Annotated in this window: 43 protein-coding genes and 2 pseudogenes (2 of these 45 cut by a window edge); 12 read left to right on the top strand and 33 right to left on the bottom strand. The window is 72.1% G+C overall.

The genetic code is table 11. The features are described from left to right. The 5 genes from OG900_11775 to OG900_11795 all read left to right on the top strand — a co-directional run. Positions 1 to 33, top strand: partial view of an ATP/GTP-binding protein gene (locus OG900_11775; GenBank protein WUH90706.1) — the final stretch only. 573 nt of this gene lie to the left of the window's left edge; 33 of the gene's 606 nt are visible here — the last part of the coding sequence; its start codon lies beyond the left edge, outside the window; the stop codon is at positions 31 to 33. Between the two features lie 417 nt (positions 34 to 450). Further along, a complete protein-coding gene (locus tag OG900_11780) occupies positions 451 to 3,555 on the top strand; it encodes a nitrate- and nitrite sensing domain-containing protein (GenBank protein WUH90707.1) in 3,105 nt (1,034 codons plus the stop codon). Positions 3,556 to 3,565: 10 nt separating this feature from the next. Further along, a complete protein-coding gene (locus OG900_11785) occupies positions 3,566 to 3,979 on the top strand; it encodes a roadblock/LC7 domain-containing protein (protein ID WUH90708.1) in 414 nt (137 codons plus the stop codon). Between the two features lie 97 nt (positions 3,980 to 4,076). After that, on the top strand, positions 4,077 to 4,640 hold the full coding sequence (locus OG900_11790; GenBank protein ID WUH90709.1) for a DUF742 domain-containing protein: 564 nt from the start codon (positions 4,077 to 4,079) through the stop codon (positions 4,638 to 4,640). Beyond that, positions 4,621 to 5,199, top strand: a complete 579-nt coding sequence (locus OG900_11795; GenBank protein ID WUH90710.1) for an ATP/GTP-binding protein — start codon at positions 4,621 to 4,623, stop codon at positions 5,197 to 5,199. Before OG900_11790 ends, OG900_11795 begins: the two co-directional genes overlap by 20 nt. Positions 5,200 to 5,292: 93 nt before the next feature. Here the strand turns inward: OG900_11795 and OG900_11800 are convergent, their stop codons facing one another. The 12 genes from OG900_11800 to OG900_11855 form a co-directional block, all read right to left on the bottom strand. Continuing rightward, the gene (locus OG900_11800) at positions 5,293 to 5,496 is read right to left on the bottom strand and encodes an acyl-CoA carboxylase subunit epsilon (protein WUH90711.1); all 204 of its coding nucleotides are present in this window, start codon (positions 5,494 to 5,496) and stop codon (positions 5,293 to 5,295) included. A 14-nt stretch (positions 5,497 to 5,510) separates the two neighbouring features. After that, the gene (locus tag OG900_11805; GenBank protein WUH90712.1) at positions 5,511 to 7,094 is read right to left on the bottom strand and encodes an acyl-CoA carboxylase subunit beta; all 1,584 of its coding nucleotides are present in this window, start codon (positions 7,092 to 7,094) and stop codon (positions 5,511 to 5,513) included. Positions 7,095 to 7,263: 169 nt separating this feature from the next. Next, entirely contained in the window at positions 7,264 to 8,133 is an 870-nt protein-coding gene (locus OG900_11810; GenBank protein ID WUH90713.1) for a CoA ester lyase, read from the bottom strand. After that, the gene (locus OG900_11815; GenBank protein WUH90714.1) at positions 8,130 to 9,215 is read right to left on the bottom strand and encodes a CoA ester lyase; all 1,086 of its coding nucleotides are present in this window, start codon (positions 9,213 to 9,215) and stop codon (positions 8,130 to 8,132) included. The genes OG900_11810 and OG900_11815 overlap by 4 nt, the downstream gene beginning before the upstream one ends. 64 nt (positions 9,216 to 9,279) lie before the next feature. Continuing rightward, positions 9,280 to 9,768 carry a GNAT family N-acetyltransferase gene (locus OG900_11820; protein WUH90715.1) on the bottom strand — a complete coding sequence of 163 codons (489 nt, stop codon included), beginning with the start codon at positions 9,766 to 9,768 and terminating at the stop codon, positions 9,280 to 9,282. Between the two features lie 81 nt (positions 9,769 to 9,849). Continuing rightward, entirely contained in the window at positions 9,850 to 10,776 is a 927-nt protein-coding gene (locus OG900_11825; GenBank protein WUH90716.1) for a hypothetical protein, read from the bottom strand. Positions 10,777 to 10,998: 222 nt separating this feature from the next. Further along, entirely contained in the window at positions 10,999 to 11,502 is a 504-nt protein-coding gene (locus tag OG900_11830) for a hypothetical protein (protein WUH90717.1), read from the bottom strand. A gap of 177 nt (positions 11,503 to 11,679) precedes the next feature. Next, complete coding sequence (gene cimA / locus OG900_11835) at positions 11,680 to 13,278, bottom strand: citramalate synthase (protein ID WUH90718.1); 1,599 nt, start codon at positions 13,276 to 13,278, stop codon at positions 11,680 to 11,682. A gap of 530 nt (positions 13,279 to 13,808) precedes the next feature. After that, positions 13,809 to 14,897 carry a branched-chain amino acid aminotransferase gene (locus tag OG900_11840; protein WUH90719.1) on the bottom strand — a complete coding sequence of 363 codons (1,089 nt, stop codon included), beginning with the start codon at positions 14,895 to 14,897 and terminating at the stop codon, positions 13,809 to 13,811. A gap of 145 nt (positions 14,898 to 15,042) precedes the next feature. After that, positions 15,043 to 16,086: a 3-isopropylmalate dehydrogenase gene (locus OG900_11845; protein WUH90720.1), complete on the bottom strand. Its 1,044-nt coding sequence runs from the start codon at positions 16,084 to 16,086 to the stop codon at positions 15,043 to 15,045. A 490-nt stretch (positions 16,087 to 16,576) separates the two neighbouring features. Then, a complete protein-coding gene (gene pruA, locus OG900_11850) occupies positions 16,577 to 18,208 on the bottom strand; it encodes an L-glutamate gamma-semialdehyde dehydrogenase (GenBank protein ID WUH90721.1) in 1,632 nt (543 codons plus the stop codon). A 35-nt stretch (positions 18,209 to 18,243) separates the two neighbouring features. After that, positions 18,244 to 19,176, bottom strand: coding sequence for a proline dehydrogenase family protein (locus tag OG900_11855; protein WUH90722.1), 933 nt, complete (start codon positions 19,174 to 19,176; stop codon positions 18,244 to 18,246). A gap of 132 nt (positions 19,177 to 19,308) precedes the next feature. Here OG900_11855 and OG900_11860 point away from each other — a divergent pair, with 132 nt between their 5' ends. Next, a complete protein-coding gene (locus tag OG900_11860; GenBank protein ID WUH90723.1) occupies positions 19,309 to 20,493 on the top strand; it encodes a helix-turn-helix domain-containing protein in 1,185 nt (394 codons plus the stop codon). A 90-nt stretch (positions 20,494 to 20,583) separates the two neighbouring features. Here OG900_11860 and serA read toward each other — a convergent pair whose 3' ends face one another. The 6 genes from serA to OG900_11890 all read right to left on the bottom strand — a co-directional run bounded on the left by serA (position 20,584) and on the right by OG900_11890 (position 30,522). Then, positions 20,584 to 22,176 carry a phosphoglycerate dehydrogenase gene (serA, locus tag OG900_11865; protein WUH90724.1) on the bottom strand — a complete coding sequence of 531 codons (1,593 nt, stop codon included), beginning with the start codon at positions 22,174 to 22,176 and terminating at the stop codon, positions 20,584 to 20,586. A gap of 334 nt (positions 22,177 to 22,510) precedes the next feature. After that, entirely contained in the window at positions 22,511 to 23,509 is a 999-nt protein-coding gene (gene ilvC, locus OG900_11870) for a ketol-acid reductoisomerase (protein WUH90725.1), read from the bottom strand. Positions 23,510 to 23,582: 73 nt separating this feature from the next. Further along, positions 23,583 to 24,110 (bottom strand): acetolactate synthase small subunit, encoded by a 528-nt coding sequence (gene ilvN, locus OG900_11875; GenBank protein WUH90726.1) that lies wholly within the window; start codon positions 24,108 to 24,110, stop codon positions 23,583 to 23,585. Positions 24,111 to 24,237: 127 nt separating this feature from the next. Continuing rightward, entirely contained in the window at positions 24,238 to 26,109 is a 1,872-nt protein-coding gene (locus OG900_11880; protein ID WUH90727.1) for an acetolactate synthase large subunit, read from the bottom strand. A gap of 252 nt (positions 26,110 to 26,361) precedes the next feature. After that, on the bottom strand, positions 26,362 to 29,244 hold the full coding sequence (locus tag OG900_11885; protein ID WUH90728.1) for an EAL domain-containing protein: 2,883 nt from the start codon (positions 29,242 to 29,244) through the stop codon (positions 26,362 to 26,364). Positions 29,245 to 29,562: 318 nt separating this feature from the next. Then, positions 29,563 to 30,522: a 2-hydroxyacid dehydrogenase gene (locus OG900_11890; GenBank protein ID WUH95718.1), complete on the bottom strand. Its 960-nt coding sequence runs from the start codon at positions 30,520 to 30,522 to the stop codon at positions 29,563 to 29,565. Between the two features lie 57 nt (positions 30,523 to 30,579). Here OG900_11890 and OG900_11895 point away from each other — a divergent pair, with 57 nt between their 5' ends. Both OG900_11895 and OG900_11900 read left to right on the top strand, forming a co-directional pair. Further along, the gene (locus OG900_11895; GenBank protein ID WUH95719.1) at positions 30,580 to 31,572 is read left to right on the top strand and encodes an aldo/keto reductase; all 993 of its coding nucleotides are present in this window, start codon (positions 30,580 to 30,582) and stop codon (positions 31,570 to 31,572) included. Between the two features lie 486 nt (positions 31,573 to 32,058). Beyond that, the gene (locus tag OG900_11900) at positions 32,059 to 33,264 is read left to right on the top strand and encodes a PQQ-dependent sugar dehydrogenase (protein WUH90729.1); all 1,206 of its coding nucleotides are present in this window, start codon (positions 32,059 to 32,061) and stop codon (positions 33,262 to 33,264) included. Positions 33,265 to 33,277: 13 nt separating this feature from the next. Here OG900_11900 and OG900_11905 read toward each other — a convergent pair. The 3 genes and pseudogenes from OG900_11905 to OG900_11915 form a co-directional block, all read right to left on the bottom strand. Continuing rightward, a pseudogene (locus tag OG900_11905) lies at positions 33,278 to 33,475 on the bottom strand (LuxR C-terminal-related transcriptional regulator). A gap of 2,301 nt (positions 33,476 to 35,776) precedes the next feature. Then, positions 35,777 to 36,319, bottom strand: a pseudogene (locus OG900_11910) (ATP-binding protein). Between the two features lie 92 nt (positions 36,320 to 36,411). Continuing rightward, positions 36,412 to 36,627 (bottom strand): hypothetical protein, encoded by a 216-nt coding sequence (locus OG900_11915; GenBank protein ID WUH90730.1) that lies wholly within the window; start codon positions 36,625 to 36,627, stop codon positions 36,412 to 36,414. Between the two features lie 328 nt (positions 36,628 to 36,955). On the opposite strand from OG900_11915, the gene OG900_11920 reads away from it, so the two are divergent. After that, on the top strand, positions 36,956 to 38,536 hold the full coding sequence (locus tag OG900_11920; GenBank protein ID WUH90731.1) for a protein kinase: 1,581 nt from the start codon (positions 36,956 to 36,958) through the stop codon (positions 38,534 to 38,536). Here the strand turns inward: OG900_11920 and OG900_11925 are convergent. The 11 genes from OG900_11925 to mnmA form a co-directional block, all read right to left on the bottom strand. Next, positions 38,425 to 40,755, bottom strand: a complete 2,331-nt coding sequence (locus tag OG900_11925) for an MMPL family transporter (GenBank protein ID WUH90732.1) — start codon at positions 40,753 to 40,755, stop codon at positions 38,425 to 38,427. The genes OG900_11920 and OG900_11925 overlap by 112 nt on opposite strands. A 179-nt stretch (positions 40,756 to 40,934) precedes the next feature. Then, a complete protein-coding gene (gene gatB / locus OG900_11930) occupies positions 40,935 to 42,443 on the bottom strand; it encodes an Asp-tRNA(Asn)/Glu-tRNA(Gln) amidotransferase subunit GatB (GenBank protein ID WUH90733.1) in 1,509 nt (502 codons plus the stop codon). A 23-nt stretch (positions 42,444 to 42,466) separates the two neighbouring features. Beyond that, a complete protein-coding gene (locus OG900_11935; protein WUH90734.1) occupies positions 42,467 to 42,697 on the bottom strand; it encodes a hypothetical protein in 231 nt (76 codons plus the stop codon). Continuing rightward, positions 42,694 to 44,187: an Asp-tRNA(Asn)/Glu-tRNA(Gln) amidotransferase subunit GatA gene (gatA, locus tag OG900_11940; GenBank protein WUH90735.1), complete on the bottom strand. Its 1,494-nt coding sequence runs from the start codon at positions 44,185 to 44,187 to the stop codon at positions 42,694 to 42,696. The genes OG900_11935 and gatA overlap by 4 nt, the downstream gene beginning before the upstream one ends. A gap of 5 nt (positions 44,188 to 44,192) precedes the next feature. After that, entirely contained in the window at positions 44,193 to 44,489 is a 297-nt protein-coding gene (gatC, locus tag OG900_11945; GenBank protein ID WUH90736.1) for an Asp-tRNA(Asn)/Glu-tRNA(Gln) amidotransferase subunit GatC, read from the bottom strand. Between the two features lie 478 nt (positions 44,490 to 44,967). Next, positions 44,968 to 47,202, bottom strand: coding sequence for a bifunctional diguanylate cyclase/phosphodiesterase (locus OG900_11950; GenBank protein ID WUH90737.1), 2,235 nt, complete (start codon positions 47,200 to 47,202; stop codon positions 44,968 to 44,970). Positions 47,203 to 47,419: 217 nt separating this feature from the next. Next, positions 47,420 to 49,657: an NAD-dependent DNA ligase LigA gene (gene ligA / locus OG900_11955; protein WUH90738.1), complete on the bottom strand. Its 2,238-nt coding sequence runs from the start codon at positions 49,655 to 49,657 to the stop codon at positions 47,420 to 47,422. A 17-nt stretch (positions 49,658 to 49,674) separates the two neighbouring features. After that, entirely contained in the window at positions 49,675 to 50,679 is a 1,005-nt protein-coding gene (locus OG900_11960) for a methionine synthase (GenBank protein WUH90739.1), read from the bottom strand. 297 nt (positions 50,680 to 50,976) lie between these two features. After that, entirely contained in the window at positions 50,977 to 51,675 is a 699-nt protein-coding gene (locus OG900_11965) for an SDR family oxidoreductase (GenBank protein ID WUH90740.1), read from the bottom strand. Beyond that, positions 51,672 to 52,202, bottom strand: a complete 531-nt coding sequence (locus OG900_11970; protein WUH90741.1) for a TIGR00730 family Rossman fold protein — start codon at positions 52,200 to 52,202, stop codon at positions 51,672 to 51,674. The genes OG900_11965 and OG900_11970 overlap by 4 nt, the downstream gene beginning before the upstream one ends. Then, positions 52,199 to 53,356, bottom strand: coding sequence for a tRNA 2-thiouridine(34) synthase MnmA (gene mnmA / locus OG900_11975; protein ID WUH90742.1), 1,158 nt, complete (start codon positions 53,354 to 53,356; stop codon positions 52,199 to 52,201). Before mnmA ends, OG900_11970 begins: the two co-directional genes overlap by 4 nt. A 214-nt stretch (positions 53,357 to 53,570) precedes the next feature. On the opposite strand from mnmA, the gene OG900_11980 reads away from it, so the two are divergent. From OG900_11980 to OG900_11990, 3 genes are all read left to right on the top strand, one after another. Continuing rightward, positions 53,571 to 54,431: a thioesterase family protein gene (locus OG900_11980; GenBank protein WUH90743.1), complete on the top strand. Its 861-nt coding sequence runs from the start codon at positions 53,571 to 53,573 to the stop codon at positions 54,429 to 54,431. 451 nt (positions 54,432 to 54,882) lie between these two features. Beyond that, positions 54,883 to 56,049: a cysteine desulfurase gene (locus OG900_11985; GenBank protein WUH90744.1), complete on the top strand. Its 1,167-nt coding sequence runs from the start codon at positions 54,883 to 54,885 to the stop codon at positions 56,047 to 56,049. 68 nt (positions 56,050 to 56,117) lie between these two features. Then, a complete protein-coding gene (locus OG900_11990; GenBank protein WUH90745.1) occupies positions 56,118 to 57,617 on the top strand; it encodes a DUF885 domain-containing protein in 1,500 nt (499 codons plus the stop codon). Between the two features lie 9 nt (positions 57,618 to 57,626). Here OG900_11990 and OG900_11995 read toward each other — a convergent pair whose 3' ends face one another. Beyond that, positions 57,627 to 57,671 carry the final stretch of an enhanced serine sensitivity protein SseB C-terminal domain-containing protein gene (locus OG900_11995; GenBank protein ID WUH95720.1) on the bottom strand. It continues 681 nt past the right edge of the window, so the window shows 45 of its 726 coding nt (coding positions 682-726); the start codon falls outside the window, past its right edge — the gene reads right to left on this strand; the stop codon is at positions 57,627 to 57,629.

The raw sequence follows: 57,671 nt of genomic DNA on the forward strand, positions 1-57,671 counted from the left end.
GTAGAGCATGCGCTGCTGGCACGGCTCAAATAAAGCGTGCCGCCGGCAACTTGCCACGTCGAAGGCCATGGGGGCCGGTTGTGTCGTCGGACACGGCCGGCCCGCCTTCATAACGTTTCGACAGACTTTCCGAAGGCTGAGAACACGGCTCGCGCTCAGGCGATGCCGCAGCGCGCACACTATTGGGCGGCTACGCCTGGCTTTGCACCCTTCGCCGCTTCCGCTTCCCGCCGGACGCGTGTACGTGCGCCGGTGCCGGACGTTTGGCCAGTACCCCCTTCGCGTGCTGGAATTCGCAGAACCCGAGAGTAGTAACGGCCTTTGTTGTGCCGTCGCCGAGAGGTTGTTGGTCCAGTGAGGAACACGAGGCGAGCCGAAGCGGGTGCGCAGCACGGCCCGCGGGGGAATTTCACGCCGCCGCAGCGCGCCGGGGGCGGTCACGCGGACCGGGTGGCGGAGGTTCACGCGCTGCCGGATCCCGGCGGCCGTTTCAGCCTGCGCAACTGGCGGGTGGCCACCCGGCTGAACGCGATCCTCCTGATACCCGTGCTCGTCGCCCTGGTCTTCGGCGGCTTCCGGGTCAAGAGCTCGGTGGACACCTGGAACCAGGCCGACGACGCGGTGCGCACCGCCGACCTCGTCAGGTCCGCGGCGACGTACAGCAACGCACTGATCAACGAGCGGGACCTCACCGCGGTTCCGCTGCTCGCGGGCAAGCGCACCGACCCGGCCGTCACCACCTCGCGGGCGGCCACCGACGCCGCCGCCCAGGCCTTCGACGCCGCCGCGGCCCGGATGCCGCACGAGGCGGGCCTGGAACGCCGGATGGCCAACTTCCGCAGCGTGGAGCCGGAGCTGGCCAACCTCCGCAAGGCCGCCTACACCCGCCAGCTCTCCGGTGTGCAGACCGAGGAGTGGTACGTCAAGATCCAGCACCCGCTGATGGAGCTGGCCAACGAACTGGGCTACGGCACCAGCAACATCACCGCCTACGGCCGTACGCTCTACGCCGTCTCGCTGTCGAAGGCCGCCGAGTCGCTGACCCGGTCGATCGGCATGCACATCCTGGTCGAGAACAGCCCCTCGCCGACCGAGCTGGCGCTGCTCAAGACCTCGCTCGGCTCCTACCAGTACCTGGAGGGCATCGCCCTCGAGGAATACAACGGCGGCGGCACCGCGGCCGATGTGCAGAACCTCAAAGACGCGCAGAACGCCGCGCTGCAGAAGGGCCGCGACCAGACCGCGGCGGCCAAGGACAAGGCGGTCGCCGCCGGGCAGGCCTTCGTGGTGCCGCCCGAGCTGACCAAGATGGTCACCGAGATCGCCACCCCGGGCCGCACCACCGCCCAGCTCCAAGCCGAGGGCATCACCCCGGCGTCCTACTTCGCGGCCTCCACGCTGTCCTTCGACGCCTACCGCAGCGTCGAGGTGAAGCTGGCCGACCAGGCCGCGGGCGACGCGTCGAAGATCGCCTCCAACGCCAAGCGGGACGCGATCGCCAACTCCGCGATCGTGGTGGTCGCGCTGATCATCGCCTTCATCGTGGCCGGCATGATGGCCCGCTCGATGAGCCGCAGCATGCGGCGGCTGCGCAGCGCGGCCTTCGAGATCGCCGAGACCCGGCTGCCGGGCCTGGTCGACCAGCTGTCGCGCACCGACCCGGGCCGGGTGGACACCTCGGTGGCGCCGATCCCGATCAACACCCAGGACGAGATAGGCGAGGTCGCCCGCGCCTTCGACCAGGTGCACCGCGAGGCGGTCCGGCTGGCCGCCGAGCAGGCGCTGCTGCGGGGCAACGTCAACGCGATCTTCACCAACCTCTCGCTGCGCAACCAGGGCCTCATCCAGCGCCAGCTCACTCTGATCACCGAGCTGGAGAACAACGAGGCGGACCCGGACCAGCTGGAGAGCCTGTTCAAGATGGACCACCTCGCCACGCGCATGCGGCGCAACGGCGAGAACCTGCTGGTGCTGGCGGGCGAGGAGCCGGCCAGGCAGTGGAACCAGGCGGTGCCGCTGGTGGACGTGCTGCGGGCGGCGGCCTCCGAGGTGGAGGCCTACGACCGCATCGAGCTGGTCGGCATCCCGGACAGCGACATCCACGGCAGCGCGGTCAGCGACCTGGTGCACCTGCTGGCCGAGCTGCTGGAGAACGCCACCACCTTCTCGTCGCCGCAGACCAAGGTGCGGGTGACCGCGACCCGGCTGCCGGACGGCCGGGTGATGATCGAGATCCACGACAAGGGCATCGGGCTGACCGCGGAGGACTTCGCGGACATCAACCACAAGCTGGCCGAGCCGCCCACGGTGGACGTGGAGATCGCCAAGCGGATGGGCCTCTTCGTGGTCGGCCGGCTGTCCGACCGGCACGGCATCCGGGTGCAACTGCGGCCCTCCGGCGAGCAGGCAGGCACCACGTCGCTGGTGATGCTGCCGGAGCCGATCACCCACGGCGGTGGCGGAGACGACGAACTGGCTGACGGCGAGGGCGACTTCACCGTGTCGCGGATCGTGCCCGAGGCCCCGGAGGAGCCCGCGCAGGCCGGCCCTTACGAGGTCGCGGAGCTGGGCCGGCGCACCGCCGCGGAGCTGGGCTTCGACGACTCGCGCTACGAGCAGCCCGCGGCGATCGAGGCGGAGGGCGCCCCGGCGCTCGACCCGGTGGGCCGCTCGCTGCGCCGCGAGGGCCGCAGGGCGCAGCTGGAGGCGGCGGTCTCGGCCGACGCCGAGGACGGCCGGCAGCCGTACGAGCAGGCGCCGTTCGAACAGCAGCCGCAGGGCTCCTACGACCCGCAGCAGCCGTTCGAACACCCGCAGGGCCCCGGCGGGCCGGCGGAGCAGGTCCAGGAAGGCCCCTACGAGCCCCGCAGCGGCTACGAACCCGCTGGTTCGTACGACCAGAGCTTCGACACCGGTTACCAGCAGCAGACGTACGAGCAGGGCTTCCAGGGCGGCTACGCCCAGCAGGGCTATCCGGCGCAGCAGGAGGGCGCTCCGTACGCGCAGAACGGATTCTTCGCGCAGTCGTACGGAGCGCGCGACGATCAGCCCGAGATGGTCTACGACCCGGGTTACGACCGCGACTTCGGTTCCGGCGACTTCAACGGGCTCCCCGAGCAGCCGTCCGAGAGCGTAGGCTCCCCCTCGCTGACGGACGCCGGACTGCCGCGCCGGGACCGGACGCCCCGCAATTCACCTCAGGATCAGCCGGCTCAGGAGTCGCCCGAGCCTCAGAACAACCCGCAGCCGGACTCGTCCGGGTGGCGGTCGAACAACGACGAGAACTGGCAGCGGGCCGAGTCGGTCCGCGAGCCGAAGGCAGGCGGGGTCACCCCCTCCGGCCTGCCACGGCGGGTGCCCAAGGCCAATCTGGTCCCGGGTACCGCGACGCAGACCCCGCAGGGTGGCCCACAGGTCTCCCGCGCACCCGAGGACGTCCGCGGCAGGTTGAGTAACCTGCGGCGTGGCGTCCAGCAAGGGCGCACTGCTGGAACTGACACGAACGGACAGGCCACCGACCGCAACTTCGGCGGCCCCCAGAACCAGGAGCGCTAAGTTGAGTCCGATGAGCCAGGCGGCACAGAACCTGAACTGGTTGATCACCAACTTCGTGGACAACACCCCCGGGGTGTCCCACACCGTGGTGGTCTCCGCCGACGGCCTGCTGCTCGCGATGTCCGACGGATTCCCCCGCGACCGCGCCGACCAGCTCGCCGCCGTAGCCTCCGGCCTGACCTCGCTCACCGCCGGAGCCTCCCGCATCTTCGAAGGCGGCAGCGTCAACCAGACCGTCGTCGAGATGGAACGCGGCTTCCTCTTCATCATGTCCGTCTCCGACGGCTCCTCCCTGGCCGTACTCGCCCACCCCGAGTGCGACATCGGCCTCGTCGGCTACGAAATGGCCCTGCTCGTCGACCGCGCAGGCACCGTCCTCACCCCCGACCTCAGGGCCGAACTCCAGGGCAGCCTGCTCAACTAGCTCAACTTGCTCAACCAGCGAACGGGCGTGCGGACGGCGCCCTGGCCTCTCCCAGAGGTCCGGGCGGTGCGTCGCAGCCGTATCAGGAGGAGGACTCGTGAGCACGTCTCCCGGCGCAGAGCCGTATGGCAGCCCGCACCAGCCGCCTGTGAACCCGTACTACCCGTCGGCGCCCGCGCCGGAGCCAGAACCCTACCGGCCGCCCCGGCAGCCGCCAATCCAGCCGTACCAGCCGCCGCAGGCGCCTCCCCCGCAGGCCCCGCGCGGCGGCGGCCGGGGTGCGGCGGGCGGCGGGACCGGCGGCCGGCGCTCCCAGACGCCGAGCGGATTCGTACGCCCGTACGCGATGACCGGCGGCCGCACCAGGCCGCGCTACCAGCTCGCCATCGAGGCACTGGTCAGCACCACCGCGGAACCCGAGCGGCTGCGCGGGCAGCTGCCGGAGCACCAGCGGATCTGCCTGCTGTGCCGGGAGGTCAAGTCGATCGCGGAGATCTCCGCGCTGCTGACGATCCCGCTCGGTGTGGTCAGGATCCTGGTGGCGGACCTGGCCGAGGCCGGCCTGGTCACGATTCACCAGCCCGGCGGCGACGAGGCCGCGGGCGGACAGCCAGATGTGACACTGCTTGAGAGGGTGCTCAGTGGACTTCGGAAGCTCTAGCGGCCCGGCCCGCGCCACTACTTCCGCGAAAATCGTGGTGGCGGGCGGATTCGGCGTGGGCAAGACCACGTTCGTCGGTGCCGTGTCGGAGATCAACCCGCTGCGCACCGAAGCCGTGATGACCTCCGCGTCGGCAGGCATCGACGACCTGACGCACGCGCCCGACAAGACCACCACGACGGTGGCCATGGACTTCGGCCGGATCACCCTGGACCAGGACCTGATCCTCTACCTGTTCGGCACCCCGGGCCAGGACCGCTTCTGGTTCATGTGGGACGACCTGGTGCGCGGCGCCATCGGCGCGATCGTGCTGGTCGACACCCGGCGACTGGCGGACTGCTTCCCCGCCGTGGACTACTTCGAGAACAGCGGCCTGCCGTTCGTGATCGCGCTCAACGGCTTCGACGGCCACCAGCCGTACGGCCCCGAGGAGGTGCGCGAGGCCCTGCAGATCGGGCCCGAGGCACCGATCATCGTCACCGACGCCCGCCACCGCGGCGAGGCGAAGAGCGCGCTCATCACCCTGGTGGAGCACGCCCTGATGGCCCGGCTGCGCTAGCTCGGAATCCCGCGCGGCGCCCCTGCGCAATGGACGAAGCCCCGCACCTCGAAAGGTGCGGGGCTTCGTCCATTGCGGGCGCTACGGGGTCGGTCAGCCCTGCCAGGAGTGCGGCGGGCGGAAGCCGGGGGTGCGCTCCAGGCGCCGCCAGGCGGCGGTGGACCTGAGGGGCAGTCCGGGGGCGCTGTCGGTGCCGGCCGCGGCCCGGGCGAGCAGGATCGCCGTGATGGCGGCCAGCTCCTCGGGGGCGACGTGGCCCTTCTCGACTCGCACGAGGGAAGCAGCGGGTGTGCTCACAGTGGTCTCCATGGCTACTGGGGAGGATTGCCGTGCTTACGCGACGGTAGATCCGCGTGCTTGGTGCGGAGCATGGACAGCGAGCTGATCAGTACCTCGCGGGTCTGTGCCGGGTCGATGACGTCGTCCACCAGGCCGCGCTCGGCGGCGTAGTAGGGGTGCATCAACTCGGCCTTGTACTCCTTGACCATGCGGGCGCGCATGGCCTCGGGGTCGTCGGCGTCGGCGATCTGCCGGCGGAAGATGACGTTGGCCGCGCCCTCCGCGCCCATCACCGCGATCTCGTTGGTCGGCCACGCGAAGGTCAGGTCGGCTCCGATGGACTGGCTGTCCATCACGATGTACGCGCCGCCGTAGGCCTTGCGCAGGATCAGCGAGATCCTCGGGACGGTGGCGTTGCAGTACGCGTAGAGCAGCTTCGCACCGTGCCTGATGATCCCACCGTGCTCCTGTGCCACCCCGGGGAGAAAGCCGGGGACGTCCAACAGGGTGATGATCGGGATGTTGAACGCGTCGCACATCTGCACGAACCGCGCCGACTTCTCCGACGCCTCGATGTCCAGCACACCCGCCAGCGACGCCGGCTGGTTGGCCACGATGCCCACGACCTGGCCGTCGAGCCGCGACAGGGCGCAGATGATGTTCGTGGCCCAGCGCTCGTGGACTTCGAGGTACTCCCCGTCGTCGACGATCTCCTCGATGACCTTGTGCATGTCGTACGACCGGTTGCCGTCCGCGGGGACCAGGTCCAGCAGGACGTCGCCGCGGCGGTCGGCCGGGTCGTGGCACTCCACCGCCGGGGGGTTCTCGCGGTTGTTCTGCGGCAGCAGCGACAGCAGGTAACGGACCTCTTCGAGGCAGGTCTGCTCGTCGTCGTAGGCGAAGTGCGAGACCCCGGAGACCGAGGAGTGCACGTCCGCGCCGCCCAGACCGTTCTGCGAGATCTGCTCACCGGTGACGGCCTGGACGACGTCCGGGCCGGTGATGAACATCTGCGAGGTCTCGCGGACCATGAACACGAAGTCCGTCAGCGCCGGTGAGTAGGCCGCGCCGCCCGCGCACGGGCCGAGCATCACGCTGATCTGCGGGATGACGCCGGAGGCGCGGGTGTTGCGCTGGAAGATCCCGCCGTAGCCGGCGAGCGCCGAGACGCCCTCCTGGATCCGGGCGCCCGCGCCGTCGTTGAGCGAGATCAGCGGGGCGCCGGCCGAGATGGCCATGTCCATGATCTTGTGGATCTTCTGGGCGTGCGCCTCGCCGAGCGCGCCGCCGAAGATCCGGAAGTCGTGGGCGTAGACGAAGACCGTCCGCCCGTGGACCGTGCCCCAGCCGGTGACCACACCGTCGGTGTACGGCCGCTTGGCCTCCAGGCCGAAACCGGTCGCCCGGTGCCGCCGCAGCGGCTCCACCTCGCGGAAGGAGCCCTCGTCCAGGAGCAGGTCGATCCGCTCCCGCACCGTCAGCTTGCCCTTGGCCCGCTGCGCCTCGGTCGCCTTCTCGCTCGGCCCGCGGACCACCTCCGCACGGATGGCGTGCAACTCCGCCACCCGCCCGCGAGCGTCGTTCACCTCTGCGGGCACCTCTTGCGATGTGGTCATGCAACGACAGTACGAGCCGCGGGCCGAAAAACGGCCCATCGACTTCGTACAGTGTCCGTCGCCGCTTCATGGCGGATCCCGACAGAAGCACACAACGGCGGGGTTCCGCTTCACTGCCGCGGCACCCCGCCGTTCATCCGCCGCCCTCGGGCGACACACGCCCGTAACGTCAGCGGCCCTCGACGGCGGCCGCCAGTGCCAGCACCCGCCTGGCCTCCTCGACATGCAGGTTCTCGATCATCCTGCCGTCCACGGTGACCACCCCGCGGCCCTGTGACGTGGCCTGATCGAAGGCTTCGATGATCCGCCGGGAGCGTTCGACGTCCGCCGCGGCGGGGGCGAAGATCCGGTTGCAGGGCTCCAGTTGGCGGGGGTGGATGAGTGTCTTCCCGTCGAAGCCGAGCTGCCTGGCTTGGAGGGATTCCGCTTCGAAGCCGGACAGATCCCGCACGTCGTTGTAGACACCGTCCAAGATGACCTTATCCGTGGCGCGGGCCGCGAGCAGGGCCATGGACAGGGCCGTGAGCAGCGGCGCCCGGCCCGGGACGTGCTCGGCGTGCAGTTCCTTGGCCAGGTCGTTGGTGCCCATGACCAGAACGGTCAGCCGCTCGGAGGCCGCGGCGATCCGCCGGGCGTCGAACATCGCGGCGGGCGTCTCGATCATCGCCCAGACGGCCGTACGGTCGGGAGCGCCGGCCGCCTCCAGCGCGGCCACCACCGCGGCCACCGTCGCCGGGTCGTCCACCTTGGGCACCACGACCGCGTCCGGCCCCGCCTCGGCCGCCGCCCGCAGGTCGTCGGCGTGCCAGGGGGTGCCGGGCGCGTTGACCCGGATCGTCACCTCGCGGTGGCCGTAGGCGCCGCTCGCGGCGGCCGCGGCGACCCGGTCCCTGGCCTCCTTCTTCGCGTCGGGGGCGACCGAGTCCTCCAGGTCGAGGATCAGGGCGTCGGTGGGCAGGGTGCGGGCCTTCTCCAGGGCGCGCTCGTTGGCACCGGGCATGTAGAGGACCGAGCGGCGGGGACGGGGGGTGTCGGTCATCGCCGGGCCTCCTTGTCCGCGGCGGCGTAGGACGCGGCCAGTTCGGGGTCGCGGGCGGCGAGGGCCTCGGCGAGCCCGACCACCACCTGGCACTGCTTGTAGGTGGCGTCGTCCTGCATCTTGCCGTCGATCATGACCGCGCCGGTGCCGTCGCCCATCGCCTCGATCACCTGCCGCGCCCAGGCCACGTCCGGCGGCGCGGGCGAGAACACCCGTTTGGCGATGTCGATCTGCACCGGGTGCAGCGACCAGGCGCCGACGCAGCCGAGCAGGAAGGCGTTGCGGAACTGGTCCTCGCAGGCGGTGACGTCCTGGATGTCGCCGAAGGGCCCGTAGTACGGCAGAATCCCGTTCGCCGCGCAGGCGTCGACCATCCGGGCGATGGTGTAGTGCCACAGGTCCTGCTGGTAGGTCATCCGGGGCGCGTCGCCGGGGGTCCCGTCGCCGGAGGCGGGGGCCGGGTCCTCGCGGACCAGGTAGCCGGGGTGGCCGCCGCCGACCCTGGTGGTCTTCATCCGGCGGCTGGCGGCCAGGTCGGCGGGGCCGAGCGAGATGCCCTGCATCCGGGGGCTGGCCGCGGCGATCTCCTCGACGTTCGCCACTCCCGCGGCGGTCTCCAGGATCGCGTGCACCAGGATCGGCCGCCGCAGGCCCGCCCTGGCCTCCAGTTGGGCCAGCAGCCGGTCCACGTAGTGGATGTCGTGGGCGCCCTCCACCTTGGGGACCATCACGACGTCGAGCCGGTCGCCGATCTCGGTGACCAGGGTGAGCAGGTCGGCCAGCGCCCAGGGCGAGTCCAGGCTGTTGATCCTGGTCCACAGCTGGGTGGCGCCGAAGTCGGTGGCTTTGGCGACGGAGACGAGCCCCGCACGGGCCGCCTCCTTGCGGTCCGCGGCGACGGCGTCCTCCAGATTGCCCAGCAGCACGTCCACCCGCGGTGCCAGGGCGGGGATCTTGGCGGCCATCTTCTCGTTGCCTGGATCGAAGAAGTGGATCATCCGCGAGGGCCGGAAGGGCACCTCGCGCAGGGGCGCGGGCGCCCCCACAGCCAGCGGGCGGAAGAAGTCCTTCGCCGAGCGCATGCGATCTCCCGGTGGGTCGGGTCGAGGGTTCGCCGCTCACCCTATGACCGCCGGGGTGCGGAGATTACCCGCCAGTAGGTGTGCTGTTGGTCACCGGCTGCCAGCGCATCGTCAGGTCCGGTTCGTTCTCCATGTTGCGGGATCCGTCGTTGCTGTCGACCACTGTGAAGCCGTGGCGCGTGTAGAAAGCTATGGCGCCGGTATTGCGCTGGAAGACGGCGAGCGTCAGACCGCCGGGCCGATACGCCTTCGCCGCGCCGAGCAGCGCGCTGCCCGCGCCCTGCCGCAGGACCCCGGCCAGCAGGTAGAGCGCGTCCAAGTCGTCGCCCGCGACGGCCGCGTAGCCCACCACCCGGTCCTGGCCGTCGACCGCCACCCACACCGCGGACCTCGGCATCACCACGTCCCGCACCCACGCCTCGACCTCGGCGTCGCTGCGCCGGCGCGGCGGCAGGTACGGCATGGTCGCCTCGCGTGAGGCGACGTGGACGTGGGCGACGGCGGCGGCGTCCGCGGGCACGGCCGCACGGACGGTGAAGGGTGTGGTGGTCACCGGGGCACCCTAGGGCCGCGGCGGGCGCGGGGACACCGGTTTTCGCCCGCCGGTCCGGCGCGGCGCCCGGCCGCGGGGGCTTCACAGCGGTGGGAGCCGCAGCCGGCCGCCGCCCGCGCTGACGTCGCGGACGACCGTCGGCTCGCCGACGAAGGCGCCGGCCAGGTCGGTGGTGGCGACCAGCACATGGTCGCCCAGCGGGGCCCTGCCCTGCGGTGGTCCGTCGCGGAAGACCACATGGACCCGCAGCCGGTCCACCCGGCCGGGCACCAGCCGGGTGTAGCCCATCACCGCGGCCACGGTCGCGTCCGGGTCGGCCCGCGCCAGCCAGGCGGCCGCGCACGCGGTGACCGCGGCCTCGTACCGCTGCCACAGCGCGAAGGGGTGCACGATGCTCAGCTCCGGCCCGTCGTTCGCGCCGAAGGAGGCCCGGTAGTACGGCCGTCGGCCGCTCAGCACGGCCAGCCTGCGGCGGGCGTTGAGCCGCAGCAGGGTCGGCAGCGACGGGTCGCGGTCCCGCGGCAGGGCGCGTACGACCGCGGGGGCGGCGATCATCACGGAGGTCGGCGGCAGGTCGGGCCGCCCGGCCAGGCAGTCGTGCAGCCCGGCCAGCAGCTCGGCGACCGTGTCGTTGGACGGCGCCGCGGCGATCCAGGGGTCGGCCACGATACGGCCCAGCGCGTGCACCTCGTGGCCGCCCTCGCGCAGGGCGGCGGCCAGTGCCCGCCACGTCCGGGCCGCGGCCAGGCCCTCCTCGACCGCCTCGCCGATCCGCTCGCGCGACGGTGCCGCCCGGTCCACCCGGAGGCGGACGACCGCGTCCGGGTCGTCCACCACCCGGAAGACGATCTCGGCGCCGCCGGAAGCGGGGAAGCGAGGCCGCGCCGAGATCACCGTCAGCCGGCCGGGGAAGCCACGGTCGGCCGCCGCGGCCGCGAGTCGCCCGGCACGGCGCGCGGCAGGCAGACCGGCTGCTCTGCCGAGCAGCATCACGGCCGAAACGATCATGATTCCGCACCCCCTGCGACCTCGGCTGCGCCGAGGCTATTGCGGGCGGTGCGGGTGGCGCCTGAGCACGCGTACTCAGGTTCGGGGCTCAACTCCCCCACGGGACCGCCCCCTTGCGGCAGGATCGCGGCTTCCCCGCTGCCGTGGTCGCGCGGTTCCCCGCGCCCCTGGCGGGCACCCCCTCCGCAGAGGGGACGCGTCGTCAGGGGCGCGGGGAAGGGGTCAGCAGCCGCAGCTGTAGTAGAGGGCGTCCCAGTGGGTGCCCTCGTCGGCGTAGATGTTGCCGGAGGCGGCCTGCCACTGGGGGTAGCCGTCGCCGCGCAGGCCGATGTAGCTGAAGGCGTTGTGGACGTAGTTGGTGAGGCAGGTGTTCTTGCCGTAGTCGAGCTTGTAGCCGTTCCAGTGCGAGTAGGTGCCGCTGGCGTGGCCGGTCTCGGTGCCGCCGGTGATGTTGATGGCGCAGCCGCTCGCGTGCTTCAGGGTGACCGCGCCCTGGGCGGTGGCCTGGTTGAGCTGGTCGAACGACGTGCACGTCGACACGTTGCGGTTGGAGCAGCCGCCGGACGACGACCAGGTGATGCCCGCGGCGCTGAACATGGCGGTGGCCTGGGCGTGGGTGAGCTTGGTGACCGCGAAGGCGTCGGTGGAGGCGGCAAGGCCGACTCCGGGGGCGAAGAGCGCGGTGCCGACGAGGGTGAGGGTGCTCACGACGGTACGGATGCGCATGCGCATACTGTTTCCTCCTGCTGATTCCGCTGGGGTGGGCGTGGTGCAGGTGGCGCAGGAGGAGTGTGCCCGAGGTCTACGCGCGTCGCCAGCCCTTTGCGAATGAACATGACACACCGGTCGCCCGGCGGGGCGATTCCCGCCGGGCGACCGGTGCGCGAAACCCCTGCTCGCCCGCTACTCCTGCGGCTCCAGACCCGCGCGCATCAGGCCGTAGGCGTAGGCGTCGTCAAGTGCCTGCCAGGACGCGGCGATCACGTTGTCCGCGACGCCGACCGTGGACCACTCGGCCTCGCCGTCGGTCGTGGTGATCAGCACCCGGGTCGTCGAGTCGGTGCCCGACGTGCCCTCCAGGATGCGGACCTTGTAGTCGACCAGGGCGAATTCGGCGAGCTTGGGGTAGATCCGCTCCAGCGCGCTGAGCAGCGCCCGGTCCAGCGCGTTGACCGGGCCGTTGCCCTCGGCGGTGGCGACGATCCGCTCGCCCTTGGCCCACATCTTCACCGTCGCCTCGTTGGCGTGCGTGCCGTCCGGGCGGTCCTCGGTGATGACCCGCCAGGACTCGGTGCGGAAGTAGCGCTGCGGGCTGCCGTTGATCTCGGCCCGCAGCAGCAGCGCGAACGACGCGTCGGCGGCCTCGTACGTATAGCCCTTCAGCTCGCGCTCCTTGACCCGCGCGACCACCCGGCCCACCAGGTCGCGGTCCTCGCCGAGGTCGATGCCCAGCTCCCGGCCCTTGAGCTCGATCGAGGCGCGGCCGGCCATGTCGGAGACCAGCATCCGCATGGTGTTGCCGACCATCTCGGGGTCGATGTGCTGGTAGAGGTCGGGGTCCACCTTGATCGCCGACGCGTGCAGCCCCGCCTTGTGCGCGAAGGCGGAAACCCCCACATAGGGTTGGTGGGTCGACGGCGGCAGGTTGACGACCTCGGCGATGGCGTGCGAGATCCGGGTCATCTCGCCGAGCGCGCCCTCGGGCAGCACCCGGCGGCCGTGCTTGAGCTCCAGCGCGGCGACCACCGGGAAGAGGTTGGAATTGCCGACGCGCTCGCCGTAGCCGTTGGCGGTGCACTGCACGTGCGTGGCGCCGGCGTCCACCGCGGCCAGGGTGTTGGCGACCGCGCAACCGGTGTCGTCCTGGGCGTGGATGCCGAGCCTGGCCCCGGTGTCGGCGAGCACCAGGCCGGTGACGGCCTGCACCTGGGCGGGCAGCATCCCGCCGTTGGTGTCGCACAGCACCACGACCGAGGCGCCGGCCTCGTGCGCGGCCCGTACGACCTGGGTGGCGTAGGCGGCGTTGGCCTTGTAGCCGTCGAAGAAGTGCTCGCAGTCCACGAACACCCGGCGTCCCTGGGCGACCAGGTAGGAGACGGTGTCGGCGACCATCGCCAGGTTCTCCTCCAGCGTGGTGCGCAGCGCCAGTTCGACATGGCGGTCGTGCGACTTGGCGACCAGGGTGATCACCGGGGCGTCCGAGTCGAGCAGCGCCTTGACCTGGGGGTCGTGGGCGGCCTTGCCGCCCGCCCTGCGGGTCGCGCCGAACGCGACGAGGGTGGCGGTCTTGAGGTCCAGCTCCATGGCGGCGCGGGCGAAGAACTCGGTGTCGCGGGGGTTGGCTCCCGGCCAGCCGCCCTCGATGAATCCCACCCCGAAGTCGTCCAGGTGCCGGGCGATCGTCAGCTTGTCGGCGACGGTGAGGTTGATCCCCTCACGCTGGGCGCCGTCGCGCAGCGTGGTGTCGAAGACATGGAAGCTGTCGTCCGGTTCGGCGGTCATGGCTGTCGTAACTCCTGTCGGGTGAGTGGGTTGCCGCCGGATGTCCTGACATCCGGAGGGTCCAGCTCCACTTGCCCCCATCATCCCTCGTGCGGTTCCGCCTCCGGCTCGGGTGGTCCGGGAAACGAAAAAACCCCTCGCGGATGCGAGAGGTCTGCACGCGGGTCTGGGACACGGTGACGTTCCACTGGGGTCAGGGGGGCGTCACTGCGGACCGGCGTGCCTGCTGCCAATAATGCGCGCGTACAGGTGCACACCCGGAGTGTGTCACACTTCGCGGGCTCCCCCGCAGGGGTCTCACCATCCGGTCGATGGCGGCCCCCCCGACCTCGGGACTCCCGCGGCTCCCCTCCGCGAGAGGGTCCCCCCCAGGGGCGCGGGGTTCTGCGGTCCCACCGCGTAAGGGGGTGCCCTACAGGGGCGCGGGGAACTGCGCGCTCAGCCGACCACCGGCCGGTGGTCCGGCACGGGCCGGACAGCCCCTTCGGGTCGGTGGCGACGTGCGCGCCCCTGGGGGGCACCCGGGGGCGCTAGGCGCCCAAGCGATGCATCCAACCGTGGGGGTCGGGGGCGTGGCCGGTTTGGATGTCGAGGAGGGCGGAGCGCAGGCGCATGGTGACGCGGCCGGGGGCGCCGTCGGCCACCGGCCAGCTGGCGCGGGTGGACTTCACGGAGCCGACGGGGGTGATGACCGCGGCGGTGCCGCAGGCGAAGACCTCCGTGAGGGTGCCGTCCTCGTGCTGGCGGCGCCAGTCGTCCACGCTGATGCGTCCCTCGGCGACCTCGTAGCCGAGGTCCGAGGCGATGGAGAGCAGCGAGTCGCGGGTGATGCCGGGCAGCAGGGAGCCGGTCAGCTCAGGAGTGACGATTCTGTCGCCGTACACGAAGTACAGGTTCATGCCGCCCATCTCCTCGATCCAGCGGCGCTCGATCGCGTCGAGCCAGACCACCTGGTCGCAGCCGTGCTCGATGGCCTGGGCCTGGGCGACGAGGGAGGCGGCGTAGTTGCCGCCGGTCTTGGCCGCGCCGGTGCCGCCGGGCGCCGCGCGGACGTACTCCTCGGACAGCCACACCGAGACCGGCTGGACGCCGCCGGAGAAGTAGGCGCCGGCCGGGGAGGCGATCACCAGGAAGAGGTACTCGTTGGCCGGGCGGACCCCGAGGCCGACCTCGGTGGCGAACATGAAAGGCCGCAGGTAGAGCGACGCCTCGCCCTCGCTGGGCACCCAGCCCTTGTCCTGCCTGACCAGCAGGTCGCAGGCCTCGACGAAGGTCTCCACGGGCAGCTCGGGCATCGCCAGGCGCCGCGCCGAGGCGCGGAAGCGCTCGGCGTTGGCCTCCGGCCTGAAGGTCGCGACGCCGCCGTCGGGCTGCCGGTAGGCCTTGAGGCCCTCGAAGATGGTCTGCGCGTAGTGCAGCGTCATGTTGGCCGGGTCGATCGACAGCGGCGCGTACGGGACGAGCTGGCCGTCGTGCCAGCCGCGGCCCTCGGTCCACTTGATGGTGACCATGTGGTCGGTGAAGTGGCGGCCGAAGCCCGGGGCGGCCAGGATCGCGTCCCGCTCGGTGGCGGACAGCGGGTGGGCGGACGGCTTCAGCTCGATCGTGGGCGTCGTCATGTCTGTGTCCTTCACCGTGTCTCGTCTCTCGCTGCCGACTGGGGGCGCCCCCACTGATAGGACGTCCGACTTTCCCGCCGTAACGCGGCCCCGCCTCTGACGATTATCGCAGCGGCGGGGCCGGGTACCTACCTGTGGTCTTCGGTCAGCCGGCGACCCTGGCGGCCAGGGCGTCGCCGATCTCGACGGTGGACCGCGCGGGCCGGTCCGCGCGCTCGGCGAGGTCGGCCTGCACGGCGCTGTCGATACGGTCGGCCTCGGCGTCGTAGCCGAGGTGCCGCAGCAGCAGCGCCACGCTCAGCACGGTCGCGGTCGGGTCGGCCTTGGACTGGCCGGCGATGTCCGGGGCGGAGCCGTGGACCGGCTCGAACATCGACGGGAATTCGCGGCCCGGGTTGATGTTGCCGCTGGCCGCGACGCCGATGCCGCCGGAGACGGCAGCGGCGAGGTCGGTGATGATGTCGCCGAAGAGGTTGTCGGTGACGATCACGTCGAAGCGCTCGGGCTGGGTGACCAGGAAGATGGTCGCCGCGTCGACGTGCAGGTAGTCGGTGCTGACGTCGGGGAATTCCCGGCCGACCGCCTCGAAGACCCGGGTCCACAGGTGGCCGGCGTGCACCAGCACGTTGTTCTTGTGCACCAGGGTCAGCTTCTTGCGCGGGCGGGCCTGCGCGCGGGCGTAGGCGTCGCGCACGACCCGCTCGATGCCGAAGGCGGTGTTGAGGCTGACCTCGGTGGCGACCTCCTGCGGGGTGCCGGTCCTGATCGAGCCGCCGTTGCCGGTGTAGGGGCCCTCGGTGCCCTCGCGGACGACCACGAAGTCGATCTCCGGGCTGCCCGCGAGCGGGGTGCCGACACCGGGGAAGAGCTTGCTGGGACGCAGGTTCACATGGTGGTCGAAGGCGAAGCGCAGCTTGAGCAGGAAGCCGCGCTCCAGCACACCGGACGGCACCGAGGGGTCGCCGATGGCGCCCAGCAGGATCGCGTCGTGCTCCTTGAGCCGGTCGAGGTCCTCGTCGGTGAGGGTCTGGCCGGTGGCGTGGTAGCGCTTCGCGCCGAAGTCGAATTCCCGGGTCTCCAGCTTGACGTCCTGCGGAAGCACGGCGGAGAGGACCTTGAGACCCTCCGCGACGACTTCCTGGCCGATTCCGTCACCGGGGATCACTGCGAGGCTGAGGCTTCGAGACATGTCCGGCACCGTACTCCCCATCCCAGCGGGTGACATCGCATGTCCGCATGTCGGACAGATTGTCCGCGGGAGAGGGCTTTCCGGTCAGCGCGTCTCGTGGCCGGTGCTGCCGCCGTTGTCCCGGCGGTCGAGGCTGCGCTGCAGGGCCCGCAGCGCGTTCTGGCGGGCGGTGTCGTCCGTACGGGCGGTGGCGTCCATGGGGATCAACTCCTGGGGGAGACAGGCGAAAGCCGGGGAAGCGTGCGGAGAGGGTGCTGCCGCGGAACGGGGCGGGGGTCCCGGCGGCGGGGGGTGACCCGCTCGACAACTGCTCAGGACGCGCATCCGCCGCTCGCCGGATGAGGCGAGACGTTCGGCTCCCTACAAAGCTAAGTCAGTCCGGTCGTCCTGTCGCCACAATTACTCGGACTTCCTACTATCTGAGACAGACGATCACCCGTTCGTGGACCACGCAGGCCGCGAACGGGTGATCGTCACAGGTCGCCCCAGGTCAGCCCTGGTGGGGGTAGCGGTAGTCGGTGGGCGGCAGCAGGGCCTCCTTGATGGACCGGGTGGAGGTCCAGCGCTGGAGGTTCTGCGCGGCGCCCGCCTTGTCGTTGGTGCCGGAGGACCGGGCGCCGCCGAAGGGCTGCTGGCCGACGACCGCGCCGGTGGACTTGTCGTTGATGTAGAAGTTGCCCGCCGCGTCGCGCAGCCGCTCGGCCACCTGGGCGGCCGCGACCCGGTCGCGCGCGATGACCGAGCCGGTCAGCGCGTAGTCCGAGACCGACTCCATCTGCGTGAGCATCGCCTCGAAGTCGGCGTCCTCGTAGACGTACACGCCCAGCACCGGGCCGAAGTACTCCTGCCGGAAGATCTCGTTCTCCGGGTCGGTGGAGACCAGCACGGTCGGGCGGACGAACCAGCCGACCGAGTCGTCGTACGTGCCGCCCGCGACGATCTCGACGGTCGGGTCGGCCTCGGCGCGGTCGATGGCCGCCTTGTTCTTGGCGAAGGACCGCTCGTCGATCAGGGCGCCGACGAAGTTGGACAGGTCGGTGACGTCGCCCATGGTGATGCCGTCGACCTCGGCCGCGAATTCCTCCTTGAAGCCGCCGTCCCAGATCGAGCGCGGGATGTAGGCGCGCGAGGAGGCCGAGCACTTCTGGCCCTGGTATTCGAAGGAGCCGCGGGTCAGCGCGGTCTTGAGCACCGCGGGGTCGGCCGAGGGGTGGGCGACGACGAAGTCCTTGCCGCCGGTCTCGCCGACGATCCGCGGGTAGGAGCGGTAGTGCCCGATGTTCTCGCCGACCGTGCGCCACAGGTGCTGGAAGGTCTTGGTGGAGCCGGTGAAGTGGATGCCGGCCAGGTCCCGGTGCGGCAGCGCGGCCTCGGAGACGGCCAGGCCGTCGCCGGTGACCAGGTTGATCACACCGTCGGGCAGGCCGGCCTCGCGCAGCAGCCGCATGAGCAGCACGGCGGAGTGCGTCTGGGTCGGCGACGGCTTCCAGACCACCACGTTGCCCATCAGCGCGGGCGCGGTCGGCAGGTTGCCCGCGATGGCGGTGAAGTTGAAGGGCGTGATGGCGTAGACGAAGCCTTCGAGCGGGCGGTGGTCGAGCCGGTTCCACACGCCGGGGGCGTTGGCGACCGGCTGCTCGGCGAGGATCTGCCGGGCGAAGTGCACGTTGAAGCGCCAGAAGTCGACCAGCTCGCAGGGGCTGTCGATCTCGGCCTGCTGCACGGTCTTGGACTGGCCGAGCATGGTGGAGGCGACCAGCGTCTCGCGCCAGGGCCCCGCCAGCAGCTCCGCGGCGCGCAGGATGATCGCGGCGCGGTCGTCGAAGGCGGTCGCGCGCCAGCCGGGGGCTGCGGCCAGGGCCGCGTCGATCGCGTCCTGGGCGTCCTGGGCGGTGGCGTTGCCGTAGGTGCCGAGCACGGCGCCGTGGTTGTGCGGCTGCACGACGTCGAAGCGCTCGCCGCCGCCCATGCGCTCCTCGCCGCCGATGAACATCGGCAGGTCGACGGGGCTGCCGGCCAGCTCCTTGAGCTTGGCTTCCAGCCGGGCCCGCTCGGGGCTGCCCGGGGCGTACGTGTGCACCGGCTCGTTGACCGGAGCGGGGACCTGGGTCACGGCGTCCATGAGGCGTGTCTCCTGGTGAGAGTCGGGGGCGGCCGTCAGCGGCCGGCGGGAACGAAGGAGCGCAGGAAGAAGGCGAGGTTGGCGGGGCGCTCCGCGAGGCGCCGCATGAAGTAGCCGTACCAGTCCGCGCCGTAGGGGACGTAGATCCGCATCCGCTCCCCTTCGTCCGCGAGCCGCCGCTGCTCCGCGGTGCGGATGCCGTAGAGCATCTGGAATTCGTAGCTGCCGGCCGGGCGGTGGTGGCGGGCGGCCAGCTCCTGGGCGATGGCGATGACGCGCGGGTCGTGCGAGCCGACCATCGGGTAGCCCTCGCCGGCGAAGAGCGTGCGCAGGGCGCGGACGTACGCCTTGTCCACGTCCCGCTTGTTCTGGAAGGCGACCCGGGGCGGCTCGTTGTAGGCGCCCTTGACCAGCCGCACCCGGGAGCCGGCCACGGCCAGCGCGCGGGCGTCGTCCTCGGTGCGGAAGAGGTACGACTGGAGGACCGCGCCGGTCTGCGGGTGCTCCTTGCGCAGCTCGGCCAGCACCGCGAGCGTGGAGTCGACGGTGGTGTGGTCCTCCATGTCGAGGGTCACCGTGGTGCCGATACCGGAGGCCAGCTCCGCCACCTCGGTCACGTTGGCCAGCGCCACGTCGTGGCCGCCGTCGGGCAGCGCCTGGCCGAAGGCGGACAGCTTGACCGAGACCTCGGCGCGGCCGCCGAGCCGGTCGTCGGCCAGCGTCTCAAGCAGCCGCAGGTAGGCGTCCCTGGTGGCCTTCGCGGTGGCCCGGTCGGTGACGTCCTCGCCCAGGTGGTCCAGGGTGACGTCCAGACCGCTCGCGGTGAGCGCGCGGACCGTGTCCAGCGCCGGGTGCAGCGCGTCGCCGGCGACGAAGCGGTCGACCACCGGACGGGTGACGGGCGCGGCGGCGACCGCGCGGCGCATACGGTCGCTGCGCGAGGCGGCGAGCAACACGGGACCGAACACGGGGTGTCCTTCCATACCGGGCGGAACAGGATTATCGGCGAACAGGATCCGACACCGTGAATCTAGGATTCGTCTACCCGTTGGACCATCGACACCTGTCACGCATGGGCCCGTCGTCCCTCATACAGATGTATGAGGGACAATGGCGCTGTGCGTGCTGAGTACGGGGACTACGGCGATTTCCAGGACCTGGTCGACGAGGTGTCGGCGCTGCTCGGCGCCCCCGCGACGTTGGAGGACCGGGACTTCCGGCTGATCGCCTTCGGGGTGCACGACAGCGACGACGACACGGCCGTGGACCCGGTCCGCACCCGCTCCATCCTCACCCGGCAGTCCACCCCTGAGGTGCGCGCCTGGTTCGAGCGCTTCGGCATCGCCCGCGCCACCGCCCCGGTCCGCATCCCCGCCGCCCCCGACGCGGGTGTCGTACGCGGCCGGCTGTGCCTGCCGGTGCGGCACGGCGGGTTCGTCTACGGCTATGTGTGGCTGCTCGACGAGGCCGAGCACTCCCCCGCGCAACTGGCCGCCGCCATGTCGGCCGCCGCCAGGATCGGCGAGCAGCTCGCGGCGATGTCCCGGGCCGGCGCCGAGACGGGGCGGGCGCTGCGGATACTGCTGACCGCGACCGGCAGGACCGAGCGCGACACCGCGGAGGACGCGCTGCGCTTCGCGCTGGACCGGGACGCGGAGGAGCCGCACGCGCTGGTGTGCGTCCGCGCCCCGCAGGGCGAGGCGCCGGGCCCGCTGCCCGGCCTGCGGACCATCCCGTCGGCCGCCGCGCTGGCCCGCGTCCCGGAGCGGCGGCGCGGCGAGCTGGTCGCGCTGCTGGTCAGGCTGCGGTCCCTGCAGGTGCTGGCCCCGGCCCGTACCGCCGCGGCCCGGCTGCTGGACGCGGTCGGCGCCGCGGGGGTGGTCGCCGGGCTCAGCGCGTCCCACGGGTCACTGGCCGAGCTGCCCTGGGCCTGGCGCGAGGCCACCTCGGCGGCCAGGGCCGCGCAGGCCCAGCCGGCGCTCGGCCCGATCGCGAAGTGGTCGAATCTCGGCCCCTACCGCCTGCTGACCGCGCTGCCCGCCGACGCGGCCCCCGACCCCGCGGTCGCCCCGCTGCTCACCGCAGACCACCAGGAGCTGGCACACACCGCGGAGGTCTTCCTCGACCACGCGGGCCAGGCGGGCCGCACCGCGACCGCGCTGGCCATCCACCGGCAGACCCTCTACTACCGGCTGTCCCGCATCGAGCAGCTGACCGGCCTGGACCTGGCGGACGGCGAGGCCAGGCTGCTGCTGCACATGGCGCTCAAGGCGGCCAGGCTCTGACGCGAACGGCGCCGCTCCCCCGGTGGGAAGCGGCGCCGGACGGCGTACGCGTACGGTCGGCCTACCGGCCGAGCAGGCCGGTCCTTCAGGTCAGTCCGTCAGGTTGACCGCACGGGCCGAAGTGGCGCCGATCTCGTCGGCGATGTCGGTCAGCACGCCCGCCGGGATGCTGGAGTCGACGGTGAGGGCGACCAGGGCGTCGCCGCCCGCGGCGGCCCTGGCGACCTGCATGCCGGCGATGTTGACGTCGACCTCGCCGAGGATCCGGCCGATGGTGCCGACGACACCGGGGCGGTCGGTGTAGCGCAGGAAGGCCATGTGGTCGGCGAGCACCAGGTCCACGTCCTCCTCGCCGACGGCGACGACCTTCTGGACGTGCTTGGGGCCGGCCAGCGTGCCCGAGACCGACACCTCGGTGCCGTCGGACAGCGTGCCGCGCACGGTCACCACATTGCGGTGGTTGGGCGACTCCGAACTGGTGGTCAGCCGGACCTCGACACCGCGCTCCTGGGCGAACAGCGGCGCGTTCACATACGACACCGTCTCGTCCACGATGTCCTCGAAGACGCCCTTGAGCGCGCTCAGTTCGAGGATCTTCACGTCGTGCTGGGTGACCTCGCCGCAGACCTCGACGTCGAGGCGGGCGGCGACCTCGCCGGCCAGTGCGGTGAAGATCCGGCCGAGCTTCTCGGCGAGCGGCAGCGCGGGCTTGACGTCCTCGGCGATGACACCGCCCTGGACGTTGACCGCGTCGGGGACCAGCTCGCCGGCCAGCGCGAGGCGGACCGACCTGGCGACCGCGATACCGGCCTTCTCCTGCGCCTCGTCGGTGGACGCGCCCAGGTGCGGGGTCGCCACGACGTTGTCGAACTGGAAGAGCGGCGAGTCGGTGCAGGGCTCCTTGGCGTAGACGTCGAGGCCCGCGCCGGCCACCCGGCCCTCCTTGAGCGCCGAGGCGAGCGCCTCCTCGTCCACGATCCCGCCGCGGGCGGCGTTGACGATCCGCACCGAGGGCTTGACCTTGTGCAGCGCCTCGTCGCCGATCAGGCCCAGCGTCTCGGGGGTCTTGGGCAGGTGGACGGTGATGAAGTCGGACTGCTCGAGCAACTCGTCCAGGGTCAGCAGCTTGACGCCCATCTGGGCGGCGCGCGCGGGCTGGACGTAGGGGTCGTACGCGACGATGTTCATCCCGAAGGCGGACATCCGCTGGGCCACCAGGACGCCGATGCGGCCCAGGCCCACCACGCCGAGGACCTTCTCGCTCAGCTCGACGCCGGTGTACTTGTTGCGCTTCCACTCGCCGTTCTTCAGCGCCGAGTTGGCGGGCGCGATATTGCGGGCGGTGGCGATCAGCAGGCCGCAGGCCAGCTCGGCGGCGGTGACGATGTTGGAGGTCGGCGCGTTGACGACCATGACGCCGGCCTTGGTGGCGGCGGCGACGTCGACATTGTCCAGCCCGACACCGGCACGGGCGACGACGCGCAGCTTCCCCGCGGCGGCGACGGCCTCCGCGTCGACCTTGGTGGCGCTGCGGATCAGGATGGCTTCCACGTCGGTGATGGCGGACAGCAGTTCGGCTCGGTCCGCGCCATTGCAGTGCCGGATCTCGAAGTCCGGGCCGAGCGCGTCCACGGTCGCGGGCGACAGCTCTTCTGCGATGAGTACGACAGGCTTCTGGCTCACGTGGTCCTCACTTGTCCTTCGTGGGCGGCCGAGTCCCGTTCGACCGCTCAGGAGGCGGGGGGCGGGCTGACGCCTGGACTCGCGCAGCGGCCGGCCGAGGAACGAGGCCGTCCGCGAAGCGGGTGAACAGGAAGACCGCCCATCAGGGGGGCATGCCGCGTGGAAGACGCACGACGCTGTGAGCCTGAACGCGCTTGTTAAGCGAGTGTATCGACGGGCGGATTCCGCGCCTTCGCCGAAATGGAAGGATCACCCGGAGGGGTTGCGTCGCTTCGTACAAACTGCGTACCAGATGCCGGTCAGACCAGCCCGCGAAGCGACGCAACCAGGGGGCTTACGCCTCCTCGTCGACCCAGCTCATCAGCTTGCGGAGCTTGCGTCCCGTGGTCTCCAGCAGGTGGTTCTCGTCGGCCTTCTTGTACTCGTTGTACTTCGGCAGGCCCGCGTTGTACTCCGCGATCCAGGCGTTGGCGAAGGTGCCGTCCTGGATCTCGCCGAGGATCTTCTTCATCTCGGCCTTGGTGGCGTCGGTGATGATCCGCGGCCCGGTGACGTAGTCGCCCCACTCGGCGGTCTCGGAGACCGACCAGCGCATCTTCTCCAGGCCGCCCTCGTACATCAGGTCCACGATGAGCTTCAGCTCGTGCAGGCACTCGAAGTACGCGATCTCCGGCTGGTAGCCGGCCTCGACCAGCGTCTCGAAGCCGGCCTTGACCAGGGCGGTCGTACCGCCGCAGAGGACCGCCTGCTCGCCGAAGAGGTCGGTCTCGGTCTCCTCGGTGAAGGTGGTCTTGATGACGCCGGCGCGGGTGCCGCCGATGCCCTTGGCGTAGGACAGCGCGAGCGCGAAGCCCTTGCCGGTGGCGTCCTGCTCGACGGCCGCGATGCACGGGACGCCGCGGCCCTCCTCGTACTGACGGCGGACCAGGTGGCCCGGCCCCTTGGGGGCGACCATGCACACGTCGACGCCGGCCGGCGGCTTGATGAAGCCGAAGCGGATGTTCAGGCCGTGGCCGAAGAAGAGGGCGTCGCCGTCCTTGAGGTTGTCCTTGACGGACTCCTCGTAGACGCGGGCCTGGATCGGGTCCGGGACCAGGATCATGATGACGTCGGCCTCGGCGGCCGCCTCGGCGACCGGCAGCACGCGCAGGCCCTGCTCCTCGGCCACCGTCTTGGACTTGGAGCCCTCGTGCAGGCCGACCCGCACGTCCACGCCCGAGTCGCGCAGCGACAGCGCGTGGGCGTGGCCCTGGCTGCCGTAGCCGATGACCGCGACCTTGCGGCCCTGGATGATGGACAGGTCGGCGTCGTCGTCGTAGAACAGCTCGGCCACTTCGGGTTCTCCTTGGATCGTGTTGTGCGGCCCACCGTACGACGGGTGGGCGGATGGGGGTTTCAGGGTCTCGCTATGCGGATCGGTCCAGCGCCCGCAGCGAGCGGTCGGTGATGGAGCGGGCACCGCGGCCGATCGCGATGGTGCCGGACTGGACCAGTTCCTTGATGCCGAACGGCTCCAGCATCTTGAGCATGGCCTCCAGCTTGTCGGCGGCGCCGGTGGCCTCGATCGTGACGGCCTCCGGGGAGACGTCCACCGTCTTGGCCCGGAAGAGCTGGACGATCTCCACGATCTGCGAGCGCGACTCGTTGTCGGCGCGCACCTTCACCAGGACGAGTTCGCGTGCGACGGCCGACGCGGGGTCGAGTTCGACGATCTTCAGCACGTTGACCAGCTTGTTGAGCTGCTTCGTCACCTGTTCGAGCGGCAGTTCGTCGATGACGTTGACGACGATGGTGATCCGGGAGATCTCCGGGTGCTCGGTGGTGCCCACCGCGAGGGAGTCGATGTTGAAGCCGCGGCGGGAGAACAGCGCGGTGATCCTGGCCAGGACGCCGGGCTTGTTCTCCACCAGGACGGAGAGCGTGTGCTTGGACATGTTCGGTGGTTCCTTCTCTCGCTCTTCCGGCCTCGGTCAGTCGAAACGCATTTCTTGGTCCGCCCTCCTGCTCGGTCCTGAAGTGGCCGGCCTCGTTCCTCGGCCGGCCACTTCAGGACCTCGGGCGTCAGTCATCCAGCTCGTCGCCGAAGTCGGGACGCACGTCCCGGGCGGCCATGATCTCGTCGTTGGAGGTGCCGGCCGCGACCATCGGCCAGACCATCGCGTCCTCGTGGACGATGAAGTCCACCACGACCGGGCGGTCGTTGATGGAGTTGGCCTCGGCGATGACCTTGTCCAGCTCCTCGGGGGTCTCGCAGCGCAGGCCGACGCAGCCCATCGCCTCGGACAGCTTGACGAAGTCCGGGACGCGGGTGCCGCGGTTCTGGATCGAGCCGACGCCCTGGGTCGAGCCGGGGCGGTGCTCGGCGCCCGAGTGCAGGACGGTGTTGGAGAACCGCTCGCCGTAGAAGAGGTTCTGCCACTGGCGGACCATGCCCAGGGCGCCGTTGTTGATGATGGCGACCTTGATCGGGATGTTGTTCAGCGCGCAGGTGACCAGTTCCTGGTTGGTCATCTGGAAGCAGCCGTCGCCGTCGATCGCCCACACGGTGGCGTCCGGCATACCGGCCTTGGCGCCCATCGCGGCGGGCACGGCGTAGCCCATGGTGCCCGCGCCGCCGGAGTTGAACCAGGTGCCGGGCTGCTCGTACTTGATGAACTGCGCGGCCCACATCTGGTGCTGGCCGACGCCGGCGGCGAAGAGGGTTCCCTCCGGGGCGAGTTGGCCGATCCGCTCGATGACCTGCTGCGGGGACAGGCTGCCGTCCTTGGGGACGTCGTAGCCGAGCGGGTAGGTGTTCCGCCAGAAGTTGAGGTGGTTCCACCATTCGGAGTAGTCGCCCTTGTGGCCGGCCTCGTGGTCGGCCTGGACGGCGACGATCAGGTCGGCGAGCACCTCGCGGGCGTCACCGACGATCGGCACGTCGGCGGTGCGGTTCTTGGAGATTTCCGCCGGGTCGATGTCGGCGTGCACGACCTTGGCGTTCGGCGCGAAGGTGTCCAGGCGGCCGGTGACCCGGTCGTCGAAGCGGGCGCCGAGCGCGATGATCAGGTCCGACTTCTGCAGCGCGGTGACCGCGGAGACGTCGCCGTGCATGCCGGGCATCCCGACGTGCTGCGGGTGGCTGTCGGGGAAGGCGCCGAGCGCCATCAGCGTGGTGGTGACCGGGGCGCCGGTCAGCTCGGCGAGGATCCGCAGCTCCGCGGTGGCGCGGGCCTTGACGACACCGCCGCCGACGTAGAGCACCGGGCGGCGGGCCTCGTTGATCAGCCGGGCGGCCTCGCGGATCTGCTTGGCGTGCGGCTTGGTCACCGGGCGGTAGCCGGGCAGGTCGGTCTGCGGCGGCCAGGAGAAGCTCATCTGGTTCTGCAGCGCGTCCTTGGCGATGTCGACCAGGACCGGGCCGGGGCGACCCGTCGCGGCGATGTGGAAGGCCTCCGCGATGGTGCGCGGGATGTCGGCGGCGTCCCTGACCAGGAAGTTGTGCTTGGTGATCGGCATGGTGATGCCGCAGATGTCCGCCTCCTGGAAGGCGTCGGTGCCGATGGACTTCGAGGCGACCTGGCCGGTGATGGCGACGATCGGCACCGAGTCCATGTGGGCGTCGGCGATCGGGGTGACCAGGTTGGTCGCGCCGGGACCGGAGGTCGCCATGCACACCCCGACCCGGCCGGTGGCCTGCGCATAGCCGGTGGCGGCATGGCCCGCGCCCTGCTCGTGCCTGACCAGCACGTGCCGGACCTTGGCCGAGTCCATCAGCGGGTCGTAGGCCGGCAGGATCGCACCGCCCGGGATGCCGAACACGGTGTCTGCGCCTACGGCCTCGAGGGAGCGGATGAGCGCCTGGGCACCCGTCATGCGCTCGGCGGTGGCGGCGGGGACCGCGTTGCGGGTCCGCGGCTGCGGATGGTGGGACCCGGTGGCCTGCTCGGTCATCTGCGTTCTCTTCTCTCGAAGATGAGGGTGGTGATGAGGGTGGTGAGGATTTCGGCCGGTCGCCGCCCGGTTGCCGGACGGTGCCGGACGGGAGTCGGGCAACAAAAAACCCCTCGTGCCGCGAGGCAAGCGAGGGGGAGCGCGCCGGTGCTTGTGCGAGGCGATGGATGGCCTCGGTCAGCCGACGCGCTTTCCAAGTACGAGAATTCGGATGCGCATGGCGTCGACCCTCCTCCGGGACCCCTTCGGGTGTCAAGCGGGTGGGACACGGGTCTCACTATGTGAGCGGCAGGACGGCAGCTGCACCGTACGGGGTCCCAGCTGCTCACCAGGGGTATTTCCCAGGCCGGCGGCCCTGGGGGACGTCTCCTGCGGTACGGGGCGGCCGCCGGCGTCGGGCTTCCCCGGCCGGCCCGATTCACCCGGTACGGGGTATCCGCCGCGGGTCAGCGAGCCGCGCAGCCGGTGCTCGTCGAGCAGTCCGGAGAAGGCCATTCCCTGGCCGTGGCCGCACCCCATCTCGCGCAGCGCGTGCACCTGCTCCGGGCGGTCCACCCCGTCGGCGACCGTCCGCACCCCGAGGTCGGCGGCGATACGCAGCAGCCCGCGGGTGATCTTGTGCAGCCGGGCCGACTCGACCACGCCCTCCACGAAGCCCCGGTCGAGCTTGACGGCGTCCACCGGCAGGCTGCGCAGGGCGCTCAGCGCGGCATGGCCGGTGCCGAAGCCGCCGAGCGAGATCCGCACCCCGGCCCTGCGCAGCTCGGTCAGCCGGCGCTCCAGCTCGTCCAGCGCGATCCTGGGGTCGCCGCCGGTCAGCTCGACCACCAGGCCGCCCGGCGGCAGGTCGTGCCGCTCCAGCAGGCCCTCGACGGCGCCGGCCGGCAGGTCGCGGTGCAGCAGCCGGTGGGCGGACAGCTTGACGGTGACGGGCACCCGGTGCCCCGCCCCGTAGCGCAGCGCCGCCTGCGCCACGGCCTGCTCCAGCTGCCATCTGCCCAGCTCCGAGGTGCGCTCGACGTCCTCGGCCGCGCGCAGGAACTCCGCCGGGGTGAAGAGGATGCCCTGAGCGGATCGCCAGCGGGCCTGCGCCTCGACGCCGGCGATCCGGCCGCCCGACAGCTCCACCACCGGCTGGTGCAGCAGCGTGAACTCCCCGTCGTGCAGCGCCTGGTGCAGCCTGGTGGCCAGCTCCGTACGCCGGACGACGTCGGCCTGCAACTGCGGCGCGTACAACTCGACGCGGCCCTTGCCGGCCTGCTTGGCGCGATACATCGCCAGGTCGGCATTGCGCATCAGCTCGCCCGCGGAACTGCCCGGCTCGGCGAAGGCGATGCCGATGCTGGCGCCGACCCGCACCTCGCCGCCGTCGACCCGGTAGGGCTCGCACAGCGCCGCCCGCAGCCTTTCCGCGATCTCCCTGATCTGGTGCTCCAGTGCGCCGCAGACCAGGACGGCGAATTCGTCGCCGCCGAGCCTGGCCGCCGTGTCGCCGCCCCGCAGCGCGTCCTGGAGCCGGCGGGCGGCCTGCGTGAGCAGGTGGTCGCCGGCCTGGTGGCCGATGGAGTCGTTGACCGCCTTGAAGCCGTCGAGGTCGACATAGAGCACCGCGGCCCGCCCGTCGCCGGCCCGCCGCCCGGCCAGCGCCTTGCCGACCCGGTCGAGGAAGAGCAGCCTGTTGGGCAGGTCGGTGAGCGGGTCGTGCGACGCGTTGTGCTGCAACTGGGCCTGGAGCCTGACCCTTTCCGTCACGTCGCGGCTGTTGAAGATCAGGCCGCCCTGGTAGCGGTTCACGCTGGACTCGACATTGAGCCAGCCGTCCTCGCCGTGCGGCCCGCCCCGCCGCCCCGACCTGATGCGGCACTCGATCCTGGTGGCCGGCTCCTCGCCGGGCGGCGCCGCGAGGAAGCGGCGCACCTCGTGCACGACCCGGCCGAGGTCCTCGGGGTGGATGTGCGCGGACAGCTCGGTGCCGATCATCTCCTCGGGGTCGCGCCCGTAGACGCCGACGGAGGCGGGGCTGACGTACTTCAGCACACCGGTGGGGGCGGCGATCATGATGACGTCGCTCGACCCCTGGACCAGGGACCTGAAGTGGTTCTCCTTCTGGACCAGCTCCTGGGTCAGCGCGATGTTGTCGAGCAGCATGATGCCCTGCCTGATGACCAGCGCGAGGACCACCGTGCTGCCGGTGAGCAGGACGACCTTGTCGCACTTCTCGCCGGTGGTGACGTCGTAGAGGATGCCCAGGGTGCAGACCGCGGCGGCCAGATACGGCGCCAGCGCGGACAGCGACCCGGTGACCCTGCGGGTGGTGGTGCCGGAGCGCAGCAGCGGCTGCTCGCGGCGGCCGACCCAGGGGGCGTACGCCATCAGCATGCTGCCGGCGAACCATCCGGCGTCCAGGATCTGGCCCGAGCGGTAGTGCTCGCGCAGCAGCGGCGAGGTGAACAGCGCGTCGCACAGCACGGTCAGAGCGAGGGCCGCCAGTGCGGTGTTGACGGCGGAGCGGTTGTTCGGCGAGCGGCGGAAGTGCAGCGCCAGGACCATGCTGACCAGCACGATGTCCAGCAGCGGATACGCCAGCGACAGCGCCACCTTGGCGGTGCTCGGACCGTCGAAGCGGGCGGTGCGGGCCAGCGCCAGGCTCCACGACAAGGTCAGCAGCGACCCGCCGATCAGCCAGGTGTCCAGGCCCAGGCACACCCAGCCGGCCTTCGTCACCGGCCGCTTGGCCAGCACCAGCAGGCCGATCACGGCGGGCGGCGCGAACAGCAGGAAGCAGAAGTCGGCGGGCGAGGTCTGCGGCACCTGGCGGTGCAGCACCACCTCGTACCACCCCCAGACGCCGTTCCCGAGCGCGACCATCGTGGAGGAGGCCGCGAACAGCAGCCAGGCCGCCCGGTGGCCGGCAGTGGCCCTGCGGGCGTACAGCAGCATCGAGACCGCGGCGGCGGCCGCGGCGGCCGAAAGGCCGAAGTCGCCCATGAAGTCCGCGACATCGGCCGCGCCCCAGCCCAGCACCGCCCCGGTCGTGTAGCCGCCGCACAGCAGCGCGAGCACCAGCTGCGGCAGCAGGCCGGCGCTGCCCTCGCGCGTCCGCGGCCCGCCGAGCACCGCCTCGGTGGAGGTCACCGCGCCGTCCTGTGCGGCAGGGCCGGCCGGTGCGCGGTGCGCTGCCGGTGCCCGGTCGTCGGCCGGTCGGGTCGTGCGGTGCGCTGGGTGCTCCTGCGCGGGAACCGCCTCGGTCCGTGCATCGCCCGTCGCCCCCCTTACTCGCTCGTCGTTCACGCCGCGGTCGTCGGCTCAGGCCCCGCGGCGCGCCCCCCGATTCGGGACGATACACCAGATCCGTCACTCAGCGATAGGTGCCCTCTACTGAGCGTAACCACATGGGGGTCGGCGGACACCGCGCGCAGTCACCCGGTGGCGGCCCGCGGTCGACCGCCTCGGTCAGGTGGTCACCTGGACGACGTTGGCCAACTCCTCACCATGGGCGAACCTGACCAGCTGGGACCGGATCAAACGCTTCGCGCGGGGCAGAAATGCGGAGGTACTGCCTCCCACATGCGGGCTGATGAGCACCCCGGGCGCATGCCACAACGGGTGCCCGGCGGGCAGAGGTTCGGGATCGGTGACATCCAGTGCCGCCGTCAGCCGCCCCGACTCGGTCTCCACCAGCAGCGCCTTGGTGTCCACCACGGGGCCGCGCGCCACGTTCACCAGCAGCGCGCCGTCCTTCATCGCCGCCAGGAACTCCGGCCCCACGAGCCCCTTGGTCTGCTCGGTCAGCGGGGTGGTGAGCACCACCACATCGGCGGCCGGCAGCAGCCGCGGCAGGTCGGCCAGCGCGTGCACGGGCCCCCGGGGGACCGTCCGCGCCGTGCGCGCCACCCGGTCCACCTCGCACTCGAAGGCCGCCAGGCGGTCCTCGACGGCGGCTCCTATCGAGCCGTAGCCGACGATCAGCACCCGGCGGTCGGCCAGGGCCGGGTAGAAGCCGGAATACCACTTCTCGGTGTCCTGGCCGCGGACGAAGCGCGGGATGCCGCGCAGCGAGGCGAGGATCAGCCCGACGGTCAGCTCCGCGGTGCTCGCCTCGTGCACCCCGCGGGCATTGCACAGGCGCACGCCGGGCGCGAAGTGGTGGAGATGGGGCGCGATGTTGTCCACACCGGCGCTCAGCGTCTGGATGGCGCGCACACCGGTCATGTGCGGCAGGGGGAGTGCCCCGGCGTTCGGCCCCTTCATGTAAGGCACGACGTAGAAGGCGGCGGCTCCGGGATCGGCGGGGAAGTCTCCGGTGCCGTCCCAGTACACGTACTCGAACGCGTCGGGCAGTCCGTCGATCTCCTCGGGCGGCAGGGACAGCCACACCTGCGGGCGGCCGCCTCCGGCGGGGTCCTGGGTCATGTCGGTCATGGTCAGGAGGCTATGGCACAGTGTTCCGTCTCAGGGGAGGTCGGCACGGTGGAGCGCAGGGCGGTCGGCGCGGCAGCACTGGCAGTGGGGGCGGTCGGGCTCGGCTGCATGCCCATGAGCTGGGCATACGCCGCCTCCCGGCAGGACGGCGAGGAATCGCTGCGGGCTGTGCACAGCGCCCTGGACCACGGCAGCACACTGCTGGACACCGCCGACATGTACGGGCCCTTCACCAACGAGCTGCTGCTCGGGCGGGTGCTGAGGGAACGGCGGCGGGACGCCTTCGTCGCCACCAAGTGCGGGCTGCTGGCCGGCGAGCAGCACATCGTGGCCAACGGCCGCCCCGCCTACGTCAGACGCGCCTGTGACGCGTCGCTGCGGCGCCTCCAGACCGACCGCATCGACCTCTACCAGCTGCACCGGGTCGACCCGGAAGTCCCCGTCGAGGAGACCTGGGGCGCGATGGCCGAACTCGTCACCGCCGGCAAGGTACGGGCACTCGGCCTGTGCGCGGTCGGCGCCCGCGGCCACCGCCGCACCGGCGCCGCCCTCCACGACGAGACGCTGCGCCAACTCGTACGCGCCCAGCAGGTCTTCCCGGTCAGCGCCGTCCAGGCCGAACTGTCCGTGTGGGCCCCGGAAGCGCTGGACGAGCTGCTGCCGTGGTGCACCGCGCACGGCGTCGGCTTCCTCGCGGCGATGCCGCTGGGCAACGGCTTCCTCACCGGGACGCTCACGCCCGGGGAGGGCTTCGAGCCGGACGATCTGCGGGCCAGGCATCCGCGGTTCACCGCCGAGATGATGGCGGCCAACCAGCCCATCGTCGCCGGGTTGCGCCGGGTGGCCGGCCGCCACGGGGCGACGCCCGCGCAGGTCGCCCTTGCCTGGGCTCTCGCCCAGGGGCCCGGGGTCGTCCCCATACCCGGGACCCGGTCCGCGCGGTGGGTCTCCGAGAACGCACACGCGTCAGGGCTGGCCCTGTCCGCGGCGGACCTCGCCGAGATCGCCACGCTTCCGCCTGCGCGGGGCTCCTGGGACTGACCTACGCCACTCCCGTGCCGGGGGCTTGAGCTGCTGCCCCTTGCGGTGCGCTGCTTGCCTGCGGCGCCGTCGTGGCTGTCGCGCAGTTCCCCGCGCCCCTTTTGGCCTGCGTCCCCCTGCGCCCAGCGTTTGTCCCTGGCAGGGGCTCTGCGCAGAGGGCAAGCGTTTTTCAGGGGCGCGGGGAACTGCGCGCCCCGCCGAAAAGGCGGGAAAGAAAGCAACGCCACAGCAAGTGGCACCCACCCAGGGGCGCGTGGGGGTACCCCCAGGCGAAGCTCTGGGGGAGAACTGCGCGACAAGCCCCCACCGGACCGCAAGTGTGCGAATCCGTAACAGCACCCCCGCAGGGAGTGGCGGGGAACGGCGCGACCAGCCCCCACGCAGTGGCACCGTGGAATCCGTAACAGCACCCCGCAGGGGAGGGTGCGGAGGGGTGGGGGGGTGTGATGTGCTGGGGGTCGGACGAGGGCGTCGGGAGGTCGGACGGTGGGTTCAGGGGTGTCGGGCGCGGCCCGTCGCGCGGTAGGGGGCGCGGCGGCCGTCGTAGTCGCCGCCGTGGTGCTCGGTGGCTGCAGCGACGGCAAACCGCTGGGGTCCAAGCCGTCCACGACGGCCCCGCACACGTCGGGCGCCCCGGCGGCCCCCCCGGCGTCCAGCGCGACGCCCACCCCCACCCCCACGCCGGCGGCTGCCAAGGGCACCGCGAAAGTCACCGGCACCCTCGCGACCAGGCTGGCGTCGCCGTGGGGTGTGGTGCAGCTCGCGGACGGGACGCTGCTCGTCGGCTCCCGGGACACCGGGAGGATCACCCGGGTCGACCCGGCCAAGAAGACGTCGACCGTCATCGGCACGGTCCCCGGTGTGGCCCATACGCAGGGCGGCGAGGCCGGCCTGCTCGGTCTGGCGCTCTCCCCGGACTTCGGCACCGACCACCTGCTCTACGCGTACTTCAGCACCGAGTCCGACAACCGCATCGCCCGTATGGACTTCGACCCGACGCGGTCGCCCGGCGACCAGCTGGGGGCGCCGGACACGGTCCTGCGGGGCGTCCCGACGGGTTCGATCCACAACGGCGGGCGGATCGCCTTCGGCCCCGACGGCATGCTCTACGCCGGGACCGGCGAGACGGGCCGGCGCGGGCTCGCCCAGGACATGTCGTCGCTGGGCGGCAAGATCCTGCGGATGACGCCCGACGGGCAGGTGCCCAAGGACAACCCGGTCTCCGGGTCCCTGGTCTACTCCCCCGGCCACCGCAATGTGCAGGGCCTCGCGTGGGACCCGCAGGGGCACCTGTGGGCCTCGGAATTCGGCCAGGACACCTGGGACGAGCTGAATCTCATCGAGCCGGGCAAGAACTACGGCTGGCCGGTGGTGGAGGGCACCGCGCACCGCGCGGGCTACGTCGACCCGGTCGCCCAGTGGCACACCGGCGAGGCCTCCCCCAGCGGTATCGCCTACGCGGCGGGCTCCATCTGGATGGCCTCGCTCAAGGGCGAGCGCCTCTGGCGTATCCCGCTGGACGGCACCAAGGCCGCCGCGGCGCCGCAGGCGTTCCTCACGGACACCTACGGGCGGCTCAGGACCGTGGTCGCGGTCGACGACCACACGATTCTGGTCAGCACCAGCAACACGGACGGGCGTGGCACGCCCAAGCCCGGCGACGACCGTGTCCTCCAGCTCCAGGTGAGCTGACCGGGCAGAGCGCTCAGGTCGCGGCGGCGAAGAGGCGGAGGCGGTGGGCCAGGGCGGCCGCCTCACCGCGGGTGGAGACGGTGAGCTTGGCCAGGATGTTGGAGACGTGCACGCTCGCCGTCTTGGGCGAGATGAACAGCTCCTCCGCGATCTGCCGGTTGGTGCGGCCGTCGGCGACGAGGCGCAGGACGTCCCGCTCGCGGGCGGTGAGGCCGAGGGAGTCGGCCGGGTCGACCGGGTCGGCGGGGGCCGCCGCGGCCGGGCCCGCGGGGGCGTCGAGCGGCAGCCGGGCGCGCTGCGCCAGCGCGGCGATGTCCGCCGCGAGGGGCTTCGCCCCGGCCGCAGAGGACACGTCGTGGGCCTGCGCGAGCAGGCAGCCCGCCGCGTCGCGGGCGTCGGGGCCGCGTGCGAGGAGTGCCTCGGCGTAGCGGTAGCGGACCGCGGCCAGCTCCGCGGGCCGCTCCTGCTCGGCGAAGGCGGCCTCCGCGGCGGCCCACAGCTCGGGTTCGTGCCGTCCCTCCGCGCGGGCCAGCTCGGCGTCGACGAGCAGGGCGTAGGCCTCGTGGAGCGGGGCGGGGCGGGGCAGTTCGCGGGCGGCGGTCCTGATCCGGTCGAGCACCTGGCCGCGGGCGGGGTCGCCGGTGAGCGGCCACGGCCCGTCGGCCTCGGCGGCGGCGCCGCGGGCGACGAGCGGCCAGGCGTAGCGGGCGGTGCCGTTGGGGAATCCGGCGTCGATGGCGGCGAGCAGGCGGCGCCGGGCCTCGTCGTAGCGCCCGTGGGCGACGGCGAGCCCGATGCCGAGGCCGCGCAGCGGGATCTGGTGCTGCGGCTGGGTGTCGTGGCGGAAGCCCTCAGCGGCCGAGGCGTGGTAGTTGACCGCGGCTTCGGTGTCGCCGACGGCCAGCGCCAGATAGCTCTGGTACATGTCCACGCTCGCGCACAGCAGCGGCCCTTCGACGGCCCGCCGGGCGGCGGTGAGCCGGTCCGCGGACTCCTCGTAGCGGCCGAGCATGAGCAGCGACTCGCCCTCGTTGGAGAGCAGCCACGCCCTGGTGGCGTTGACCACCTGGTCGCCGATGAGCGCCAGGCCCTCGCCGCTGACGCGTACCGCCTCCGCGGAGCGGCCCGCGCCTTCCAGTACGGACGACAGGTTGCCGTAGGTGCGCGAGACGATCAGCGGGGCGCGCTGGTCGCTGACCAGCCGCCGCACCTCCTCGACCCCGGCGATGCCGCCGTCGATGTCGCCGCTGTCCGCCTGGAGCAGGCCAAGGGTGACGCGGGCGTGCAGCTCGATGTCGCGGGCGTCCGCGATCCTGGCCAGCTGGACCGCCTGCCCGGCGATGGCGATGCCCTCGGCGCCGGACTTGTGGACCATGATCCAGCCGGCGATCATCGCCAGCACCTCGGCATGCGTGGCGGACGGCGGCAGGCCGCGTACCAGCTCGCGGGCCCTGGCCAGCTCCTCCCAGCCGTCGCCGCGGCCGAGCACCTCCATGACCCTGGAGCGCTGCGCCCAGAACCAGGCGGCCCGCAGCGGGTCGGCGCTGCCGCTGCGCTCCATCAGCCGCAGCGCCCGCTTGGCCATGGTGTAGGCACGCTCGCGCTCGCCGCTGAGCCGGGCGGCGACGGTCAGCTCGGCGAGCAGGTCGACCAGGTCGAGCGGGGTGCCGGGGGCGCAGTCGCAGGGCGGATAGGCCTCGGTGTAGTCGGCGGGCCGCAGGCCGGCCCGGATGTTCTCGGGGACGTCGTCCCACAGTTCGAGTGCGCGCTCCAGCAACTGGTACTGCTCGGCGTAGGCATGCCGGTGCCTGGCCTCGACGGCGGCGCTGAGCACGGCGGGCAGCGCCCTGGCCGGGTCGTGCGCGGCGTACCAGAAGCTCGCCAGCCTGGCGGCCCGCTCGTCGGCCGGGACCAGCGCGGGGTCGGCCTCGACGGCCTCGGCATACCGCCGGTTGATACGGCTGCGCTCGCCCGGCAGCAGGTCGTCGCCGACCGCCTCGCGGACCAGCGAGTGCCGGAAGCGGTAGCCCTCGCCGCTGTCGGTCGGCAGCAGGAGGTTGGCGCCGACCGCGACCCGCAGCGCCGCCAGCAGGTCGTCCTCCGACAGCCCGGTGATGGCCTCAAGCAGGCGGTAGTCGACGCTGTTGCCGCCCTCGGCGACGAACTTCGCCACCCGCTGGGCGTCCTCGGACAGCGCCTCGACCCGCACCAGCAGCAGGTCGCGCAGCGAGTCGCTGAGCCCGGTCGCGCACCCGCGGCGCAGGCTGCAGGCCAGCTCCTCGACGAAGAAGGGATTGCCGTCGGAGCGCGCGAAGACCTGGTCGAGCACCAAGTCGTCCGGCTCGCCGGACATGATCGACGCCAGCTGGCTGCGGACCTCGGCGCGGCTGAAGCGCGACAGCTCGAAGCGCTCGACCCGGCGCAGCCGCTCGGTCTCCGCGAGGAAGGGCCGCAGCGGGTGCCTGCGGTGGATGTCGTCGGCGCGGTAGGTGGCCGCGATCAGCACGCGGCAGCGCTGGAGCGAGCGGAAGAGGTACGCGAGCAGCTCGCGGGTGGACCGGTCGGCCCAGTGCAGGTCCTCCACGACGACCACGATCGTACGGTCGGTGCCGAGCCGCTCCAGCAGGCGGGCGGTCAGCTCGAACAGCCTGACCCGGCCGTCCTCGTCGTTCGGCTCCCTGCGCGCGCCGTCCGTGCCCGCGAGCTCCGGCAGCAGCCGGGCCAGCTCGGCCTGCTGGCCGGCCGCGGCGGCCGTCAGCTCCGGGCCCAGGGTGCGGTACAGGTCGCGCAGCACAGCGGAGACCGGTGCGAAGGGGAGGCCGTCCGCACCGATCTCCACGCAGCCGCCGACAGCGGTCACCGCGCCCGCGGCGCGGGCAGCCGCCACGAACTCCTCGGTCAGCCGGGTCTTGCCGACCCCGGCCTCGCCGCCGATCAGCACCGCCTGCGACTCGCCCCCGTCCGCGTCGGCCAGCACCGAGGCAAGCCGTGCCAGCTCGGCGTCTCGGCCGATGAAGACGGGGCTGAGTGACTGGGTCTGCACGCTTCCGAGCATTTCACGCCTCATACCTGATGCGACACCGGTTACTCCGCGCTCCGTGCCCTGCGGGGCGGCGGCCCTGGGCGGGGCCGCCACCACCTCGGCGGTCATGCCGCGCTGTGCCGGTGCAGGGCGTGCCCCCTGGTGCGGGCGGGACTCTCCGTCACCTCGCCGTCGGTGCGTACCGCCGATCTGGCGGTGGAGCGGCGAGCCGCCGCGCGCCGCTCGGCCCGCGCCGCCTTGGCCTGCTGCGCCAGCCGCCATTCGTCGGCCGTGCGCTGGAGTTCGTCCCTGCGGGCCTGCTGCAGTTCGTACCCGAACATCGTTCTCTCCTGGTGTCTGGTGACGTTCTTTCCGATGCACTTAGCTTCGTCTCCCAGACCCCCTCGCCACATCGGGCACCTTCCCGAACTTGCCGCCGCGCGGTGCTTAGGGAGGAGGCCTCGCGGCCTCGGAGCGCCTTAGGCTGCGCCGCTGAAGGGGGTGCCGCCCAAGGCGGGTCGGCGGACGCCGCTCCGTCGTGGCTGGTCGCGCGGATAGCCGCGCGCCTAAGGCGGTGAGGCGGGCGTCCGCCTGCCGCTGGAGGTGCGAGGTGGCAGAATCAAGTCGGGCCAGGCGCGGGGGAATCGGCGGCCCGCCGGGAGGGGACTCGTGGAGAGCGGGCTGTACATCGGGCCGGACGGGGCGCCGGATCGGTACCGCCTGCTGCGGTCCATCGGGCGGGGTGGCGAGGCCGTGCTGTATCTCGCCGAGCTGGAGCTGGGCGGGGCGACCGAGCCGGTCGTGGTCAAGATGCTCGACGCCCAGCAGACCCTGGCGCCCGACCTCTTCGCGCGGGTCAGCGCGAAGTGGCGCGAGCAGGCCGAACTGCTGCGCTTCGTGCACCGGCCGGGCGTCGTCGGCATCAGGGAGCACTTCGAGGGGCCGTCCGCGCATCCGGGCGGGCGGTTGCCGGCCAGCGGCGGGCGGGCGCTGTATCTGGTGATGAACCATGTGCGGGGCCTCGACCTGCGCGACTGGCGGGCCGAGCGCACCCTGGAGGCCGCCGAGGAGCGCCGCGAGGCGGTGCGGTGCCTGGAGCAGCTGGCCGAGGTGCTCGACTGGCTGCACAGCGGTGCGGCCACGCCCTCGGGCCGCCGGGTGGTGCACGGCGACCTGTCGCCGGGCAATGTGATGGTCGACGGGCACGGCCAGGCGACGCTGGTGGACTTCGGGCTGAGCAAGCTGGCCGCCGACCACCGGACGGCCGAGGTGTGGTTCACGCCGGGTTTCGCGGCGCCCGAGGTCTTCGACGGGACCAGGACCCCGGCCACCGACCGCTACGCCTTCGGCGCGATCGCGTACTTCCTGCTCAGCGGCGATGCCCCGGCGCCGGTGCCGGAGACGCTGCGGGCGGCGCTGCTCGCGCTGCCGGCGCTCGCCGGGCTCGACGCGGGGCGGGCGGCCCGGGTGGCGTCGATCTTCGCCGCGGACCCGGACGCGCGGCCTGCCTCGCTGACCGGCTGGGTGCGCGAGCTGCGCTCGTACGTGGTGTCGGCGACCCGCCCGGAGCGGCCGCCCGCGCCCTTGCCACCGCCGCCCGTGCACGCGCCGCAGCCGGTGTTCCGTACGCCCGTGCCCGTCGTCGGGGCGCCGCCGGCCAGGCGGCCGGGGCGTACGGCTCGGGTCGTCCTGGCGGTGCTGGTGGCCGCGGCCCTGGTCGGGGGCGGCGCCGTCGCGGGGGCGGCGCTGTCAGGCGGGGACAAGGGCGGCTCCGCCGCGCAGGACTCCCCCGGCGGGCCGTCCGCGCACAGTCCGACGACCGGGCCGACCCGTACGGGTGACGGCACGGCCGCCTCGCCCGCCGGCGGAAAGTCGCTGACCGACCTCACGCCGACCGACGAGAGCCTGTTCACCCTGGAGAGCGGCACCGCGGCCGTCAACGGGGTGCGGTACAAGGACGTGCTGCGCACCTCGGACTGCTACGGCGGCTACGTCGAGTACAACCTCGGGAAGTCCTACGCGAAGCTCACCACGGTGATCGGCCTGGACGACAACAGCCCGAACGCCGGGATGACCTTCACGGTGCTCGCGGACGGCAAGCGGATCTTCCACGACCGGGCCGTCGTCGGCCCGCCCTTTCACCCGGTCTTCGACGTCTCCGGGGTGCTGCGGCTGCGCATCGAGTGGGGTCCTGACTCCGATTCGGCCTGCGGCATCGGGGTCCTGGCGGATCCGACGCTGACCTCCTGACCGTCGAACCGGCCGTCGAACCGATCGCCGGACTGAGGTTCGCCGAGCGCGATCCGCACCGGTACGGGCACGGGGTGGGCGGCGGCCGGCGCCTCGATGCTGATACGCGGCAGGCGGCGGTCCAGCCAGCCGGGCAGCCACCAGTTGGCGTCGCCCAGCACATGCATCAGCGCGGGCACCAGCAGCGTACGCAGCACGAAGGCGTCCAGGGCCACGGCGGCGGCCAGGCCGATGCCGAACATCGCTATCACCCGGTCGCCGCTGAGCACGAAGGCCAGGAAGACCGCGATCATGATCACCGCGGCCGAGGTGATCACCCGGCTGGTCTCGGCGAGGCCGACCCTGACCGCCCGGCAGTTGTCGCGGGTCTCGCGCCACTCCTCGTACATCCTGCTGACCAGGAAGACCTGGTAGTCCATGGACAGCCCGAAGAGCACCGAGACCATGATCACCGGCAGGAAGGGCTCGATCGGGCCCGCTCTGCCCAGGCCCAGCCATTCGCTGCCCCAGCCCCACTGGAAGATCGTGGTCACGACGCCGAAGGAGGAGGCGACCGCGGCGATGTTCATCACCGCGGCCTTGACGGGGATGCCGATCGAGCGGAAGGCGACGAGCAGCAGGACGCAGCCCAGGCCGACGACGCTGCCGACGAAGAGCGGGAGCTTGCCGATCACGACGGCGGCGAAGTCGTCGTAGCTGGCGGTGGGGCCGCCGACGTAGACCTTGAGCGCGCCGCCCTTCTCGGCCGCGGGCAGCACCTCGTGCCGCAGCCGGTCGACCAGTTGCGAGGTGTCGCGGGACTGCGGGGCGCTGTCGGGGACGACGGTGATCACACCGGTGCCGCCGGACAGCTCGACGGGGCTGACCGCGGCCACGCCCGGGGTGTCCCGCAGGATGCCGGGCAGGTGGTCGAGGGCGAGCCGGGACTGGGCGCCGTCGGTGGTGGCGACCAGGGTGAGCGGGCCGTTGGTACCGGGCCCGAAGCCGTCGGCGAGCAGGTCGTAGGCCTGCCGGGTGGTGGCCTTGGCGGGGCCGTTGCCCTGGTCCGAGGTGCCCAGGTGCAGGGTGAAGGTGGGCAGCGCCAGCACGATCATCACCACGGCGGCCAGGCAGCCCAGCAGCTTGGGGTGCCGTTCGACGAAGGCCGACCAGCGGGCGGCGAGCCCGGCGGGCTGCTCGGGCCGCGGGCCGTGCTCGGCCAGCGCGCGGCGTTCGCGGCGGCTGAGCGCCCGCGGGCCGATCAGCGCGAGCAGGGCCGGGAGCAGCGTGATGGAGGCCGCCACGGTGAGCAGTACGGTCAGCGCGGCGGCGACCGCGACACCGTTGAGGAAGCTCAGGTGCAGGATCAGCATGCCGAGCAGCGCCACGCAGACCGTGCCGCCGGCGAAGACCACCGCACGCCCGGTGGTGACCACCGCCTCCTGCGCGGCCTCGACGACGCTCAGGCCGCGTTTGAGGCCTCTGCGGTGGCGGCTGACGATGAAGAGGGCGTAGTCGATGCCGACGCCGAGCCCGATCAGCATGCCCAGCATGGGGGCGAAGTCGGCCACCGTCATGGCGTGGCCGAGCAGCACGATCGCCATGTACGCCGTCCCGCAGCCGACCAGTGCGGTCGCGATGGGCAGCAGCATGGCGGCGAAGGAGCCGAAGGCGATCAGCAGGACGACCGCGGCCACTGCCACGCCGACGATCTCGCTGAGGTGGGCGCCTGCGCTCTCGGTGCTGCCGACCGCCTGCCCGCCCAGTTCGACCTGGAGGTCGCCGCTCCGGGCCGCCTTGGCGGTGTCCACCAGGGCCTGGGCCTGCGCGACGGGAATGCTGTCGGCGTCCTGGGCGTAGCCGACCGTGGCGTAGGCGGTGTGCCCGTCGGGGCTGATCTGTGCCGCGCCCGCGGGGGCGTAGGGGCTGTCGACGGAGGCGACGCCGGGCAGGTGCCGGGCCTGGTCGAGGACCTTGGCCATGGTCTGCTCGACGGCGGCGGCGCGTACCGTGCCGTGGCCGGTGTGCCAGACGATGGTGTCGGTGTCGCCCGCCTGGTCGGGGAAGGACTCCCGCAGCAGGGTGCTGGCGTGTCCCGACTCGGTGCCGGGGGCCTCGTAGTGCCGGGAATATGCCGAGCCGGCGGCGCCTGCGGCCGCGGTCAGGCCGACCAGCACGGCGATCCACAGGAGCACGGCGGTGATGCGGTGGTGCAGACACCACCGTGCGAGTGCGGCCATGAACCAGCTGCTCCTGTGTGCTTGACGTTCGACCTACTGTCGCAGGAGAAAAAGATCCTTTGGGACTATCGTGCCCTTCCTCACAAGGGGTAAAAAAGAGATAAGGACGACACCCCCGAGTGGGGGTGCCGCCCTTCAACTCGCCGCTGCAAGGCGCCGGTGAGGCCGCTGGAAAAGGCTCAGCCCTGGACGCCGAGCTTCTCCAGGACCAGCTCGCGTACCCGCTTGGCGTCGGCCTGGCCGCGCGTGGCCTTCATCACCGCGCCGATCAGCGCCCCGGCCGCCGCCAGGTTGCCGCCGCGGATCTTGTCGGCGATCGCCGCGTTCGCCGCGATGGCCTCGTCCACTGCCGCGCCGAGCGCGCCGTCGTCGGAGACGACCTTCAGGCCGCGCCTGTCGACCACCTCGTCGGGGCCGCCCTCGCCGGCCAGCACGCCCTCGATGACCTGGCGGGCCAGCTTGTCGTTCAGGTCCCCGGCCGCGACCAGCGCCGAGACCCGGGCGACCTGCGCCGGGGTGATCGGCACCGCAGCCAGCTCGGCGCCGGTCTCGTTGGCGTGCCTGGCCAGCTCGCCCATCCACCACTTGCGGGCCGACGCGGCGTCCGCGCCCTCCGCCATGGTGGCCAGGATCAGGTCGAGCGCCCCCGCGTTGAGCACCGACTGCATCTCGTGGTCGGCGATGCCCCAGTCCTCCTGCAGCCGCTTGCGGCGCAGCCGCGGCAGCTCGGGAAGCCCGCCGCGCAGCTCCTCGACCCACTCGCGGGCCGGGGCGACCGGCACGAGGTCGGGCTCGGGGAAGTAGCGGTAGTCCTCCGCCTCCTCCTTGATACGCCCGGAGGTGGTCGACCCGTCCTCCTCGTGGAAGTGCCGGGTCTCCTGCACGATCGTGCCGCCGGAGGAGAGCACCGCGGCGTGCCGCTGGATCTCGAACCTGGCGGCCCGCTCGACGCTGCGCAGCGAGTTGACGTTCTTGGTCTCGCTGCGGGTGCCGAACTTCTCCCGGCCCAGCGGGCGCAGCGACAGGTTGACGTCGCAGCGCATCTGGCCCATCTCCATCCGGGCCTCTGACACCCCCAGCGCCTTGATCAGCTCGCGCAGCTCGGCGACGTAGGCCTTGGCGACCTCGGGGGCCCGCTCGCCCGCGCCCTCGATCGGCTTGGTGACGATCTCGATGAGCGGGATACCGGCCCGGTTGTAGTCGAGCAGCGAGTGCGAGGCGCCGTGGATACGGCCCGTCGCGCCGCCGACGTGGGTGGACTTGCCGGTGTCCTCCTCCATGTGGGCGCGCTCGATCTGCACCCGGAAGACCTCGCCGTCCTCCAGCTGGACGTCCAGATAGCCGTTGTAGGCGATCGGCTCGTCGTACTGCGAGGTCTGGAAGTTCTTCGGCATGTCCGGGTAGAAGTAGTTCTTCCGCGCGAAGCGGCACCACTGCGCGATCTCGCAGTTCAGCGCGAGGCCGATCTTGATCGCGGACTCCACGCCGATCGCGTTGACCACCGGCAGCGAACCGGGCAGGCCGAGGCAGGTGGGGCAGGTCTGCGAGTTGGGCTCGGCGCCCAGCTCGGTGGAGCAGCCGCAGAACATCTTCGTCCTCGTGCCCAGCTCGACATGGACCTCAAGGCCCATCACCGGGTCGTAGGACGCGAGCGCGTCCTCGTAGGACAGCAGATCCGTGACGGTCACAGTCGTTTCTTCCTCCCGCCCTGTCAGTCCGTCAGGGGGTTGTCGTCGCGGTCGCGCAGCTCGCGGACCAGCAGGGCCACCCCGGTGGCCACCGCGGCCACCCGGATCAGGCCGTCGATCAGCTGAAGGTTGTCGTGCTCGCCCCGCGCGTTGCGCACCTTCTTGACGTTGCTGAACGCGGCGAAAAGCGTGCTCCCGATGGCCAGGTACGTACCGGCCTTGCCCTTCTTCTTGCTCTTGTCCTTGGTGCTCACAGCTGGGGTGCCTCCTCAAGCAGCGGGTGGCCCCACTTCTTCACGAAGGCGGCCTCGACAGCGGCGCCGACCCGGTAGAGCCGGTCGTCCTTGAGCGCGGGGGCGATGATCTGCAGGCCCACCGGTAGACCGTCCTCCGGCGCCAGGCCGCAGGGCAGCGACATCGCCGCATTGCCCGCCAGGTTGACCGGGATGGTGCACAGGTCGACCAGGTACATGGCCAGCGGGTCGTCGACCCGCTCGCCGAGCGGGAAGGCGGTCGTCGGGGTGGTCGGCGAGACGAGCACGTCGACCGATTCGAAGGCTTTCTCGAAATCCCGGGTGATCAGGGTGCGGACCTTCTGCGCCGAGCCGTAGTAGGCGTCGTAGTAGCCCGAGCTCAGCGCATACGTGCCGAGGATGATCCGGCGCTTGACCTCGGCGCCGAAACCGGCGTCGCGGGTGAGCGCGGTGACCTCCTCGGCGGACTTCGTGCCGTCGTCGCCGACCCGCATGCCGTAGCGCATGGCGTCGAAGCGGGCCAGGTTGCTGGAGCACTCCGACGGCGCGATCAGGTAATACGCGGCCAGGGCGTAGACGAACGACGGGCAGGAGATTTCGACGACCTCCGCGCCCAGCTCGCGCAGCACCTCGACCGACTCGTTGAAGCGCTGCACCACGCCGGGCTGGTAGCCGTCGCCGCCCAGCTCCTTGACCACGCCGATCCGCATGCCGCTCACGTCGCCGCTGCGGGCCGCGTCGACCACCGGCGGCACGGGCGCGTCGATCGACGTCGAGTCCATCGGGTCGTGGCCGCCGATCGCCTCGTGCAGCAGCGCGGCGTCCAGCACCGTACGGGCGCACGGGCCGCCCTGGTCCAGCGACGAGGAGAAGGCGACCATGCCGTAGCGGGACACGCCGCCGTAGGTGGGCTTCACGCCGACCGTGCCGGTGACCGCGGCCGGCTGCCGGATCGAACCGCCGGTGTCGGTGCCGAGCGCCAGCGGCGCCTGGTACGACGCGAGCGCCGCGGCGCTGCCGCCGCCGGAGCCGCCCGGGATACGCGTCAGGTCCCACGGGTTGCCCGTCGGCCCGTACGCGCTGTTCTCGGTGGACGACCCCATGGCGAACTCGTCCATGTTGGTCTTGCCCAGGATCACCACGTCGGCGGCCTTCAGCCGCTTGGTCACCGTCGAGTCGTACGGCGGGATCCAGCCCTCGAGGATCTTCGAGCCGACCGTGGTCGGCACGCCCTCGGTCGTGAAGATGTCCTTCATCGCCAGCGGCACTCCGGCCAGCGGGCCCAGCGGCTCGCCGGCGGCCCGCTTGGCGTCCACCGCGCGGGCCTGCGCGAGCGCGCCCTCCCGGTCGACGTGCAGGAAGGCGTGCACCTTCTCGTCCACGGCCTCGATCCTGGCCAGGTGCGCCTCGGTGACCTCGACCGCCGTCAGCTCGCCCGACGCGATCTTCTCCGCCGTCTGCGCGGCGGTCAGCCTGATGATGTCCGTCATCGCGATCAGTCCTCCCCCAGGATCTGCGGCACCTTGAAGCGCTGCTGCTCCTGCGCGGGAGCCCCCGACAGCGCCTGCTGAGGGGTGAGCGACGGGCGGACGGTGTCCGGCCGCATCACATTGGTCAGCGGCAGCGGGTGCGAGGTCGGCGGTACGTCCTCGCCGGCCACCTCGGAGACGCGGGCGACCGCGCCGATGATGTCGTCAAGCTGTCCGGCGAAGTGGTCCAGCTCGTCCCCGGACAGTTCCAGACGTGCCAGCCGGCCGAGGTGAGCGACCTCCTCACGCGTGATGCCAGGCATGCGGTTTCGATCCTCTGCGGGGTGAGACGACGGTGGGCCCCAATCCTATGGGCCCCTACCCCCGGACCGCGAAACAGTTCCCCTCCGGGACGGCTCCCCTACGCGGGGGGGCGCCCCCCGGGGGGACGGCTCCCCGACGCGGGGGGTGCCCACCAGGGGCGCGGGGAACTGCGCGCTCAGCCCACCACCGGCCGGTGGTCCGGATACGACAGCAACAGCCCCTTCGGGCCGGTGACGACGTGCAGCCCGTCGACGGCTGGTCGCTCCGTTCTCCCCCAGAGCTTCGCCTGGGGGTACCCCCACGCGCCCCTGGGGGTGGTGGCGGTCCGTCGCCACACGACGGCGAGCGGTGGGTTACGCGCGCCCACGCGGCGCCAGCCGCACATCAGACACAGCCCCGCGCCTCTGGGGGGCACCCCCGGTGAAAGGGAGGGCGCGGAACCGGCGGGCCGCATGAAGCAGACCCGCCCTGGAAGGGCTAGGCCCGCTCGATGGCGGGGACGGTCGGCGGGACGGCGGGGGACTCCGCCGTGGGCGGAAGCGCGGGGAGGGGGCGCGCGGCGGCCGCCGGGAGGGCGCCGCGCTCACCTCGGGCGAGAAGCCACTTCGTGGCCTCGTCGGGCGGCATCGCGGCAGCGACGAGCCACCCCTGCACGGCGTCGCAGTGCAGGTCCCGCAGCCGCTCCCACGTCTCGTCGTCCTCGACGCCCTCGGCCACGACCGTCAGCCCGAGCGAGTGCGCGAGGTCGACGGTGCAGCGCACGATCTCCGCGTCCTCGGTGTCGACCACGAGCCGGGCGACGAAGGACCGGTCGATCTTGAGTTCGCTGACCGGCAGCCGCCGCAGATGCACCAGCGACGAATAGCCGGTGCCGAAGTCGTCGAGCGACATCTTCACGCCGTGCCCGGTGAGCCCGTTGAGCGTGTCCGCGGCGCGCTGCGGGTCTTCGAGCAGCACGTGCTCCGTTATCTCCAGCTGGAGCGACCCCGGTGGCACCTGGTGCCTGGCCAGCCTGGCGGCGACCGTGCCGGCGAAGCCGGGGCTGTGGACGTCGCGCGGCGAGACGTTGACGGCGACGGGCACGTCGAGGCCCATCCGGCGCCAGCGGGCGACCTGGGCCAGCGCCGTGTCCAGTACGTATTCGGTGAGCAGCGGCATCAGGCCGGACGTCTCGGCCATGGTGATGAATTCCTCGGGATTGACCCGGCCCCGCTCCGGGTGCTCCCAGCGGACCAGCGCCTCAAGGCCGACCACCCGGCCGTCGAAGCGGACCTTCGGCTGGTAGTGCAGCTCGACGTCGCCGGCGTCGAGCGCCCGGCGCAGGTCGCCGAGCAGGCCGAGCCGGTCGGGGGTGTTGCCGTCCCTGGCGGCCTCGTAGACCTCGACCCCGCTGCGGTCCCGCTTGGCCTGATACATCGCCACGTCGGCCCGCCGCAGCAGCCCTTCAGCGTCCAGCGCGTGGTCGGGGAAGACCGCGACACCCGCGCTGGCCTCCAGGACCAGGGACAGCCCGTCGAGGCTGAGCGGTGAGGCGAGGGCCGCGACCAGGGTCCTGGCGATCCGCTGGGCTCGGGTCGGCGAGTCGCAGCCGGGCAGCAGCACGGCGAATTCGTCGCCGCCGAGCCTGGCCGCCTCGGCGCCGCGCGGCAGCGCGAGCCGCAGCCGGTCGGCCACCTGGAGCAGCAGCCGGTCGCCGGCCAGGTGCCCGAGGGTGTCGTTGACGGAGCGGAACTTGTCCAGGTCGATCAGGATCAGCCCGACCCGCCCGCTGCCGGCGGGCGGATGCGTGCCGACGCCGCCGGTGGCGGCCAGGAAGCCGGGCTCGGCCCGCTCGTAGTCCTCCTGGGCGTCGTCCAGCGCGGTCCAGGCCCGCTCCAGCAGCCACTGGCGGTTGGGCAGCCCGGTGAGCGGGTCGCGCAGCTGCTCCTCGGCGCGGGCGTGCGCGATCCACAGCGTCGAGTCCAGGGCGATCAGCGGTACGGAGAACAGCGGCAGCAGCGCGGGCTTGTCGCAGGCGACGACCAGGATCAGCGGGGAGATGCCGAGCAGCGCCCCGCCGAACATGCCCTGCCGGATCAGCGACGACCTGGCCACCGTGGGCAGCCCGCCGCCTCGGGGTGCGAAGGCGCACCACAGCAGTGCGCGGGTGGCCGCCAGATACGTCAGCGCGACCAGGATGACGATCGGGACGGCGGTCATCGCCCAGTTGTCGGGGTCCCACGGGTGCTCGACGGTCGGATGGGTGCCGCACATCCTCAGCATCAGGGCGCCGGCCCCGATGCCGAGGATGTCGATGGAGCCGTAGAGCAGGGCCTGCCGCCAGCGGTGCCTGCGGGCGGCGCCGACCAGGGTCACCACGGCCAGGCTGACCAGGACGGCGGGCACCCAGCCGTGCACGATCAGCATGGCCAGGGTGAGTGCGGCGCCGGAGCCGGTGCCGCCCCACCAGCGGTCACGCCCCATCGCCACCAGGTGGCCGACGATGATGCCGGTGAGTAATGCGAAGCCCCAGCCCGCGGTGCCGCTGGGGAACAGCGCGTTGCCGTGGCCCAGCACCCGGATGACGCCGACCGCCAGGAGGACCGCGGCGGCCGGCGGTGCCGCGTTGCGCACCACCGATCGGGACAGCGACGGGGTGAGGACCGGGGGCGCGGGCGGGGTCGCGGGCGTGCTGCGCGGGGGCGCCGCTCCGGCACTCTCCGTCGGTCGCATGCCTGTCCCTCTCACAGCCGGGTGTGCAGGTCCACCGCGCCCCGCACGCGGTCGAGTTCCGCATGTGCTGCCGGAACGTTCTTCCCCGGCGGGCGCGCGTCTCAACACTAGGCCGCCTTGCGCCGTCCCGGGCACCGATCGGCCGGGGTTGCCCGAATGCGACCAGGCACATCGACGTATTCTGATATAGGCCGATCGGGTGACATCCTCGGGTCATTCAGTCGGATTCACCGTCCGCTTCCGGCCCGGGTGCGCCCTCGACGGGGGTGTCGGTTTCCACGGGATTCACCCTATTCATCCGAGCTGCCTCCGGGCCGTCCGCGAGCAGCACCGCGAAGCCGTCCTCGTCCAGAACAGGCACTTTCAGCTGTACGGCTTTGTCGAACTTGGAACCGGGGTTGTCACCGACGACCACGAAGTCCGTTTTCTTGGACACCGACCCGGTGACTTTCGCACCTTGGCTGCCCAACGCCTCTTTTGCGCCATCCCGGGTATATGTCGACAGCGTTCCGGTCACGACGACGGTCAGCCCTTCGAGTGGCCTCGGCCCCTCGTCCGAGCCCTCCTCGGTGAAGACGACCCCGGCCTCCCGCCACTTCCTGATGATCTCCAGGTGCCAGTCCTCGGCGAACCACTGCTTGACGGAGGCGGCGATCGTGGCGCCCACCCCGTCGACGGCGGCCAGCTCCTCCTCGGCCGCGTCCTTGATCCGGTCCAGGTCGCGGAATTCGCGGGCCAGCGCGGCGGCGGCGACCGGACCCACATGGCGGATGGACAGGCCGGTGATGATCCTGGCCAGCGGGCGCTCCCTGGCCGCGGCGATATTCTCCAGCATCGCCAGCGCGTTCTTCTTCGGCTCGCCCTTCTGGTTGGCGAAGAAGGTGACGATCTTCGGCTCGCCGGTCTCCGGGTCGCGCTTGGGCAGACCGGTGTCCTGGTCCAGGACGTGCGAGCGGATCGGCAGCAGCTGCTCGATCGTGAGGCCGAAAAGGTCGCCCTCGTCCTTCAGCGGCGGCTCGTGCGGCTCAAGGGGCTGGGTCAGCGCGGTGGCGGCGACATAGCCGAGCCCTTCGATGTCCAGGCTGCGGCGGCCCGCGAGGTAGAAGATCCGCTCGCGCAACTGGGCCGGGCAATACCGGGCGTTGGGACACCGCAGGTCGATGTCCCCCTCCTTCATGGGCTGCAGGGCGGTGCCGCAGTCCGGGCACTCGGCGGGCATCACGAACTCCCGCTCGGTGCCGTCCCGCAGGTCGGCCACCGGGCCCAGGATCTCCGGGATGACGTCACCGGCCTTGCGCAGCACCACGGTGTCGCCGATCAGGACGCCCTTCTTCTTGACCACGTCCTGGTTGTGCAGGGTCGCGAACTCCACCTCGGACCCGGCCACCGTCACCGGCTCCACCACGGCATACGGCGTGACCCGCCCGGTGCGGCCGACGCCGACCCGGATCTCCACCAGCTTGGTGTTGACCTCCTCCGGGGCGTACTTCCACGCGATGGCCCAGCGCGGGGCCCGGGAGGTCGAGCCGAGCCTGCCCTGGAGCGGGATCTCGTCGACCTTGACGACCACGCCGTCGATCTCGTGCTCGACGTCATGCCGGTGCTCGCCGTAGTAGGCGATGAAGTCCCGCACTTCGGCCAGCGAGTCGACCACCTTGTTGTAGCGGGCGGTGGGCAGGCCCCACTCGTGCAGCAGGCCGTAGGCGTGCGACTGGCAGTCGATGGCGAAGCCCTCGCGGGCGCCGATGCCGTGCACCACCATCCGCAGTGGGCGCGACGCGGTGATCCGCGGGTCCTTCTGGCGCAGCGAACCGGCGGCCGCATTGCGCGGGTTGGCGAACGGCTTGTCCCCGTTCTCCACCAGCCGGGCGTTCAGCTCCTCGAACTTCTCGCCGGGGAAGTAGACCTCGCCGCGGATCTCCACCAGCTCGGGCACCCGGTCGCCCGCCAGCCGGTCGGGGATGTCGGCGATCGTGCGGACATTGGGCGTGATGTCCTCGCCGGTCCGCCCGTCGCCGCGGGTCGCCGCACGGGTCAGCCGGCCGCGCTCATAGGTCAGGTTGACGGCCAGGCCGTCCACCTTCAGCTCGCACAGGAAGTGGTAGGGACTCCGCTCGTTGTCCGGGGCACCCAGCTCGGCGGCGACCCGGTCGGCCCAGGTGTCCAACTCCTCGTCGCTGAAGGCGTTGTCCAGCGACAGCAGGCGCTCGCGGTGCTGCACGGAGGCGAACTCCGTCTCGTACGCCCCCGCCACTTTCTGGGTGGGCGAGTCCGGGGTGCGCAGGCCCGGGTGCCGCTCCTCCAGGGCCTCCAGGCCGCGCAGCAGCTTGTCGAACTCGGCGTCGCTGACGACCGGCGCGTCCTTGACGTAGTAACGGAAGCGGTGCTCCTCGACCTGCTCGGCAAGGCGAGCGTGCTCCTCGCGTGCCTCGGCAGGAATCTCCGTGTCCTCCACGACCCCGTCCTTCCTCACTACTCAGGGTTGTCGACGAGCGAGCGTGCCGCCTTCGCGCAATGCACGAGAGCCGCACGGGCATAGGCCGGCGAGGCCCCCGCCAGACCGCAGGACGGGGTGACGGCGACGGAGGACCCCAATGCCCCCGGTGCCAGCCCCAACCTGCGCCACAGCGCCCGAACACCACTTACGCTACCGGCAGGGTCTGACAATGGGGCATCCTTGCCGGCTACGACACCGGCGAACAGCGCGGTGCCCGCCTCCGCCGCCTCGCCGAACTCGTCCCAGTCACGCTCGGTGAGCAGATCCGCGTCGAAGGAGATGCCGGCCACGCCCGCCCTGCGCAGCAGCGCGAAGGGGACGTCGGGGGCGCAGGAGTGGACGGTGACGGGCACACCCGCCGCCCCGATCAGCTCGCGCAGCGCCGACTCGATCACCGCCCGGTCGACCGCGCGGTAGGTGCGGTAGCCGCTGGCGGTCCTGATCTGCCCGCGCAGCACCGGCGTCAGCGACGGCTCGTCCAACTGCAGCACGACCTGCGCGCCCGGCACCCGGCGGCGGACGTCGGCGAGGTGGTCGGTGAGGCCCTCGGTCAGCGAGGCCGCCAGGTCCCGGCAGGCGCCGGGGTCGCGCAGCGCGGCCTCGCCGTGCCGGGTCTCCACCGACGCGGCCAGGGTCCAGGGGCCGACCGCCTGGACCTTGAGCAGGCCCTGGTAGCCCTGGGTGAATTCCTCCAGGGCGTCCAGGTCCTCGCCCAGCCACGACCGGGCCCGCTTGGTGTCCCGCCCCGGGCGGTCGCCGAACCGCCAGCCGCTCGGTTCGACCCGGGCGTACATCTCGGCCAGCAGCCCCAGGCTGCGGCCGATCATGTCCGCACCGGGGCCGCGGGCGGGCAGTTCGGGGAGGAAGGCCATGCCCTGCGTCGCCTCGGTGGCGACCCGGGCGGCCTCGCGGGCGTCGCCGCCCGGCATGGAACCCACGCCGGTGGCGGTGGCCTCGGGGAGGTGCAAATCGTTGCTCACGCCGGAAGGGTAGCCGTACGCGCTCGCGCGCCCCCGATGTCGCCGGACCACCCGCCGGTGGGGGTTCTAGCCCTGCGGGCTGGGCCGTCCTGTCGTTGCGGGACCACCTGCCGGTGGGGCTGCTGCCCTGCGGGCTGCCTCGTCCTCTTGTTGCGGGACCTTCTCGCCGTGGGGGGTTGGCCGCGCAGTTCCTCGCGCCCCTCAACCCCTGGGGCTGGGCTGACCTATTTGTTGCGGGACCATCCGCCGGTCGGTGGTTGCTCGCGCCGTTCCTCGCACCCCTGGGGGCCTGGGCCCCTACAGGCCGGGGCGGAGGGTGAGGTCGGTCAGTTCGGCGTCGCGAGGGAGGTCGAGGGCGGTGAGGACGGTGGTGGCCACGGAGTCGGGGGCGATCCAGCGGGCCGGGTCGTAGGGCTTGCCCTCCTGCTGGTGGACCTTCTGCTGCATCGGGGTGGCGGTGCGGCTCGGGTAGACGGAGGTGACGCGGACGCCGGCGGCGTGCTCCTCCGCGCGGAGGGCGTCAGCCAGAGCGCGAAGGCCGAACTTGCTCGCGCCGTACGCGCTCCACTCGGCGCTGACGCTCAGGCCCGACGTGGAATTGACGAAGACGACGTGGCCGCGGGACAGCCGCAGTTGGGGCAGCAGCAGGCGGGTCAGCTCGGCCGGGCCCATCAGGTTGACGGCCAGCGTCTCCTGCCAGACCTTCGGGGTGAGGTCGCCGACCAGGCCCAGCTCGACGGTGCCTGCGATGTGCAGCAGCGAGTCGAGGCGGTCCGGCGGCGACTGGTGGCCCAGCGCCCAGGACAGCCGGGCGGGCTCGGCAAGGTCGCCGACCAGGGTGCGGGCACCGGAGTGGCGGTCCGCCAGCTCCCTGGCCCGCCCGGCGTCCCTGGCCAGCAGCCACACCTCGTCGCCGCGGTCGAGCAGCCGCTGTGCGACGGCGCTGCCGATACCGGACCCGGCACCGGTGACCACGTGGATGCGCGGACCGCTCACAGCTGCTCCCGGAGATACGCGAGGGCGTCGGCGCCGTCCGTGGCGAAGTGCACCAGCTCGGACAGCGGGAGGGGCAGGAAGCCCTCGGCGTCCATCCTGCGCAGCTGCAGTTCAAGACCGTCGTAGAAACCCGCGCTGTTGAGCAGGACCACCGGTTTGCCGTGCAGCCCGTGCTTCTTCAGCTCCAGGATCTCGGTGGCCTCGTCGAGCGTTCCGAGGCCATCGACCATCACCACGATGGCGTCGGAGCGCCGCAGCAGCTCGGCCTTGCGCTGCGCGAGGTCCGGCGCGATGACCATCTCGTCGGCATTGATGCGCGCCTTGTGGTGGAGGAAGGTCACCGAGACGCCCACCAGGCGGCCGCCGGCGGACTGGACGCTGTCGGCGACGACCTTCATCAGGCCGGTCTCGGACCCGCCCCACACCAGGGTGTGGCCGCCGTCGCCGAGCAGCTTGCCGAACTCGCGGGCCGGGCCTGTGTACTGGTCGCCGAGGTCGGCGGCGGACAGGAAGACACCGATGTTCATACGGTCACCGTGGGCTTCTGCTGATCGCGGGCGGCGGCCCGGTCGGTGGTGGCGATGGTCGCGGAGCCGACGACGCGCGTGCCGTCGTAGAGCACCACGGCCTGCCCGGGCGCGATGCCGCGCACGGGGGCGGAGAAGCTGACCCGCACCTCGCCGTCGAGGACTTCGGCGGTCACCGGCACGTCCTCGCCGTGGGCGCGCAACTGCGCCGTGTACGCGGCGGGGCCGGCCGGCGGGGTGCCGCACCAGCGGGGGCGGATCGCGGTGAGCGCGGTCACGTCCAGCGCCTCCGCGGGGCCGACGGTGACCGTGTTGTCGACCGGTGAGATGTCCAACACATAGCGGGGCTTGCCGTCGTCGGCGGGGATGCCGAGCCGCAGGCCCTTGCGCTGGCCGATGGTGAAGCCGAACGCGCCTTCGTGCGTGCCCACCCGGGCGCCGCTCTCGTCCACGATGGCGCCCTCGGCGCTGCCCAGGCTCTTCGCCAGGAAGCCCTGGGTGTCGCCGTCGGCGATGAAGCAGATGTCGTGGCTGTCGGGCTTCTTCGCCACGGCCAGGCCGCGGCGGGCGGCCTCGGCGCGGATCTCGTCCTTGGTGGTGAGGGTGTCGCCGAGCGGGAACATCGCGTGGGCCAACTGCCGCTCGTCGAGCACGCCGAGCACATACGACTGGTCCTTGGCCGCGTCGCTGGCCCGGTGCAGCTCGCGGGAGCCGTCCTCCCGGGTGACGACCGTCGCATAGTGCCCGGTGCAGACCGCGTCGAAGCCCAGCGCCAGCGCCTTGTCGAGCAGCGCGGCGAACTTGATCTTCTCGTTGCACCGCAGGCAGGGGTTGGGGGTGCGGCCCGCCGCGTATTCGGCGACGAAGTCCGCGACCACGTCCTCGCGGAAGCGCTCGGCGAGGTCCCACACATAGAAGGGGATGCCGATCACGTCGGCCGCGCGGCGGGCGTCGCGGGAGTCCTCCACCGTGCAGCAGCCGCGGGCGCCGGTCCTGAAGCTCTGCGGATTCGCCGACAGCGCCAGGTGGACCCCGGTCACGTCGTGCCCGGCCTCCGCGGCGCGGGCCGCGGCGACCGCGGAGTCGACGCCGCCGCTCATGGCGGCGAGCACGCGCAGCCGCTTGCGCTCTGGGGGATGGGGGAAGTCGTTCACCTGTCCAGGGTAACGGCCCGTCCGTGAGGGGCCGCCCGGTTATCCACAGGCGGCCGTCGGGGCGGTTGCCGCCGACCGCCGGGAGACCGCGGCAGCGGCGGGCGCGGGGAATCGGTGCGCCCGCCCGGAAGAGACAAGCGGACGCTCAGCGTTGCCGGAGCAGCGGCCCGAAGGGGCTGGACAACTGGCGACTACCGATGGGTAACATCGACTCATGGCATTTGCAGCGGCCCGTGCGGCCATCGGGGACAGCGAGTTCGACCGCGACACGGCGGTGGCGGCCAGGCCGGGCGAGCCCGGTACGTACGACAGCGAGCTGTCGGCGGGCTGGACGATCATCAGGGCCGTCAACGGCGGCTACCTGCTGGCCGTCGTCGGCCGCGCCCTGCGTGCCGCGCTGCCGCACCCCGACCCGATCACCATCACGGCGCACTATCTGACCGCGTCGGAGCCGGGTCCCGCGGTCATCAGGACCGAGACGGTGAGGGCCGGGCGCACCATGTCCACCGGGCAGGCGTCGCTCTACCAGCGCGACGAGGAGGGGCGCGAGGTCGAGCGCATCCGCGTCGTCGCCGGATACGGCGACCTCGCCGCGCTGCCCGACGACGTACGCACCGCGGCGACGCCGCCGACGATGCCGTCCTACGAGGACTGCGTCAGCTCGTCCGACGCACCCGCAGGGGGGCCCGTCACCGGTTCCACCGCGATCCTCGACCGGCTCGACCTGCGGCTCGACCCCGCCACCGCCGGCTGGGCCGTCGGCGCACCTTCCGGCGTCGGCGACATGCGCGGCTGGCTCGGCCTCGCCGACGGGCGCGACCACGACGCGGTGTCGATGCTGCTGGCGGTCGACGCGTTGCCGCCCACGGCGTTCGACCTGGGGCTCGCCGGGTGGGTCCCGACCGTCGAGCTGACCGTGCACCTGCGGTGCCAGCCGGCTCCCGGACCGGTGCGGGTCGCCCTGACGACCCGCAATCTGGCCGGCGGCCTGCTGGAGGAGGACGCGGAGGTCTGGGACTCCAAGGACCGGCTCGTGGCGCAGTCCCGCCAGCTGGCTCGCGCCCCGCGGCCATGACCCCTGGGGGTGGCCCGTGCCCCTTTGCCCGGGACCTTCTCCCGGTGAGGGGCTTGTCGCGCAGTTCCTCGCGCCCCTGAGGGGCTGCCCCTGGCCGTCCTTTTTGCTTGGCTGCAGCTGCGTCGTGGTTGCGCGCGCAGTTCCTCGCGCCCCTGAGGTAGTGGGCCGTGCGGTCCTTTGCTTGGCTGCCGCTGCGTCTGGGCTTGGCGCGCCGTTCCTCGCGTCCCTGGTGGGTGCCCTCTGCCGGAGGGTGGGCGTTTTCAGGGGTACGGGGGATGGGCGGCCGGGCGGGTGGGGCACGTGTGAAAGCGGGTGGGAAGGGGCAACCCCTCAGGAGGTGCGCGCGGAAGGCGGGGCGGGGCGTTCACCGGGGGGAAGTCCGGGCCAGGGTCCGGAGGGGGTGCGTGTAGGGGGTCGGGGTGACCCCCGCGGAACGTAGAATCGGGGGATCATGGCCTACTTCGATCACGCCGCCACCACGCCCATGCTCCCGGAGGCGGTCGAGGCGATGACCGCCCACCTGACCGTGACGGGCAATGCTTCCGCGCTGCACGCGGCGGGCCGCCGTGCCCGGCGGACCGTCGAGGAGTCGCGGGAAGCCCTGGCGGCGGCGCTGGGCGCGCGCCCGAGCGAGATCGTGTTCACCGGCGGCGGCACGGAGTCGGACAACCTGGCCGTGAAGGGCCTGTTCTGGTCCCGCCGGGCGGCGGACCCGCGCAGGGTCCGGGTGTTGGCCAGCCCGGTGGAGCATCACGCGGTGCTGGACGCGGTCCACTGGCTGGCCGAGCACGAGGGCGCCGTCGTGGAGTGGCTGCCGGTCGACGCGTACGGCAGGGTGCAGCCCGAGGCGCTGCGCGCTGCGCTGGAGGGCGGGGCCGAGGACGTGGCCCTGGTCACCGTCATGTGGGCGAACAACGAGGTGGGCACGATCCTCCCGGTCCCCGCCCTCGCGGAGGTGTGCGCCGAGTTCGGTGTGCCGATGCACTCCGACGCGGTGCAGGCCTTCGGGCTGACGGAACTCGACTTCGCGGCCAGCGGCCTGGACGCGATGACGGTGACCGGGCACAAGGTCGGCGGCCCGTACGGGATCGGCGCGCTGGTGCTGCGCAGGGACGACACCCCGGTGCCGCTGCTGCACGGCGGCGACCAGGAGCGCAGCAGGTCGGGCACCCTCGATGTGCCGGCGATCGCGGCCTTCGCGGCGGCCGGGACGCTCGCCGCGGAGAGGCGGGAGGAGTTTGCCGCCGCGGTCGGAGTGCTGCGCGACGAGCTGGTGCGCGGCATACGTGCCGCGGTGCCCGACGCGATTCTCAACGGCGACCCCGCCCCCGAGGGCCGGATCGCCGCGAACGCGCACTTCACCTTCCCCGGCTGCGAGGGCGACGCCCTCCTGCTGCTGCTGGACGCCCAGGGCATCGCCTGCTCGACCGGCTCGGCATGTACCGCGGGTGTGGCGCAGCCGAGCCATGTGCTGCTGGCGATGGGCCGGTCCGCCTCCCATGCGCGGGCGACGCTGCGCTTCTCCCTCGGCCACACCACGACCCCTGACGAGGTCGCGGAAGTGGTGCGGGCGATCGGCCCCGCGGTCGCCCGCGCGAGGACCGCGGGCCAGACCTGACGTAGCGCGCGTGCCGGACCTGATGCCCCCGGGCAGACGTACGGCGGGCACGACGCTACGGTCATGGGATGGATGATCGGCTGCGCGCGGTGTGCGACCTGATGATGCCCACCGTCCGGGAGATGGCCGGGCTGCACGAATACGACGGCCGTGTGCAGGACCTCTCCCCCGACGGGATCCGCGGCGCGCTGGCCGCGGTCGACGGGGCGAGGCGCGCGTCCGCGCCGCTGGACGACGCGCACGACGAGGCGCATCTGGCGATCTTCGAGGACTCGCTGCGGGTGCAGTACGGGGAGCTGGAGATGCACCGGCGCGACCCGTACCCGCATCTGTCGAATCTCGAACTCGCCTGCTATGACCGGGAGTATGCGCGCCGCAAGGTACGTGCCGGCGCCCGGCATAAACATCTGGCGCAGTGGCCCGACGCGGTGGACGCGGCGCTGGCCTCGCTGGACCGGGTGAGTGCCCCGGTGGCCGCCGCGCTGCTGGGCTCGGCGCACGGGCTGGCCGCCGACGTCCACGAGGACCAGGGCGACACCGAGGCGGCGGCGATCGCCGCGCACCGCCGGCTGGTCGCCCACCTGGAGGACGCCGCCGTCAACGGCGACCCGGACCCGCGGCTGGGCGGCCCCGCCCTGGCCGCGCTGATGGGTGCGCAGGAGGGCCTGCACGTGGATCTGACGGCGCTGGCCGACGCCGCGGACAAGGAGCGGGTGCGGCTGGGCGAGCTGCTCGCCGACTCGTGCCGCGCGCTGGACCGGGAGCGGTCGGTGGACGAGCTGATCCCCGAACTGCTGGCCGACCACCCCACCGCCGACGGTGTCATCCCGGAGGCGGCGCGGCTCACCGAGGAGGTCATCGCCTTCACCCGCGAGCGCCGCCTCGCGCCGTATCTGGACGGCGAGTGCCTGGTCGGTCCCGCCCCGCCGTCGCGCCGCTGGGCGATGGCGATGATGACCTGGGCGGGTCCGGGAGAGCCGGAGTCGCCGTCCTGGTACCACGTGACGCCGCCGGAGCCCGACTGGCCCGCGCAGGAGCGGGAGGAGTGGCTGACGGTCTTCAGCCGTACGAGCCTGCCGTCGATCACCGTGCACGAGGTCGCGCCGGGCCACTTCGCGCACGGGAGGGCGCTGCGGCACGCGACCAGCCCGGTCCGGCGGGTCCTGCACAGCCTGTCCTTCTGCGAGGGCTGGGCACATTACGTGGAGGAGGTCTGCCTCGACGAGGGCTTCCGCGCCCGCGACCCGCGGTTCGCCATCGGTGTCGCCCTGGAGGCGCTGGTCCGGGTGACCCGGCTGACCTGCGCGATCGGCATGCACACCGGCGCCATGGACGTGGCCGAGGCCACCCGGCACTTCATGCGGTACGCCCACCTCGCCCCCGTGGGGGCGGCCTCGGAGGCCAGGCGCGGCACTTTCGACGCCGGATACGGCCGCTACACCTGGGGCAAGCTGGAGATCAGGCGGGCCCGCGCCCGTGCGGAGCGGTCGCCGTCCTTCACTCTGCCGGGCTTCCACGCCGAGCTGCTGGCCCTGGGCGCCCCGCCGCTGGGCCTGCTCAAGACGTAGCCGCCGGGGTCAGTACGTGCGCGGCGGCTGTCCCCAGGCCGGCGGCCCGGAGAA

It is taken from the genome of Streptomyces sp. NBC_00433 (assembly GCA_036015235.1).
Taxonomy (GTDB): Bacteria; Actinomycetota; Actinomycetes; order Streptomycetales; family Streptomycetaceae; genus Actinacidiphila.

Bases quoted from the DNA above. Each gene is read 5' to 3' on its own strand.
- OG900_11785 (WUH90708.1), top strand. From the start codon at position 3,566: ATGAGCCAGGCGGCACAGAACCTGAACTGGTTGATCACCAACTTCGTG.
- OG900_11805 (WUH90712.1), bottom strand. From the start codon at position 7,094: ATGACCACATCGCAAGAGGTGCCCGCAGAGGTGAACGACGCTCGCGGG.
- OG900_11810 (WUH90713.1), bottom strand. From the start codon at position 8,133: ATGACCGACACCCCCCGTCCCCGCCGCTCGGTCCTCTACATGCCCGGT.
- OG900_11815 (WUH90714.1), bottom strand. From the start codon at position 9,215: ATGCGCTCGGCGAAGGACTTCTTCCGCCCGCTGGCTGTGGGGGCGCCC.
- OG900_11825 (WUH90716.1), bottom strand. From the start codon at position 10,776: ATGATCGTTTCGGCCGTGATGCTGCTCGGCAGAGCAGCCGGTCTGCCT.
- OG900_11830 (WUH90717.1), bottom strand. From the start codon at position 11,502: ATGCGCATCCGTACCGTCGTGAGCACCCTCACCCTCGTCGGCACCGCG.
- cimA (WUH90718.1), bottom strand. From the start codon at position 13,278: ATGACCGCCGAACCGGACGACAGCTTCCATGTCTTCGACACCACGCTG.
- OG900_11840 (WUH90719.1), bottom strand. From the start codon at position 14,897: ATGACGACGCCCACGATCGAGCTGAAGCCGTCCGCCCACCCGCTGTCC.
- OG900_11845 (WUH90720.1), bottom strand. From the start codon at position 16,086: ATGTCTCGAAGCCTCAGCCTCGCAGTGATCCCCGGTGACGGAATCGGC.
- pruA (WUH90721.1), bottom strand. From the start codon at position 18,208: ATGGACGCCGTGACCCAGGTCCCCGCTCCGGTCAACGAGCCGGTGCAC.
- OG900_11860 (WUH90723.1), top strand. From the start codon at position 19,309: ATGAGGGACAATGGCGCTGTGCGTGCTGAGTACGGGGACTACGGCGAT.
- ilvN (WUH90726.1), bottom strand. From the start codon at position 24,110: ATGTCCAAGCACACGCTCTCCGTCCTGGTGGAGAACAAGCCCGGCGTC.
- OG900_11880 (WUH90727.1), bottom strand. From the start codon at position 26,109: ATGACCGAGCAGGCCACCGGGTCCCACCATCCGCAGCCGCGGACCCGC.
- OG900_11890 (WUH95718.1), bottom strand. From the start codon at position 30,522: ATGACCCAGGACCCCGCCGGAGGCGGCCGCCCGCAGGTGTGGCTGTCC.
- OG900_11915 (WUH90730.1), bottom strand. From the start codon at position 36,627: ATGTTCGGGTACGAACTGCAGCAGGCCCGCAGGGACGAACTCCAGCGC.
- OG900_11925 (WUH90732.1), bottom strand. From the start codon at position 40,755: ATGGCCGCACTCGCACGGTGGTGTCTGCACCACCGCATCACCGCCGTG.
- gatA (WUH90735.1), bottom strand. From the start codon at position 44,187: ATGACGGACATCATCAGGCTGACCGCCGCGCAGACGGCGGAGAAGATC.
- gatC (WUH90736.1), bottom strand. From the start codon at position 44,489: ATGCCTGGCATCACGCGTGAGGAGGTCGCTCACCTCGGCCGGCTGGCA.
- OG900_11950 (WUH90737.1), bottom strand. From the start codon at position 47,202: ATGCGACCGACGGAGAGTGCCGGAGCGGCGCCCCCGCGCAGCACGCCC.
- OG900_11970 (WUH90741.1), bottom strand. From the start codon at position 52,202: ATGAACATCGGTGTCTTCCTGTCCGCCGCCGACCTCGGCGACCAGTAC.
- OG900_11980 (WUH90743.1), top strand. From the start codon at position 53,571: ATGGCATTTGCAGCGGCCCGTGCGGCCATCGGGGACAGCGAGTTCGAC.
- OG900_11985 (WUH90744.1), top strand. From the start codon at position 54,883: ATGGCCTACTTCGATCACGCCGCCACCACGCCCATGCTCCCGGAGGCG.
- OG900_11990 (WUH90745.1), top strand. From the start codon at position 56,118: ATGGATGATCGGCTGCGCGCGGTGTGCGACCTGATGATGCCCACCGTC.